The following is a 52303-nucleotide window of genomic DNA, read 5'->3' on the forward strand; positions in this document are numbered from 1 at the left end:
CTCTAGCAACGTCTATCATATAAAAACACAATAAATTCAATATGTTATGTGTATTTATTTTATACGAATCCACTTAAGAATCCACACTTTTATATGTGATTCAATTGACCATTTTTTATCAACAATTGCCATTTATAAACAAAGCATGAAAAGCAAATCACTATACAAATCTTATAACGCATGTGGGCATTCAAAAGCAGTAATCATTCATAACAATTCAATAATACGTTTTAATCATAAAATCGATAGTTACTATTAGACGCAATCGTTTGAATTATCCAATCAACATAATTGCATGTGTTTAAATCACATCTTAACAATTGAATTGCTTATGGCAGTAAATGCTCTTAAAAGAGATTGCACGTTTGAAACTGTTTAGTGATTAAAATGACTTTCTATTGTAGTCATAAGATTATGCATGCTTTATATCTCATTTGATAAAAGCCATTGTTTGTTTGTCTTATGAGAGATTGCTTTCAAAACCAACGCTTACAAGCATAAAATCAAAAGAGCGGGTTTATTGCTAATTTACACTTACCAACGCATTTACTCTTGATTGGATTGATAGAGACCTTACAAAACGTTTTGATTTATGAATAGGTTTCAATTTTAGTAATGTAAGCTATCTCAACACTCAGTTTTTGAGTTAAGTGTTTTAAAGTGCTCTAAACATTTTGATCTACTCAATAGGTTTTGATTTTGAGAATGTAAGTGATTTCAATTGATGCTTTCAAACATTGGAGCGTTATCAGAATAGGTTTTATCGTAAGCGCTGTATTCACAGTTTCTTTCTTCATATCAAATATAACAAGAATGCTTTCATATTTAACATTTATGCTTTTTTGGATAACGTTTCATAATGACAATAAAGAGCTTGCAATATGATACGTTTTGTATATATGCGTTCATGACTCCATTGTGGATGATTTAATTTTAATCATCAGAATCGTTATTTGAAAGCCGCGTCATATCATGGCACGGCTTTCTTTTTTGAATGTTCTCTTGTTAAGACGTTTAAAAAATAAAAGGCGCCCCCCATGCCTCATTATTTATTGTTTTTAATATCAACAATTTTACGACCTTTATAAACCTCTTGATGATTTTTAATATAGCTTATTTTGCTTTTTTTATCGAGAATGGCAGTGCCATAGACTTTCCCCCAAACCTTAATCTTGTGGGAAATTTTCGCTCTATCATAAACAGAACCATAAATTTCAGCCGTGCCACTCACTCGAGCATGCCCATAGACCTCACCATAAATTTTCGCACGCTTAAAAACCATGGCATGCCCATAAACTTTCCCATAGTTACAAATATATGCAAAACCTGAAACCTGCGCATCACCATAAATCCTTGCATAACTACAAACCCAAGCGTTATAAAAAATGTGAGCATTGTCATAAACATGCGCCTCAACATCAATATGTGCATTCCCATAGACTTGCCCGCACACATGAGAATTATTGCGTACCCTTGCATTTTCAAAAACCCGAGCATGGCTATAAGCACAGGCATCATCATAAAGCCAGCAATTGCCTTCATGAGAGAGATTTTCTTCCTTTTGAATAAAGCCTCCTAGGTCGCCAGCCTTGACATTATAAAAGTCCCTTAAAGCTTTAATGCGGTGTAAAGTGACACGGTTAACAACTTTAGTTTCATCAGTGAGTTCATATTTTTTAAACATAAGTGTATTAGTCATGAGAAAACCCATTCTATCATTCGTTAGATTATCAGTTGAAAATGAGGGTAATGGGCGCCCCCGTCGCGCCAGAGGCAAACAAAATAATCAAGAGAAAGAGCTCACAGACAAAGAGCAAGAACTCCTTCATGAGATGATCAATACGTATCAAGTTGTAAAGGTGATGTCTCGATTTATGAGGTGGCTAGCCTTTGCGCTTTTCCTATTTGTTATTGATCTATCGCGCATGTTTGATGCGTTAGAGAATATTGTATCGCACTTTAAAAAATGGCTCATCAAGAGTTAGAACACACAAAAGATTTTCTTTAAAATATGACAACACAAGAATTGACACAAACATTGTTTGCGTGGATGGGTGGTAAACACTGTCTGCGTAAGAAAATTATACCGATTTTAAATACTATTGAACATGAAACCTATGTTGAACCGTTTTTAGGCTCTGGTGTTATTTTCCTGAATAAAAGACCAGTCAAATATTCGGTGATTAATGATTTGAATGGAGAAATTACCAATCTGTTTCAATGTGTTCAAAACCATTTTGATGATTTATCCAAACGACTTGAGTGGTTTGTTTGTTCAAGAGAGTTGTTTTTTGATTTTGCAGCGACTTCCCCAGAACACCTTTCCAAAGTTGAAAGAGCGGCACGTTTTTTGTTTCTGCAACGTTGTATTCTCTATGGAAAAAACCGGTATGTCTGTTTTAACTTTGGAAGAAAGAGACCGGCTGCGTTTAATCCCGATAAGCTGCTCTCAAGGATGAGACGTGTTAGACAAAAGCTAATTGATACGGTTATCTTAAATTTGTCGTGGGAACGTGTTATGGAGCAATTTGACGCGCCGGATAGCCTATTTTACTTAGACCCGCCTTATTTTATAAAGAACAAGTATTATAGTGCGGGTGATTTTGTTGAAGAGGATTTTGTCCATATAGCAAAAGTTCTCAATGGGCTGCAAGGCAAGTTTGTTTTAAGCCTGAATGATTGTGATGCGGTGCGAGACATCTTTAAGGATTTTGACTTTTTAGAAGTTGAGACAGTTTGGATGGCAGGTATGGCAAAAAAAGCTCCTCGAAAAGAGCTGTTAATTCACAATAGTCTTTGTGATTCTAATAGTTTTGACTTATTTAGCCGCGTATGCTTGGCGCGTTAGAGAATGTTTTTTGCACTTAAAAATGTGGGTCAGTAAGAGCTAGGGTCTATGATTCTTTTCCTCTAAAACGAGTAGCCAAAATGTGGTTACGGAGTACAGTATTTAGAATCCTATTCCCGTGCTAATATTCATATATCCCGTACCTTTAAAAAAGATATAAGAATCAATGTGTTATAGTAGTCATAAAACGACATATTATCCTTCAGATGGATAAGATTGAAAGTTTGGGCATTAGCGTCAATGATTTGATTACAATGTTACGGATTAAAGGTTGTAGTTTACATGAAGCTGCTTTTGTCCATTTAGAAACCAAGGGTGATTGTTCTGTTGTTAAAAAGGAGGAAGGTAAGAAGTCTGTCATTTTAGTACAAAATGGTGAAGTTTTCGATAATGGTCTCAGAGAGATTGGTAAATCAAAGACATGGCTTCAAGCAGAATTGAAAAAAAACATGTGAAGATCAATAACTTATTTGCAGCAGAATGGTGTGAGTATACAGACAAAAATAATAAATCTGATAAGGGATTATTTCTTGTCCCTTTTTAAAAAACAGTCTAACTTCAGAGAATAGTATGTGTTGTTTATAGTGAGTATATTAAAAAGAAATATAATCTATAAGCAACGAGATGGGTGCAATGCTTATCCAGTGGACGATGAAGAAGTAAGGGCTTTATGAAACAGAATAAAAGAATAAAAACTGTATCGTCAGATACAGGGCAGACTTTGCGCACAATTTATAATTTATGGACTTATATGTGGCCGGCAGAGCGGCATGATCTCAAAATGCGGGTTATATGGGCGATCTTTTATCTTGTTTTAGCCAAGTTCGTTCTCATATTGGTACCTTATTTCTTTAAATATGCTATCGATGCACTTGATGTAAGTTTTAAGTTCTCTCAGGGGGGATCATCTGGTTATGTGATTCCTATCATGCTTGTTTTAGCCTATAATGTTGCACGTATTGTTCAAGCTGCATTAAATCAGTTACGCGACTCTTTGTTCGCGACCGTTGGTCAACATGCTATTCGTCAGTTAGCGCATAAGACCTTTGTGCATATTCATGGGTTGTCTTTGCGATTTCATTTGGAAAAGCGAACGGGTGGGCTTTCTCGTGTCATTGAGCGTGGGACAAAAGGAATTGAAGCGATTGTACGGTTTTCTATTCTCAACACGCTCCCCACAGTTTTAGAGTTTATTTTGACAGCACTTGTATTCTGTATAAATTATGGAGGGCATTATGTGCTCATAGTTGTGATAACGGTTGGTTTATATACTTGGTTCACAATTAAGGCAAGTGATTGGCGTATTCGCATTCGGCAAGAAATGAATACAGCAGATACCGAGGCCAATACGCGTGCTGTTGATTCTCTTTTGAATTTTGAAACGGTTAAATATTTTTGTAATGAAGATCTGGAAGCACGCCGATTTGATTCTTCAATGGCCAATTATGAAAAGGCAGCAACAAAAATTTGGACATCATTAAGTTGGCTTAATTTTGGTCAGGCTCTTATTTTTGGTCTTGGAATGACTATTCTTATGTTGATGTCAGCTTACGAAATTTCTCATGGGACACAAACTTTAGGAGATTTTGTTTTTATTAATGCGCTTTTGATACAGCTTTCTATTCCCCTGAATTTTATTGGTTCAATTTATCGTGATGTTCGGCAAGGTTTAACGGATATTGAAGCCATGTTTGATCTTTTAGATGCTAAACAGGAGATCATTGATAAGCCAGATGCAAAGCCACTGGTTGTGAAAAGGGGTACTATTCGGTTTAATCAGGTAAAGTTTTCCTATGATTCGGATCGTCAAATTCTTAAAGAGATTGATTTTGAGGTACCAGGAGGAAAAACAGTTGCGATTGTCGGTCCATCAGGAGCAGGGAAATCGACTATTTCTCGATTACTTTTTCGTTTTTACGATGTTAATGCGGGTTCCATCACAATTGACGGGCAAGATATCCGCGATATAACACAAGAAAGTTTACGTGAAGCGATCGGCATGGTTCCACAGGACACTGTGCTCTTTAATGATACAATTGCGTATAACATTTGCTACGGACGTCCAAGTGCTACGGATGAAGAGATGCGTAAAGCTGCTGAAATGGCACAAATATCAAAATTTATTGAAATTCTTCCAGAAGGTTTTCAGTCTATGGTTGGTGAACGTGGACTTAAATTATCAGGGGGCGAAAAACAACGTGTAGCTATTGCACGGACATTATTAAAAGCGCCTCCACTTCTTATTTTGGATGAAGCAACCGCAGCTCTTGATACGGCAACAGAACAGGAAATTCAACAAGCATTGGATATTGTCAGCCGTGGACGTACAACATTGATAATTGCGCATCGTCTTTCTACTGTGATAAACGCTGATGAGATTTTGGTTCTCAAAAATGGTCGTATTATTGAAAACGGAACGCATGCAGAACTTTTACGTAAAAAAGGTTTATATGCTTCAATGTGGAATAAGCAGCTTGAAGCATCACAAGTTGAGGAAAAGTTACGTAAAATGCGTGAAGAAGATGAGATAGGCGTTGTGAATCGTAAAAAATAAGCTGTGTAAATATAGCTTATAACTTTATATGGAGTGATTGATTACAAAAAATGACAAGGAGGAACAAAAAGATTTATTACTTGTTTTAAGTTTATACTATAAATAGGAAATTATATGAGTATTTTACAATCTATCCATAATAGTTTTGCACCAATTCATAAAGAGGGATACCCTTTTATTTTAGCGTTTTTTATCATTTCGCTTGTTCTTGGTTGGGTATGGAGTCCCTTGTTTTGGTGTGGTCTTGTTTTCACAGCGTGGTGTATATATTTTTTCCGCGATCCAGATCGTGTCGTCCCTGTTAACGCAAATTGGGTTATATCTCCTGCTGATGGGCGTATTTCATTTGCTGAACCGTGTATTCCGCCTGAAGAATTGGGGTTGGGTACAAAAGAGATGATTCGTATTTCCATATTTATGGATGTGTTTTCATGCCACATTAACCGTATTCCGGTTAGTGGTACGGTAGAGTCTATCGTTTATCGTCCAGGACATTTTAGCAATGCGGAGTTTGATAAAGCTAGCCAGTTTAATGAGCGTAATGGGATGGTGATTGAAAGCAAACATGGTAAGATTGGTGTCGTCCAGATAGCAGGAATAATGGCTCGGAGAATTGTTTGTTGGTCAAAAGAAAATGATTCCGTGATTACGGGGCAACGTTTTGGCTTGATTCGTTTTGGTTCTCGACTTGATCTTTATATACCACTTGAAATGAAGTTGCGTGTTGCAGTTGGTCAGATAGCGGTTGCGGGGGAAACAGTTTTGGGGTCGTTTGACGATGAGAGTGCCACAACTGATTTCAGATTCGATTAGGATGAACAATGAAAAATTTTTCGCTATTTTCTCCCTTTAGTCCTGAAGGACAGCATGATGATAGTGCAAATCGATGGCGTTCACCTACACCGATGCGGTATGTTATCCCCAATATTATCACTGTTTTGGCGATTTGCGCGGGGATGAGCAGTATTCGCTTGGCTTTTGAGCACCGTTATGAGGCTGCTATTTTAATGGTTCTTTTAGCGGCAGTTCTCGATGGAGTTGATGGCCGTATTGCACGTTTGATGGATGGGAGTTCATCTTTTGGGGCACAGATGGATTCTCTTGCTGATATGGTTAATTTTGGGGTTGCACCTGCACTTATTGTTTACTCTTTTATTTTGACGGAAGTGCGTCAAGTTGGTTGGGTAGCAGCACTTGTCTATTGTATCGCTTGTTGTTTGCGATTAGCACGTTTTAATATCATGTTGGATAATGCAGCTATACCAAAATGGAAGGGGAGTTATTTTGTTGGGGTTCCTGCTCCGGCGGGGGCATTGTTGCTTTTATTGCCCGTGTATCTAGGTGCTCTTGGTTTAGTGCCAAATTGGGGGGGGGCGTTATTTTTTAGTCTTTATACTGTCATTATTGCTTTTCTTTTGGTGAGCCGTCTCCCCGTATGGAATGCAAAAACAATAGATCAAAATTTGAGGCGTGATATCGTTGTACCGTGTATATTAGGGGTTGTTATTTACGTAGGTTTTCTCGCAACTTACACATGGCATACTTTATTAATCACAGCTATTGGTTATATGATTTTTCTCCCCTGTAGTTTTTTAGCTTATCGTAAACGCGCTGTTTTGGAAGAAAAAAAAGCTCAGACTAAAGCTCTTCAAAAAACATAGGGATTGATATATTATCTTTTAGGATAAGGAAGAAGAAGAGGAATTCAAGTTTACCATCTTTCTTTCTCAATAATGAATAGGAAAATGCTTCTCACGAAGGATATTTTTTCTAATAGAGCAAATGTGTTATGTTAAAATTTTGGACTTTATAACTCATTGGTTTTATCGTGTTTTTTTGAGGTTTATCCCAGATTTTTGCAGTTTTTTGATTGCTTCAATGACGAGCCTTGTTCTATCTACTGTCTTTGTGTAAAGTGATGCCGTTGTATCATCTATTCAACTAAAGCACGCTTTCATTTGGATTACTTATTGCTCCTGCGTTGGCAGCACGTGTGGCAGCTCTTTTTCGAACACCGTGAGTAGATTTTTAAGACCAGCATCACGACAGGTTTTATAGAACAAAAATCCAAAGCTCTCTTTTATGAAAGGATTTCCTTTTTCGGCCACATATAAAAAAGTATTGAGACTGGTTTTTCCACGTTCCAGATTTTGTATAAGCACTGGTAAAAGTGGTAAATAGACTTCTGTTTTAAAGAGACTCTTTTCTGTTGTTAGAAATAAGATACCCGAACATCTTTCTAACCGATACGAATTGTATCACCACGACACAAGCCTGCATAAAGCAAAACGCCATACTCTACGCGTTTGAAGGTATGTTTTACCCAACATTTGTAGTGATCCTCTATGTCTTTTTCCGTCCAGGTTATAAATCCGTCTTTGTTTTGTGATACAGGCTTTTTAACACCAATCATTGGATCATCTTCAACATAATTCATGTCGAGTGTCCATTTTAAAGAGACAACTTATTACTCCCATAAAGTTTTTTGCAGCTCTGGTATATCCAGCTGTGCATTTACGGCGTGCTGTAGCATTTTGGGGGTAACTTCCGAGCAGATGCAACGCATTGATTATTAATGGTTTTTATCGTTTCTTACCTTGAATCACAACTCCGAATATTGTAAGATTTTCTCATCTCAAACTATTTTATGTTGAATCAATTTTATTCACTTGGTTTTACACCATAAGCGGGACTGGCACGTGGATAAAAATGAGTGAGGAAAGGAGGAAAAATACCTCTCATGAACTGTCTTAATGCAAGGGCTATCGCAACACCCATGCGCTGGTAAAGTGAGTGATGGTACCGATTTGACCCTTTATAAGCGTGAAGATGGTAGCGTTCAATAGAGTTATTGTTATGCAATTCATCCACACCGCCACAAAACGGGCTTAGGGGCTTCTCAGACATGTCTCTTTAAAACAAGCCTGTGAATGTGCAATGTGGGTGGTGTTCTGTTTTACATGAAGGTTATGACCCCATTAAAGAACGTGAAAAACAAAAATGCGAAGCAACACGTAATTTTCATCTCAAAGATATTGCTGTGGATGCTTTTGAAAGCCGTAAAGCCGAATTAAAAGGAGATGGTAAGGATGGACATTGGTTTTTACCTTTGCGTCTTTATATTCTTCCTAAATTAGGCTGTCTTCCTATTAGACACCTCACAATTTTTATTTAATTGTCTCTGGTAGCGAGTTCCTTTTGATAATTTACTCCAGTGAACGCTTTGATAGCATTTATAGATGAGCTCTTGGAGCGAGCCACTCTTTACATAATTTCTCTTGCTTGGTATGGGCTGATTATTCTTTAAAATGGTAAATGCTTCTTATAAATTAATAATCGCTCTAATCGGGGATATGATAACTCATAAACCGATTTTGACGAACATTAAAAAGCTTTCCTGTTTCTTTTAAATGAGGTGAGGATAAATGTGCTATTTTTTCTGCAACTTCTTGTGGTGAAGGAAGAGTTTGAGGATCTTCACCAGGCATGGCTTGTGCACGCATGGCAGTGCGTGTTGCTCCAGGGTCAACACAATTAATTTTGATAGGGGTTTGCTTGAGTTCTTCTGCCCAACAACGGGCAATCATTTCTAGAGCAGCTTTAGAGGCTGCATAAGGTCCCCAGAAAGCGCGCGCAATATGAGCAACGCTTGAAGATAACAGGGTTACGCGCCCAGCATCAGATTTACGCAATAGGGCTTCAACAGCTTTCATTAAGCGCCATTGGCTCATGAGATTTATTTGAAAAATATCTTCAAACACAGTGTTTTCAACATGAGTCACTGGTGAGAGTGTCCCGAGGATTCCTGCATTGGCAACCACAATATCAAGTTTCCCCCAGCGTTTGGCAATTGAAGCGTTAAGAGTATCAATGTTATCCATATGATGTAAGTCGAGTGGAACAAGCGTTACCTGAGAACCTTTTTCCCTCATTTTGTTATCAAGTTCAGTAAGCCCATCCACGGTTCGTGCGAGAGCAATAATGTGAGCACCACGTGCTGCAAGCTCTAATGCTAAATGATAGCCAATTCCCCTTGAAGCACCCGTAACAAGCGCAACACGACCAGAAAGACTAAAATCAACATTTTTCATCATTAATCTCTTGTTTTTAGAACAGATGATGGATGAGTTTGGGAAAGACTTTCTTGATCAGCAAGATGTGTAGGATAATGTCCTGTGAAATAATGGTCAGTAAATTGTGGATCAGCATTATTTCGTTTTTCCCCTGATACAGCAAGGTAGAGGCCATCTGTTGAAAGAAATTCTAATGAGTCAGCTCCAACAAAATTGCACATAGATTTTAAGTCTGGATATTGATTAGCCAACAAACTTTCAATATTAGGTGTATCAATGCCATAAAAATCAGGATAGAAAATCATAGGGCTAGAAACCCGCATATGAACTTCTTTTGCGCCCGCATCGCGAAGCATTCGAACAATTTTGAGAGATGTTGTCCCCCGTACAATAGAGTCATCAACGAGAATAACGCGTTTTCCTTCGATGATAGGACGGTTTGCTGAATGTTTTAATTTAACTCCAAAAGCACGAATTTGTTGTGTTGGCTCAATAAAAGTGCGTCCAACATAGTGGTTTCGAATAATCCCAAGCTCAAAAGGAATTCCGATTTCTTGTGCATAACCAATAGCGGCAGGTGTTCCCCCATCAGGAACGGGAACCACAACATCACCTGCACAGGGGGCTTCTTGCGCTAAACGAATGCCCATATTTTTACGCACAGTATAAACATTCCGCCCTCCAACGGTTGAATCAGGACGCGCAAAATAAACATATTCAAAAAGGCAAAGTTTTTCTGGTTTTTCGCTCTCTGGTTTTATAATTCTTGTCGTAATTTCTCCGTCTTTTTGTATTTCACAGATGATAATTTCCCCATTTTTGACATCACGAACATATTTTGCTCCAATAATATCAAGTGCACAAGTTTCAGAACAAAAAATGGGTTTACCATCAAGTTCTCCCATCACGAGAGGTCGAATACCTATTGGATCGCGTGCGGCAATGAGCTTGGTACGTGTAAGCGCTAACATGGCATACCCACCCTCTACTTGTCGAATGGCATCAACAAAGCGATCGGATGAAGATTCATAGCGTGAACGGGCAATGAGATGAAGAAAAACTTCTGAATCTGATGTTGATTGGCAGATAGCGCCTGAGGCAATCAATTCGCGACGTAATGTAAGACCATTGGTAAGATTACCATTATGAGCAATAGCAATGCCTCCAGCTTTTAATTCAGCAAAAAGTGGCTGAACATTGCGTAATGCGACTTCTCCCGTTGTTGAATAACGGGTATGTCCGATAGCACGATTTCCCGGTAAGCGCGCAAGTGTTGCGGGGTTTGTATAATGATCACCGACAAGACCGAGATGCTTTTCTTGATGAAACATTTTATTATGGTAGGAAACAATTCCAGCTGCTTCTTGCCCACGGTGTTGAAGTGCATGGAGCCCGAGAGCTGTTAATGCCGCTGCATCTTCATGCCCAAGGATACCAAAAACCCCACATTCTTCATGAAGGGTATCATCATCTAATGAAAGTTCCTGTTGGAAAACGTTGCTTTTTGTCATCATATTCTTTCGGTTGTGATATGAGAAATGATTACATCATACTTCATATGTTATTTGGAATTCTTTGTCATGACAAACTATTTTCCATTTTTCTTTGCTCAATGACTTTTTCATGAGAATGCTAATGTTGTGGATTAGTGTCGTTTCCTTTAAAGAATTTTTCTGCTTTTTCAAGAACAGTGTCGAGATTTTTGGGGAGTTTTTCCCAAATTTTTTCTCCCAATGAATCTAACATAGGCTTTGTTGTTGCATTTTTTATCCAGTGAGCTTGGTTCTCGGGTTTAATAAGCGCATTAAGAAGCAGCATACCGATGACCACAATGAATAAACCGCGGAGTGCTCCAAAAACAAAACCGATAGTGCGATCAAAGATACCAATGCGACTATCAATAATAAAATCCGAAATTTTCATTGTAATGATTGAAGTAATAATGAGAACAATAATAAAAATGGTTATCAATGTCGTGATTAATGCAATCATTTTATTAGAGAGATACTGCTCAAAAAAAGGCAATATTGGCTTAAATAAAAACAGTGTAGCAACAGCTGCAACTGCCCAGGAAACCAATGATAGAAGCTCGCGTGAAAAACCTCGGAGCATAGCGAGGAAAGCGGACAACAGGATGATTACTACGACAATTCCATCAAGGACTGTTATGCTCATTTGTTTGTTCCTTATACATAAAGTTGTGTTTTTTAGTCAGTATACAAATGCATTTCTTGTTATGCCATGTTCAGTTCTTATAGCAAGGATCTTTTATATTTTATAGATTTTTTTCTATACTGTCATGTTGGGGAGAAGATCATTTTTTATCCAGAGTAATAGCTGCAACCAACTCAGGAAGATTAGAAAATGTTTTTTGTTGAAAACTGATCAACTTTATTGTCTCAGCTGTCGTAGGAGGATGAACAGCTCCTTGAAAGCCAAGTTTTTTTGCTTCATTGATGCGTTGTGCTGAATGTGCAACGGCACGGGTCGCACCTGAAAGGCTGATTTCACCAAAATAGACATAGTCCGTTGGAAGAGGAATATTGGCAAGAGAGGATACCAAAGCTGCTGCTACTGCCAAGTCAGCTGCTGGCTCTGATATACGATATCCGCCCGCAATGTTAAGATAAACATCATGTTGTCCAAAACGAATGCCGCAATGAGCTTCTAAAACGGCAAGAATCATTGAAAGACGATTGCCATCCCATCCAACAACAGCACGCCGTGGTGTTCCAAGTGAAGAGGGCGCGACAAGGGCTTGGATTTCGACTAATATCGGGCGTGTTCCTTCCATACCTGCAAAAACAGCAGCACCTGGTGCTTTTTCATTCCGTTCACCTAAAAACAGCTCAGATGGATTGATAACTTCCCGCAATCCTTTATCAGACATCGCAAAAACGCCTATTTCATGCGTTGGTCCAAAACGGTTTTTTACAGTTCTCAGAATGCGATAATGATGTCCGCCTTCACCCTCAAAATAAAGAACACCGTCAACCATATGCTCGACAACGCGGGGACCTGCAATTTGTCCATCTTTTGTAACATGTCCGACAAGAACAACAGCTGTTCCTGTTTTTTTGGCAAAGCGTATCATTGCTTGAGCACCAATGCGCACTTGTGTAACTGTACCGGGTGCTGAATCCGCTGCATTTGACCATAAGGTTTGAATAGAATCGATAATGACCATATCAAGGCTTTTCTGCTCGCTTAAGGTTGCAAGAATATCTTCAACATGTGTTTCAGCAGCAAGTTTCACTTTCGTATTGGCAGCACCAAGTCTTTGCGCGCGCAGGCAGACTTGTGCAATAGCCTCTTCCCCTGAAACATAGATGACATTGTGCCCTTTTTGCGATAAAGCAGCTGCCGTTTGTGTGAGCAATGTTGATTTTCCAATTCCTGGATCTCCGCCAACAAGGAGTGCTGAGCCACGAACAAAGCCTCCACCGGTAACACGATCGAGTTCAGTGATGCCAGAATGAATACGTGGAGCATCTTCAATATCCTCAGTAAGAGAGGTCAGGGCGACAATGTGTCCTTTCCGGATATTTTGTATAGGTCCACCACCAATACCGCTATTGACATTTTCTTCGACAAGAGAATTCCATTCTCCACAAGAGCTACATTTTCCAGCCCAGCGCGAATAGATGGTTCCACAGTTTTGGCAGACAAATTGAATGCGATTGCGTGCCATGGCGATTTAACCAATCTGCTCTGGAAGATAATTATTGTCTGCCAGATCACTAAAACGTGTGAAATCAGATTGAAAGGCAAGATGAACTGTTCCTATTGGTCCGTGACGTTGTTTGGCAACAATAACTTCAGCTTTTCCAAAGGCATCATCCATTGTTGCTTGCCACTTTTCATATTCAAGAGTTCCTGTTTTAGGTTCTGCATTTTTGAGATAATATTCTTCACGATAAACAAAGAGAACAATATCGGCATCCTGTTCAATCGAACCCGATTCACGTAAATCTGAAAGTTGTGGACGTTTATCTGTTCGGCTTTCAACTTGACGTGAAAGTTGTGAAAGGGCGATAATAGGAATATTCAATTCTTTTGCTAATGCTTTAAGCCCTGTAGTGATTTCTGTGATTTCTTGAACACGATTTTCAGACGAACGTTTTGAGCTGCTCGTCATTAATTGGATATAATCAATCACTAAGACATCCAAACCATGTTGCCGTTTGAGGCGCCGTGCGCGGGCTGCTAATTGCGTGATAGATATACCACCAGTTTGATCAATATAAAGTGGTATTTTTTGTAAGTGATGCATTGAGCGGATTATTTTTGTAAAATGCTCGTCTAAAATATTCCCACGCCGAATATCAGAAGAAGAAATTTCTGTTTGTTCAGAAATAATACGGGTTGCGAGCTGTTCCGATGACATTTCAAGCGAGAAGAAACCAACAATTCCTCCTTCATTTTCTTGCGCGGAATTTTTGTCTTTCTCACCACGATGATAAGCATTGGCAATATTAAAGGCAATATTGGTGGCAAGTGAAGTTTTGCCCATTCCAGGGCGACCAGCGAGAACAATGAGGTCAGAGGGTTGTAATCCTCCCATTTTTTCATCAAGCATTTTAATATGGGTGGCTATCCCTGATAATCTTGAAGAACGCTTTTTGGCAGCGCTTATCATGTCAACAGCTTTGCGGACAGATTCATCAAAATTTTCAAATCCTCCACCATATTTGCCTTTTTCTGCTAGTCCAAACAATTGGTTTTCAACAGTTTCAATTTGTTGTGCTGGTGTAAGCTCGATGGGAGCATCAAAAGCTGTATTGACAGCTTGCTCTCCAATATTAATCAAAGAGCGCCGGATAAAAAGATCATAGATAACACGCCCGTAATCTTCGGTATTGATAATTGTTACGGCTTCTTTTGCTAAACGTACAACGTAATTATATACGGTGATATCTCCAATTTTTTCCTCAGCTGGAATAAAGGGTTTAATAATTGTTGGATCTGCAATTTTTCCTTTTTCGATAAGATGAGACGAAACCTCATAGATTTTCTGATGTAATGGGTCAAAGAAATGTTCTGGTTTTAGAAAATCTGAAACGCGATCGAGCGCCTCGTTATTTATGAGTATTGCGCCAAGCAATGCTTGTTCTGCTTCAATATTATGCGGAAGTTGTCGAAAAGAAGACGTTTCTTCTTTTTGCGCAGGGCTGAAGTTGATCGTATTTTTTTCTTCCATAATATTTTCCGCAAAGATTTTATATTTTTCTAATTTAAACAATAAGCTAAGTTGTGTGGTTTAGAAGATAAGACATTAAATTTTTGTTTAGGTTAGAATCATATTTTCACTCCCTTACCTTCCATCATGTATGCATTCCATATCTTTGTATAGAGTATATTTCTTTACATTTTGTTTTTTAATATAAAAATTTGAGAGGGTATGGAGATTTTTATTTTCAATATCAAAAAACAATGCTACTTTCAGTCTATTTTTTTTGCTTAAAACTTTGGTAGCATTCTTTCAATAAAGCAATTTTTTATAAGCAAAAACGCGTCATATCTTAAGAATAAATTGTAAATGTCAAGTTTTTTTACTGGGGCTTTCGTTTGCAGTGAAAAGCGAAGGGTTGAAAAGCAACCACTAAACAACATCATCTTTTCAGTCTTCTGTCTTTTCAGTTTCAGACAATTAAAGGATGTAGGAAATGAGTATCTGTATCAAATACATTGCTTAAGTATAGTATCTAAAACAGTTTTTGTGGTTTTTTGGAGAAAACAATCTATAAGAGCATCTTCTAGCAATTTCATAGGTGATTCCTTATGTCATTATAGAGTTTGGCAAAGATGACTCTTTCCATAAAAGTTTGTCTTTAGGAAGATAAAAACGGCAAAGCACTGAACTTAAAAAGCCGAGTGCTTTACAACATGCACATATGCTAAAGAGAAAGCCAGAAAAGGAAAAAGATATTAAGATTTTTCAGTGATGCTGTTTGCATCATTATCATTCATTTCTTCTGTAGGTTGCTCTTCTTTATTTTCGGCTAATGATTCTTCTTGCACATCATAGATCGCATCAGCCGAAGTAAGGGTTTCACCTTCTGCTTGGCGCTGTGCTTCACTCTCTGAACGTGCAACGTTGACGATCACAGAGATTTGCACTTCAGGATGTAGGCTAAGAGTAATCGTATGAAGCCCAATCGTTTTTATTGGGTGATTAAGTTCAATCTGATTTCGTTCAAGAGAAAATCCTTCAGATGTTATAATTTCAGAAATATCACGTGTTGATACAGAGCCGTAAAGTTGCCCTGTTTCACCAGCTGAACGAATGGCAATGAATAGTTTGCCATCGAGTTGCACAGCAACTTTTTGTGCTTCGCTTTTGCGTTCAAGATTACGCGCTTCAAGCTGTGCACGTTGCGCTTCAAAATGTTTTTTATTTGCTTCATTTGCGCGTAAAGCTTTCCCTTGAGGTAAGAGAAAATTGCGTGCATATCCATCTTTAACTGAGACGATATCACCCATCTGACCAAGACGAGGAATACGTTCAAGAAGAATAATATCCATAGTGTTTCCTTTCAAACAAATAAATTTAGTAAAGTTTGTTGCGTGATTGAAGAGTTGCCCAAATTCCCATCAAAAGCATCATAAGAGAAATAGGTGGTGCAAATACAACGGTTAAAATAGCAATATAAACAAGAGAAAGAATGATAATCCGACCATTGATTCCTTTTGTGATATTATGGAGATATGCAAGGCCACTGATTGAGATGATGACGGTATATGCAGTGCTAAAAATACGCATACCCAAATTAACAGTAGCATTTAATTCAACCATTGAGGCTATGCAAACAACAATAAAAATCAGAAGGCCAGAAATTGGAAGACGGAAAGTTTGGCTCCAGTCATCACGAGGTCTTTTCAACCACTTCATATGTTGCGCTGTTATCATCGAAAAATAAAGATTACCGATAAGAAAAATTAAACTATAAGTCGTTAGAGCAATTGTTGTTAAAGTTGCAGCATGCGCCATTAAAACTTCACTAAACGCAACAATATCAGTTTCTCTTAATGACTGCGATTGCCGCATAGCTTGCGCTATATTCTCAGTGACTTGTTTTGCAATGAGAGGGGTGGATGGAAGGGATTGAATATACAGTCCAATGAAAGTTGTTATAAGAGCTATAAAGTTGGTTAAATGAAAAATAACCGATGATAATGGATACCATATCAGCGTGTTTTCCTTTTGTGCTGGTCGTGCAAGGCCTAGAAGCCAAGAAGCATAGACAGCAGGAAGAAAAAACAACAACATAAAGCCAAAAGCAGTATAAATATTGGTAACGATGGCAAGAACGACAGTAGCACTTATTAAGGCAGCGAGACTGGCTAACGTTCCTTGACCAAAAGCAACAATAAAAATTGGGAGTGAGAGAAAACAACCAAGAAGGATAGAAAAATAAGGGGCGATATTTGCGACACTAATGATTGCCATTCCTATAACAACAGCAAACAATCCTGCCAAAACACCAGCCATTATTTTATAAACACGAACGTTTTGCATTTAACGCTGTCCTGCTTTCTGCAGTTAGAGGCATTTGGGAGCCCCAACTTTTGGTATTTTTTACACCGTCATAGAGTTCTGCAATCAAAAATGTTACTGAATCATAGAAGCGACTGGAAAGCCTCCAGTCGCATGGTGTTTTTATTATTTTATAACATAGGGAAGCAAGCCTAGAAAACGAGCACGCTTGATAGCATTCGCCAATTCACGCTGCTTTTTCTGACTAACCGCTGTAATCCGTGAAGGAACAATCTTTCCGCGTTCTGAAATATAACGCTGCAGTAATTTGACATCCTTATAATCAATTTTGGGAGCATTAGCACCGGAAAACGGACATGTTTTGCGACGACGATGAAAGGGACGACGTGCTGCGGCTTGATTGATATCACTCATCATTCTACTCCTTCTATAGCATCTTCACGTTGACGACGCGGGGAGCGAGGACGCTCTTCATCTTGATTCGTGTGAGCACTACGATCAAGACGTGAAAGCACAGGAGACTTTTCCTTTTCATGTTTTTCTACGCGAATAGTCATATAGCGCAAAATATCCTCATTGATGCGCATTTGACGTTCAACTTCAACAATCGCTGCAGCTGGCGCATCAATATTCATTAGCGCATAATAAGCTTTACGATTTTTGCGAATACGATAAGCGAGGGGACGAAGACCCCAATTTTCTACACGCCCAACTTTTCCACCGTACGATTCGATGACACCTTTGTAGATATTCAAAAGTTCATCAACTTGCTGCGGTGCAATATCCTGCCGGGCAAGGAACACATGTTCATAAAGAGCCATTGTTTTGCCTTTCTTCAATCAAATTTTACCGGTTTTGACGCAAAGCCTCTGCGACTTGTCTTTTTTGGAGAACCAAAGAAGAAAGGACGCGTTTACAATTTGAGACATCCGAGAGCGGAGACACAGGAGGCCGGAAATATTGCATTTCCTACTGAATCATTTATCAGTTTTTATCAGTCCTCCGTTCAACCTCCAGCCAAAATGCCGGTAATGAACATTTGACATTTACAGTTTATCTTTAAAAATAGCAAGCTTATGCGCATAAAAAAATTGATTTATTGAATTTTGATATATTTTTCACAGTTTCCGCTTTTTTACAAAAGAAACGGTACTGTACAATTATTAGGAGTGAAGGATGGATTTTTTTTACCAGATTGATGCTGCATTTTTTGAAATGCTTGTTGGCAGTCATCAATCTTGGTCGGTTTTGATTTTGTTTAGTATTTTTTGTGCAAAGTTTTTGATTTATATAATTCCTATCCATCTTTGTGTGTTGTGGTTTTGTGGTGAAAAGAGAGAACGATGCGTCGTGCTAAGTATTTGTGTGAGTATTTGTATGGCTCTTTTTATAGGCTATCTTATTTCTCTTATTTATTTTCGTTCACGCCCATTTGTTGTAGGTTTGGCGACGCCATTGATTCAGCATCGTGCAACAGCTTCTTTTCCGAGTAATCATGCTTTGACGATTGCACCTTATGTGGCAAATCTTTACTTTTACCGGTACAAAGTTTCTTTTAAATTTGCCGCAGTATTTTTATGCTTGATTTGTTGGGCACGGGTCTTTGTTGGTGTCCATTATCCCTTTGATGTTTTATTTGGTGTTATTTTAGGAAGTTTCATAAGTTGGGGAACTATTCAGTTTGTGGCGCCGTATTTCCCGCAGTTTCTATATAAAATTCCTCCCTTAAAATATAATTTTAAGAGTGGTATTCGTTTTAAATAAGAGACTTTGTCTTGATTTGTGCTTATGAATAAGATCAAAAGTAAATAATTTATGCACAATTTTGAGGAGTCGATAGATGGTGGCAGCTTTTACTTTTCCAGGGCAGGGGAGCCAGCTTGTTGGTATGGGCAAAATGCTCACAGAACAATTTGCTGTAGCGCGAATGGTGTTTGAAGAAGTTGACGATGCTTTGGGTGAGAAATTATCAGAGATCATTTTTGAAGGTCCGGCAGACATTTTGACATTAACAGCAAATGCGCAACCAGCTTTAATGGCGGTCTCTATGGCTGTTATGCGTGTCATGGAACAATTGGGATTTGATATAAAAGAAAAGGTAAAATTTGTTGCCGGTCATTCATTGGGTGAATATTCGGCTCTTTGTGCTGCTGGTACATTGAGTCTTGCGGATACAGCAAGGCTTTTGCGCATTCGTGGAAATGCTATGCAAGCGGCTGTTGCTGTTGGTGAAGGTGCTATGGCAGCACTTATTGGTTTAGGTGAGCAAGATGTTGAGGAAATCTGCAAAACTGTTTCTGAAGAAGGGATCTGTCAGATTGCTAATGATAATGGGGGAGGGCAAATTGTTATTTCAGGTGAAACAAAAGCCGTAAAGGCAGCAGTAGAGATCGCTTCAAAAAAAGGTGCTAAACGTGCACTTCTTCTTCCGGTTTCTGCGCCTTTCCATTCGTCCTTAATGCAGCCTGCTGCTGATGCCATGAAGAATGCATTTTTGACTGTTAACAAAACGGCTCCTCTTGTTCCTCTCGTTGCCAATGTTTCTGTTGCACCAGAGAGTGACCCAGAGCACATTGTTGCGCTTCTTGTTCAACAGGTGACGGGAAGAGTACGGTGGCGTGAAACAGTAGAGTGGATGTATTCCAATGGGGTTGATACGCTTTTTGAAGTTGGTTGTGGAAAAGTATTAACAGGTTTAGCGCGTCGTATTAACAAAGAGATAAAAGGTTTGACAATTGGCACGGCCGAGGAAATAGAAACGGCACTACAGGTGCTTGGTGTTTGACTTTGTAAGGAGTTTAAAAAATGTTTAAATTATCAGGTCGTAAAGCTCTTGTGACAGGAGCATCAGGGGGAATTGGTGAGGCAATTGCCCGTTGTTTCCATGCGCAAGGAGCAATCGTTGGGCTCCATGGAACACGTGAAGAGAAGCTTAAAGAAGTGGCGGCAGATCTGGGACAAGATGTTTTTGTGTTTCCAGCTAATCTTTCTGAGCGTCAATCGGTTAAGCAATTGGCTAAAGCAGCGGAAGAAGAAATGGGGGGAGTTGATATTTTGGTGAATAATGCTGGTCTCACAAGAGACGGTCTTTTTATCCGCATGCAAGAGAAAGATTGGGATGACGTTTTAGCAATCAATCTAACAGCTGCTTCTGTTCTGACACGTGAATTGACTCATTCTATGATGCGGCGTCGCTATGGAAGAGTGATTAACATAACATCTGTTGTTGGTGTTGTCGGAAATCCTGGACAAGCAAATTATTGTGCTGCAAAAGCCGGTTTGATAGGCTTTTCTAAAGCTTTGGCGCAAGAAGTTGCTTCTCGAAACATTACGGTTAATTGTATTGCTCCAGGTTTTATTAAGTCGGCCATGACTGACAAACTTAACGAGAAACAAAAAGAAAACATTATGGCTGCCATCCCAATGAAGCGCATGGGGATGGGAGAAGAAATAGCTTTTGCTGCTGTTTATTTAGCGAGTGATGAAGCTGCATATGTGACGGGTCAAACTCTCCATGTTAATGGCGGCATGGCAATGATTTGAAGTATTTGCTTTATTCTACATTGATTTATAAGTCGTATTATTTTAGATAGGAACGAGTGAAAAGAAATGAAAAGATATGTTCATTTCACCAAATATTGTAGATTGATCAATTTATGTCGGGATGTCAGATTGGTTCATTTGGGAGGGGATATCCACAGGATGCTTAGAATCGCTGCCAAAATCTTTAGAGTCAGAGATCTATTGCTTGATTAGATGACCCGATATAGCTAACAAATTATAAGTAAATAATATAAATTCGAGGATTTCAACATGAGTGATACAATAGAGCGCGTTAAGAAAATTATCGTGGAGCATCTTGGAGTTGATGCAGAGAAGGTCGTAGAAAATGCAAACTTTATCGATGATTTAGGGGCAGATAGTCTTGATACGGTTGAGCTCGTTATGGCTTTTGAAGAAGAATTTGGTGTGGAAATTCCAGATGAGGCCGCTGAAACAATTTTCACAGTCGGTGATGCAGTAAAGTTTATCGATCAAGCTTCTGCGTGATTATTATTATTCAAGAACAAAGACGTAAAGTGCTTTTGCCCACATTCTTTAAGATTATTTTTCTTATCAGGCTATTTTCAAGAAGAGAGCTTTAAGAAGTGAATCTCAATTCAAGGTTAGAAGTTATGAGACGTGTTGTTGTTACTGGTTTAGGACTTGTGTCTCCATTAGCTGGTGATGTCGAGTATAGTTGGACCCGGCTGCTTGAAGGGAAGAGTGGTGTTCGGCGCATTACTGAGTTTGATGTATCCGATTTGCCATGCCAGATTGCTGCTCGTATCCCCTTGGGAGATGGAACAGATGGGACGTATAATCCTGATTTGCACATGGAGCCCAAAGAACAGCGCAAGGTTGATGCATTTATTGTTTATGCAATAGCTGCTGCTGATCAAGCGCTTGCAGATGCGGAATGGTTTCCGAAAAGTGATGAAGACCAGATTGGCACGGGTGTCTTAATTGGTTCGGGCATTGGGGGCATTGAAGGCATTGTTGAGGCTGGTTATACGCTTCGTAATAAAGGTCCACGACGTGTTTCTCCTTTTTTTATTCCAGGACGTTTGATTAATCTTGCTTCTGGCTATGTATCGATTAAATACGGTTTGCGTGGTCCTAATCATTCGGTTGTAACCGCCTGCTCGACGGGAGCACATGCAATTGGTGATGCAGCGCGTTTGGTTGCTTTGGGTGATGCAGATGTTATGGTGGCAGGGGGGACTGAGTCCCCAATAAATCGGATATCTCTTGCTGGTTTTTCTGCTTGTAGAGCTCTTTCTACTTGTCGTAATGATAATCCTGAGCACGCTTCGCGTCCTTATGACATTGATCGTGATGGTTTTGTGATGGGTGAGGGAGCTGCGGTTGTTGTTTTAGAAGAGCTTGAACATGCAAAAAAACGAGGTGCTCGTATTTATGCTGAAGTTATAGGCTATGGCTTATCTGGCGATGCTTATCATATTACTGCACCTTCAGAAAGTGGTGAAGGTGCACAGCGTAGTATGATGGCAGCTCTTGCACGTGCAAAAGTGGATGTAAGTGAGCTTGATTACATTAATGCGCATGGAACTTCAACGATGGCTGATACTATTGAATTGGCAGCTGTTGAGCGTGTTTTGGGGCATTATGCGCCACAAATATCCATGTCATCGACGAAGTCATCTGTGGGGCATTTACTTGGTGCTGCCGGTGCCGCAGAGGCTATTTTTTGTGTTTTAGCGATACGAGATAATATAGCACCAGCAACACTTAATCTTGATAATCCATCTATTGAAACGAAAATTGACCTCGTTCCACATAAGCCGCGCGAACGAAAAATTGATACGATTCTTTCCAATTCCTTTGGGTTCGGTGGGACAAATGCCTCTTTGGTGATGCGGCGTTTTAAAGAATAGTAATCATTTTTCTGTTGATGAGATTTCTGCTTTTTTATTATAAAAATTTCAGGAAAGGATTATAGTGGTGTCCCTAAAAACTATTGAGGGTGGTAGTTATGTCCGCTATGAAAAATGGAAGAGCACTGAAGGACGTACATGATTCTTCTTCGAATCAGAGAGTAGATAATAATGGTATGTTAGCTCATAAAAAACAAAAAAAGTCTTCCGTCATACGTAATCCTTTCGTCATCCTTGGTCATTTTTTTTTGATGCTAATGCTGGTTGTTATCTTGGCTGTAAGCATTCCTCTTTACATTGGAAAAACGATTTTTGAAGGGAAGGGAACGTTTGAGACAGAACAGGTTGTTCTTATTTATCCTGGAATGGGAATTCGTGAAATTGCTTCATTGCTAGAAAAACACGCTCTTATTCGATCATCAGATGTTTTTGTTTATGGGGTTGGTTATCATCAAAAAACAACACATCTGAAGGCTGGTGAATATTTGATTCCAGCACATGCTTCAATGCAGGATATTATGGATATCTTTGTGAAAGGAAAATCGATTGAATATACGTTTACAGTGCCAGAAGGTTTAACGGTTCAACAGGTTTTTGATCGATTAATTGCCAATGAAATTTTGGTTGGGGATCTTCCAAAAGCTTTGCCGCCAGAAGGCAGTTTAATGACAGACACTGTTCACTTTATTCGGGGAACAACGCGTAAAGAAATTATCAACAGATTGCGTGAAGGACAGACAAAATTAGTTCATGCAATATGGGCTATGCGCTCTCCTGATTTACCAATAAAATCTATTGACGAGTTTGTGATATTGGCATCGATTGTTGAAAAAGAGACAGGAATTGCTGCAGAGAGACCAAAGATTGCAGCAGTATTTTATAACCGCCTTGCAAAACATATGCGTCTTCAATCTGATCCAACGGTTATTTATGGTCTCTTTGGTGGAAAAGGGTTACCAGCTGGACGGGCCATTTATCGTTCAGATCTTGAGAAAGAAACACCCTATAATACTTATAAGATTTACGGTTTACCACCAACAGCTATTGCAAATCCAGGAAAAGATTCGCTAAAAGCGGTGGCACATTCACCAAAAAGTGATGTGCTCTATTTTGTCGCGGATGGTTCTGGAGGACATGTTTTTTCTAGAACTCTAGAGGAACATAATATAAATGTTCGCAAGTGGCGTGCATTAAAGGCTGCGGCACATTAGTTTAAGGGATTGCCAAAAATCTTATTATGGAAGTTTTGAAGCAAAATTGAAGAAAAAGCAAAGCAGTATGATGACCTTTTTAAAGCATGAATTGGGGAGTAAAAAAAGAAATCAACGTCGCGGTTTTTTATTGATTCTTTCTTCACCTTCAGGTGCTGGTAAATCAACACTTTCTCGGTTACTTTTGCAAGATGGACAATTAGAGCTTTCTGTCAGTATGACGACACGGCAAAGACGTCCCAGTGAGGTGGACGGTGTTCACTATCATTTTATTTCAAAGAAAGAATTTGAACGCAAACGTGATGGAAATGAATTTATTGAATGGGCAGAAGTTCATGGAAACTATTACGGAACTTTACGTGAAAGCGTTGAAAATGCACTTAATGCCGGTAAAGATATGTTATTTGATATTGATTACCAAGGTACTAAACAGCTGCAAAAAAAAATGTCGGGAGATACTGTATCTGTTTTTATCCTTCCTCCATCAATGAAAGAGCTTATTTCACGTTTACACCGTCGAGCAGAAGATAACCAGGATATTATTGAGCTGCGATTGAAGAATGCACGAAAAGAGTTGCAGTATTGGCATTCTTATGATTACATTGTGGTAAATGAGGATCTCAATCAATCTGTTTCGCTTATGAGATCAATTTATTGGGCAGAAACAGTGAAGCGTGAGCGTTGTTCTTTTCTTGAACCTTTCATTGAGAGACTTATCGCTGAAAAGATTGACTGATATCATTTGTATGAAAACAATGAGTCAGAAACTGTGTTTTTTAGTGCAATAAATTAGCTAAAGTAACAAACTCAGAAATTGAAAGCGTTTCGGCGCGCCGTGTTCCATCGATTCCAGCTTTTTCTAAAAGTATTTCACCTCCAAGTGTCTTGAAATTTTGACGAAGCATTTTTCGTCTTTGTCCAAAAGCAACTTTTGTTACCAAGCTTAATTTTTGTGCACAGCAGGCGAGAGGCTGTGTTCGCGGAATAATATGCACAACGGAAGAAGTGACTTTGGGCGCTGGAATAAAGGCTTGAGGAGGTACATCAAAAGCAATTTTGGCAAAGGTACGCCAACCGGTTAAGACACTGAGACGTCCATAATGGGCAGATTGAGGTTTTGCAGTAAGACGTTTGGCAACTTCACGTTGAAACATCAATGTCATTGATTCATAAAAAGGAGGCCATGGCTCGACCAAAAGCCAATTTAACAAGAGTTGTGTTCCAATATTATAAGGGAGATTTGCAATAATACGTGGCTTTTCTAAAGGGGCTGTAAAAAGTTTTGAGAAATCTTGCTTCAATGCGTCATGACAAATGATTTTCAGTTTTTGCGGATAGTGCTTTTCTATCTCTAGGAGAGCCGCTATACAACGTTCATCACGCTCTATTGCTGTGACAATGGCACCCTTTGCCAGTATGGCACGTGTCAGAGCTCCAGGCCCTGGACCAACTTCAATAACAGGTTTTCCTTCTATATCTCCTGCTTGACGGGCAATTTTAGATGTTAAGTTAAGATCAAAAAGAAAGTTTTGACCCAAGGATTTATGCGCTTGTAATCCATATGTATCAATGACCTCACGAAGAGGAGGGAGAATATCTATTGGCATGACATCAAATTATTTTTTGCAAGTTGATTTGCAAATTGAAGAGCAGCAATAAAGCTTTCAGGAGAGGCAATCCCTTTATGAGCAATATCAAAAGCAGTTCCGTGATCTGGAGAAGTTCGAATGAAAGGTAGCCCTAAAGTGATATTGACAGTGCGATTAAAATCCAATGTTTTAACGGGAATTAGAGCTTGATCATGGTACATGCAAAAGGCAACATCATAGGTTTTTCTTGCGCATTCATGAAACATTGTATCGGCAGGAAGAGGACCAACAATATGAAGTCCTTTCTTTTTAAGATGTTCAATAGCGGGCGTGATAATTTCAATATCTTCTTTTCCCATTGCACCCGATTCTCCAGCATGAGGATTGAGTCCGGCAACAGCAAGACGGGGAGATGTCATTTTAAATCGTGTTTTTAAATCATTTTCAGTAATGCATATCGTTTGAATGATTAAATGGCGGGTGAGGTGTGAGGGAACTTCTTTGAATGGAATGTGAACAGTAATGGGAACAGTCTTCAATTGAGTCCCTGACAACATCATCACTGGATGATAGTATGTACTGGAGGCTTGATGGGCTAAATGAGAGAGAAATTCTGTATGTCCTGGAAATTCAAATCCCGCTTCATAAAGGTTTTTCTTTGCAATGGGGCAAGTGACGAGTGCACACGCATTCCCGTTTTGGATGAATTGAACACCGCGTTCAATCGCTTCAATGATTCCAGCTGCATTCTCCGGTGAAGGCAAACCCAACCGATCGCTCTGCTGGTTTTTTAATGGTATGACGGGAAGAGCTGTTTGAAAGTTTTTTACAGAATGATTTATGGAAACAGATTCTATCTTAGCATCAATTTGTAAAAAATGAGCACGTGAACGAATAACATCTGGATCTGCAAGTAAAGCAAACGGTGGAATTTGACGCGCTAGGCGCAAGCTCCACGCTTTTATAGCTATTTCAGGACCAATTCCGGCAGGATCACCACCACTAACAACAAGTGTAGCCATTATGAGTTTTGAATACGCGCTGCTCGCCGCAATTCCTCTAAATATTTTTCGCTTAATTTTTCAAGTTCTTGTGGACCGTTTTTCTTTCTATCTTCAATAGAAAAGACGAGCTGAGCTACGTAATCATCAGAAACTCTTTTTATTTTACACACGGCAATTGATTCAATTCCATCAGAAGTCTCTTGTAATTTTGACATTTTTCCGACAGGTGTTTCCAGTATAGCCTGCTCCCATGCATTGGGTAGTTGAGGCTCAAGAAATTTTCCTAAATTTCGGATAGTAACATCTAAAATGCCCCTTGCTTGTTTCCGCGAGCTCGTACATCCTTGGAAATGTGCGCGAAAATTATTTGCTTCTCTATAACGCTGTTCAAAGATTTCTGAACGGCGATGTGCAGGAATGACAAAAACAATGCGCTGTAGTGTATATTCATTAATGGAAGGTTTTACACCACCATTTTTCAAGATTCTGCGAACAGCCTCTTGTTCAGTAATGAGACCCTTTTCTGCCTGGTAGCGCGCATTAACAAGACGTCCCCATCCCATTTGTCCACGGATGTAATCTTTAAAATGTTGCACTGTGATATTACTCTGAATCAGAATCTGATTGAGCTGATCAACAGCCATATTATTTTGTGTTGCAAAGTTCTCAAAAGCACTGTTAACTTCCTCATTGCTCACTTCAATATTACGGCGTTTTATTTCGGCATTTTTGAGTGCTTCATCGATAAGATCTTTTTTAGCTTGTGCAGCGAGATTACCCTGCTTTTGTTGTAGCTGAAGAAAGGCAATACGCTTTTGAATATCATAATTTGTGATAGGAACACCATTAACTGTGACAACAATGGTAGTTTGTGCGACGACAGGTAGAATAAAAATTTCACTCACCAATAAGCTACTGACGCTTAAAGGTGCAATACAGAATAAAGCAAGAATACGCTTTTTAAATTTGTTCATGGAGTAAGCCTTCGCACTGTTTATTAATATCAATTACTCTAAAATATACGTTTTTTTCATAAAAACAACGATAAGTTAAATTGTATATAGATTCTCTTTACAAATTTTAACTCTTTATAAATTTAGATTTATCTTTTTCTAGCATTTGCAATTGTACGCAATGAAAGAGAAAAATTAAAGTTTTGCAAAGGTGTTTTTTTCTCTGGACTTGTTAATTGTTGATAACCGAATGTAAGCCCGAAACATTCATCTGTATAATTTAAACTGATTCCCCGCTTTACGAATAGACCTGATGTTAAATCATAATCAGCATTGCTATTAAGAGACCAATAGTGAGCGAATTTAATGTCAGTTTGAAAAGAAATTTCTTGTCGTTTTTGTGTATATTCATCATTTGGTTGGCTTGCGATATAGGCATATTGTACAGCTGCCACAAAGTTTTGCCATTTTTGTGATGCTTCAATTTCACTGCGATGAATTTTCCCTGTTGCCTTATCAAAACGCCCACGAGCTTCTAGAGAAAAAACACCCTTATAGTTTGCTCCCAACATGGCAACATAGTCTGAACGTGTTGCTTCAAGGCTAGAATGTGTGCCTACATGAACAAAATCCTTTTCTGCAAAAGAATTTTTTCCTGCAAGATGAAAGGATTGTCCAACCAGACCATAAAGAGACCAATCATTGTTAAAATTTCCGGAATATCTAAGTCCTATATTGGCTCTTGTTCCCCCTTCTACGCGATCATAACCAGAGAATTTATCACGCTGAAAGAGCGTTGTTGCGTCAAATACAAAGCTTTGTGCGTCTTCATTGGGAATTTGTCCGATAGAATGTTCATTATTGCGTATAAAAATTTGTGCTGTTGGTTCTATGATATGTGTCGATTGATTAAGTGTGACGAGGAGGGGATAGCGTACTTCCAAACCTGCTGTGGCTATTCCACGAAATGCTGAGTTACGAATAGTTGATGAGAAATCACTGATGAGAGGATCCGTATCATTTTCGTGTATATTTGTTGTAATGATATCAGCACGTAGAGAAAGAAGGGGAGTTAATATCAGCCCATTGTCTGTGTTGATGCGTTTTTTCCATTCAAACTCGTTTGTTAAACGAAAACTGTTTCCAGCCATACCAGAAAGTCTCGCTGAGTTGAGAGGATGTCCGTTCCAGTCAGTAGAATTGAGATCAGTATGACGACGATAAATGGATTGCATATTGCTATGAAAAGTGAGTTCTCCAGTATAAATTGGTTCATCTGGTGTGAAAGAATAATCGATGCGGGGGAGAACAAACGCTTGCCGAGAGTGGCGTTCAGAAGAGGAGTCATTCAAAGTCAAATTTTGAACTTTGAAATGGTAAAAATGCATATCGAAATGGTTTTTTCCCGCAAGGCCATTCAAATAAAGCTGAGACAGTTGTGTAGGATCGCTATAATTTTCAAGTTTATAGGCACGACTAAAATGTTGATCAGATTGTGCAAAAATATCCCATCCATAAGTCCAGCGTGAATTAAGACGAAAATCCCCCTTTGTTGCTAGCATATAACGGTTTTTATGCTGTGCATCAACCATATCACTCTCAAAGTCATGTGGTTTCATTTGATGTATATAAGCGAAGCGAACATTGTAACTTCCTGTTTTAAAACGTTGTCGCCATTCACCCTCAGTTAAAAGACCTTGTTGGGTATAAATCGTAGAAGAAAGCGTGAAATCATAATGGGGAGCGAGATTCCAGAAATAAGAATTTTTCATGCCTATGCCGAGATAATCGGTATAAAAAAAGCGAGGCGCAAGAAAACCACTAACACGTTTCACAGTTGGGTCATAGAGCTCAAAAGTTGGAAGTTGTGCAACGGGCATACCAAAAACTTCAAAACGACCATTTTCAAATCGAATTTTTTTGGTAATACTATTCCATATAATTTTTCTCGCTCTAATCTTCCATATTATTTCTTTATCGGGCTTATAAGAGCAAGGTTCACAGGCTGTATAGGTAGCATTTTCGAAAACTGTTATCTGGTTATTGCTGCGTGTAGCACGTGCTGCTGCAAAATGAATATTATTTTCTGTATCGATGCGTAAGGCATTAACGAATCCCTCACCAAAATCTTTTGTCATATCAATTTGATTGGAATAAATTTTATTCCCATCTCTTTGTATAATTTCAACATTTCCTTGTGCGATAATCCGCCCTGTTTTTTGATTATATGTCACTTTTTGAGCGGAAACTTTATTACCATCATATTCAATTTGGACATTGCCTTGTGCAGAAACAGTGTTTTCATCACGATTGTAGATGAGTTCATCTGCAGAGAGCAAAAGAGGGCTCACGGGATTTTGGATGCGATTTTTGACAAGAGTAGGAGGGCTTTTAGCATGTATAGAACAAGATAAAGATACAACTAAGATAACGCCCATAATGCTTTTTAAGGCACATGCACTTAATTTTGTTAAAATCACTTTCTTACTTATTGATACTTTCACTTAACCATCCTCTTTATGAAGTAAAAAAGAGATTCCCCAAAATAATGCAATAACAACAGGGGTCCAAGCTGCAATAATTGGTGGAATATATCCGGCGTTCCCAAATGCTTGAGCGAGTACAGAAATAACGTAAAGCATGAATCCGGCAATGACACCACTGAGAATCAAAGTTCCAGATTGTCCAAAGCGTGTGAAGTTTAAAGAGACAGTCGCTGCAATAAGCGTCATTGCAACAAGCAATGTTGGTAATGCAATCAACGATTGTAAATACATGTTAAAACTATGTGCAGAATAGCCAAATGAGCGTGCAATCATAATTTTTTTTGGCAATTGATAAAATGGGATAGTCTTAGGGTCTACTAAACGTTCAGTTAAAAATTCAGGTTTGAGATTCGTTTTTATTTGCAATTTGGTAAATTTTTCAGGAGGGTGACCTGCTTTGTGAATTGTTCCGTCGGTTAACAGCCAAGCACCATCTGTCAATATTGCTTTTCTTGTGTTAATCCAGTTTTTGATTGTTGCATTATCGTTGTATTGCACAAAGGTTGCATTGATAAGAGAAGAACCTTGGTTTGTAATAGATTGAGCACCAATGGTTGTTTTCCCTAAATCTGTGTGTTGTGTTAACCATGGAACGCGCGTGTTATGAAGAGATGTTAGCACATTATTGCTACGCCATTCAGTCATCATTTTTTCGGCTTGAGAAAATCCCCATGCGGCAAATGGGTTAAGGAGAAGAATGGAAAAGAGTCCAAAAAGAAAAGCTCCAAAACAAGCTGGTGTGAGAAATTGCCATGCAGAAACACCGATAGAACGCGCCACGACAAGTTCAAGTTTTCGATTAAGCAAGATCAGCATGACCATTGCAGAAAACAGTGCAATAAAGGGGATGAGTTGTTGCATGATAAAAGGGATGCGCAAAACGGAAATAAGAAATATATTTTTTGTTGTATAATAAGGAAGATAGGATAACCGCCCAGAGTTTTCTGTAAAGTCGATTAAAAGAGCGAGAATAAAAACACCCCCAAAAAAAGAGCAGGTTACTTTAAGATAACGTATAAAAAAATATCGTCCAAGTGTCCATCCAATCATGATATATCACCCGAGGGATAGTGCGATTTTTGATGTTCAAACTTGCTGAGCATTTTTTGAAAAACTATATAAATGGCTTCGTTAAGTTTTGTAGGAATACCAATGTTATGATTTGTTAAAAGCATGAAAAAGGTGAATATACCCATTCCTATGGGGGTTATATAAAGGAGAGGAACGTATGCTAAATCGCTCTTTGCTTTTTCGGCGAAAAAATACCCCATCCAATACAACAGTAAAGAAAAGGCAATTGCGGAGAAATTTGCAAAGTTACGTGCTTGCCGATATGAGCGGACATCTCCTACTGTTGCCAATGCAATGAGTGAAAAAACCATTGGATAGAGCCACTCTGTCAGTCTACGGTGAAACTCAGCTTTATAGTGAAGTGGTTTTCGTTGATAATAAGGGTCGTTTGGGTCAGGATGGAGCAAATAAGAAAGGGGACGATCCTTTGGATAAAGAGTGGGGGGGGTGGTGTTGGGAGTGAATTCACCTAAGCTAAAGGTATATGCGCTGAATTGAATGATTGAAGTGCTGTCATTTTGATGATTGATTCTTTCTATTTCACCATTATTGAGAATTAAAAAACTACCATTTTTATTGTTCACAATTGAGGCATCTTTTGCATAGTAAAAGAGATCAGTCTTAGGGTCTCGCTGGTCAGCAATAAAAAGGCGTCCAAGAGTTCCATCTGGGTTCTGTTCACCGATTTCTATGTAAAGGTTATTAGCGAGTTTTTGGAAGCTGCCTTCACTAATGAAAAGGTTAATAAGATCAAAATGGGCACTTGCGAGGATTTGTCGCATATTAAGACGTGCTTGAGGAACAACAAAATTGGCGATAGAAAAGGAGAAGCAGGATGCAATAAGAGCGAGAAGGAGAACTGGTTTCCAAACAGTACTTTTGGGAAAGCCAGAGGCTTTAATAATTGCAAGCTCTGAGTCTCGATTCATTGCTGAAAGGGTGCTGGTAATTGCAATCACCAATGCAAATGGAATAACAAGAAAAATAACAGAAGGAACCAATGAGAGTGAAAATTGCAAAATTGGGAGAAACGTTTGCTTGCTTGTTGTTAAAAAATTTATTCGTGCAAGGATTCGCACTGTCCAACTGACACCGATTGCTGCAACCATGACAGCACTAAACAGGACAAGAACACGTTTCAGGATGTAAAACTCGATAATACGCATAAAGCAACATTCTTAGCTTTTAACTAGAAAAGAGACATTTTTACACTGTTTTAAATCAAAAATATAATCAAAAAATTTAAAAATGATTCCCCTCATATATTGCGTATTTTTATTCCATAAAGATTATAGGATAGTGAGTGAGCTGCAACTCATTTAGCCGTGTATTATATTCTATTTTTCACGGTAGTCTACAGGACTGCTAGAAAATGGACTAAAATAAATCTTTTTATGAACTTAAAAGCGACAATTTTTCTTTCTTCTTTTTTATCTTTAAGACACATGAAAAAAAAGATAAAGAGAATTGGAAAAGGGGAATCATGATATCTTGAATTATTTTCTTTTGTGCTAAGAGCATAGAAACTTCTCTAAAAAGATATTGTTTCCTAAAGAGTGATGAAGGTTTAAGAGGATGGATATTCTTTTCTATCATTTGACGCAGTCAACGTTAGAAGATATTTTACCATCGCTTGTGGAGCGTGCACTAGATCGTTTTGGTAAGGTCACAATACAATGTGTAAGTGAGGAAAAACGTGATATGATAGATATGCGTTTGTGGGTTTATGCTGATGATGCATTTATTGGGCATGGAACGGAGGCGGATCAATATCCAAATTTTCAGCCTGTATTTCTAACCACAGGGCAGGAAAACCCGAATGCTTCAAAGGTACGCTTCCTCATAGAGGGGGCCGTTTGTTCGAATATCGATGTTTATCAACGGCTTGTCGTGATATTTGATGGTCGCAATGGTGAACAGTTGGATTTTATTCGTGCACAGTGGAAAAAATATAAAATGGAAAATTATCATTTAACCTATTGGCAGCAGACTGAAGATCGTGGTTGGGAAAAACAGGTTTGATGCGTGTAACATCTATCATTTTGATTTTTATAGGAGTTATCGGAATCATAAAACCAGAACTCTTTATCGAACAAAAGTCGGGAGGAGGTCGTTGGGTTTTTATTGTGATTTTTCTTTTAGGGTTTCTCAAGTTGTGGCCTATAATAAAGCAAATCGGACGTTATGATGATGATCATTGATCGGATTTTACTTATTTTATGGGCTGTAATGTTGGCTTTTTTTTGTGTTTCATGGTTGGGGACAACCCACATTTTATCACAAATCTTCCCTTTTATTTATATCAGCAATGTCGCCGATATTTTATTCTTTATCTTGAGTGCATTGTTTGCTGGAATATTGTGGTGGTGTGTACCACAACCAGTGTCTTTGAAAATGAAAATGGCGGCATTTCTGCCGCCAGTATTCGTTTTATTCTTCTTTATTGTGTTTTAGTTGGATATTTCATCGTCCGTAAATCCAATGAAGCAAATCAATGAAATAAAAGAAGCAAGAAGCAAATAATAGCCAAGAAAAGAAGGACCCAAATTCTGCACCAAATATTCTGAGATATAAGGAGCAAGAGAGGCACCTACGATACCAGATAAATTGAAAGTTATAGATGAACCCGTGTATCGAATTTCTGTTGGGTACGGTGAAGCCAAAACAGCACCAAGTGGGCTATAAACAACTCCCATAATTGATAAGCCAATGATGGATATTGCAAGGATTCCTTCAACTCCGCACTCTAGAAAATAAGGAATTGAAAAAGAATAGATACCAGTGATTATTGTGATCCAAATCATCAAAGTTCTACGCTTAATACGATCGGAAAGTTTTCCGGTTATGACGGTAAAAAATCCACAGAAAATAGCACCAATAACTTCTACTTGCAGAGCCTGATGATATGGCAATTGTAAATGGTTTGTTGCATAACTGAGTAAATATGCAGAGACTAAGTAAAATAAAACAAACATTGCCATGCCAGCAAATGTGCCAAGAAATAAGATACGCGGATATTTTAAAAAGACATCTACGATAGGGACTTTGACCCGCTCTTCATGCTCAAGTGTTTTCTTGAATGCAGCGGTTTCGTTGATTGAAAGACGAACCCATAATCCCACAATCATGAGAAAAACTGAAGCAATAAAAGGAATGCGCCAACCCCACGCTAAAAGTGCATTGTGGTCAAAGAAGTAAAATAAAGCTAAATAAACAGAAATAGATAAGAATAAACCGATTGGAACACCTAATTGAGGGAACATCGCATACCAGCCACGTTTTTCTGGTGGAGCATTTTCTGTTGCAAGTAGAACAGCTCCCCCCCATTCTCCTCCTAATCCCATTCCCTGCCCAATACGGCATAGGGTTAAAAGGAAAGGCGCCCACCACCCAACTGTTTCATAAGTAGGAAGAAAGCCAATAATAGCTGTTGAAAGTCCCATGGTGAGAAGAGCAGCGATAAGTGTTGCTTTTCGCCCAATTTTATCTCCAAAATGCCCAAAAACAACCGACCCTAAGGGGCGAGCAAAAAAAGCTGCTCCGAAGATCAGAAAAGATTGCAAAATAGCCAGTTGATCGTTTTGTATTGGAAAAAACACATGAGGAAATATGAGAGCTGCGGCAGTTCCAAAGACATAAAAATCAAAATATTCAATTGTTGGGCCAATAAGGCTTGCAAATAAAATTCGACGAGGGGAATTTCGTTTATTTATATCTTGTATTTCTGAGTTTATAGACATGAACAGAATGTCCCTTTCAGTATATGACAAATCAAATTATGAAACTAAATTCCTTATCATTATAAAAAATTCAAATCAGTGTCGAGTCGATATTACTATATTTCCAATAGATTAAAACAGTGCGCGAGACATTATCATCATAGGTGATTATATCTGAGGTATCTAAAAATTTAATACAATAAAAACAATATGTTAATAAATTTAAGAGGAACGTATATTTCTATAAAGGATGCAATTTTTCCAATCTCATGCACCTAGTTGCCTTAAGCACAACACTCTATAATTTAAATACGTTTTGGTTTTTATATTAATTTTTGTTTTTTAAAAGTGCAAAAAAATTTTTTCAGATACAATTATAACACTTTTTAGTTGTATAAAAAATGTTTCATCTTTTGATTGCGTTGATTTTAAAATACAAATTGTATTGTTTTTTCAGTGGAAGCTTAGTGTATTTAACACTTTATGTGTGATGATGTGTCATCTTGAAAAACATGAAATTGAGCAGGCGTGTTGTAGTGTCTTGATATGCTTTTTTTCAAATAGACAGAATTTTTATTTGAAATCATGGAGTATGGATAATGCAACGTAAATTAAAGTTAAGTTTTTTGGCATTAATGATCAGTGTTTTTTTTGTAAAGAGTGCAGGTGCAGAAGAGGAAAATACTGCAACAGGAGAAAGATCACCAACACAAGAATGTGTAAGTGAAAAGCGAGAAGAAAAAGACAATAATCTTATTGATGAAAATCTTACAGTTAAGAGCTATCAAGTTCAAAGTGTCAAAAGTGGAAAGCTTGTAAATGATGCTTTTATTCAAAAATATGGATTGCAAAGTGTTGATGGAGGGGAAACAAAGGATACTAAAGTCTGTGGTGGTGAGCAAACTGTTTTTGGAGAGGGAAGTTATGCTTACAATTCTAAAATTTATGGTGAAGGTAATATATCAGGAAAACAGAATATATATGATGAAGGATCAGCTTTGTTCACAGATGTTATGAGTGGGGGAGAACAAAATATTTATTATGTGAGGTTTGGAAGTGAGGGCGGTTTAGCAATAGATACTAAGGTGTATTCAGCTGGTATACAGCGCGTTTTCGCAGGTGGTAAGGCGAATACTGTTACTTTAAACGATGGTGCTCTTCAAGAGGTCTATGCTGGTGGATATGTGGAAACTCTAACGATTAAGGGTGGAGCTACTTCCTTGGTACATGGCGGCGTAGTGTTAGAAGGTACGACAAAGGTCAATAATTCTGGAAGACTCTTTCTTTATGCTGGAAATGATCAAGATCGAACGAAAGCAGAAGACATTATTTTAAATGGGCAAGAGGCTAAATTATACTCTGTTGCTACTAACACTAATGGTTCAAGCACTTCAATTCAGAAGTTAAGTGGCGATGGGAGTGTTATTTTTACTGCTACTTCTACTGCTGCTAATTCTCCTATGCGTAATCCATATTATTCTCTTCTTAAGATTAGTGATCTTTCTGGAAAGATCAATTTTAATTTTAGAGCTAACTTTAAAGAGCAATACGGTGATTATCTTATTGTTGAAAATGGCAGTGGGCATCATACAATAAGTGTTGAAGATTCTGGTACTGAAATTACAAACTCTTCCTTATATATAGTTGATTTAATCACTGTTAAAAGCGGAAATGCTCATTTTATTTTCAAAAATTATTCCCTCGATGGGGGGGCTTATATGTATCAATTAAAGCAGAAAGATAATAAAAATGAGAAGATTTGGTATTTAACTGCTGCAGAAAAGGGTTCTTCTTCAGAAACTGTGCCTAAGACACAGAAGCCTACTCTATCTGATTTTTCTGGGGAAGAAGAGAGTATGACAATTCTACACGATCCTATCATCAGTTCTTATGAAGATAACTTTAGTTTTTATGCAGATGATTTCGGTGATGGTGGGAGTAAATTTGTTTTGCAAAATGTTTTCATCAACGATAATCGAACAATTTATTTTTCCGATGATATGGAAGGTTATCCTAAGTTTTCTATGAACACCATTGTTGAAGGGGGGGGAATACTCTCTATTGATACAGGTGCTTTCAGTAAAAATACGATAATTATGAATGGTGGCACCGAGATTATTGGAGAACAAGGGATTTCAGAATTTGCCATTGTGTACGAAAATGGAAAACAAAGTGTAGAGGGAGGGGGCACTGCATTGCAAGCTACAATCTACGGTGGTGAGCAAACTGTTTTTGGAGAGGGTTATGTCAATGGTGGGCTTGTGGGGAGTAGCGCTTATAATACGAAAGTTTATAGTCAAGGAGAAACGCTGGGACAGCAGAATGTGTATGATGATGGAATGGCTGTCGGCACAAAAGTTATGGATGGAGGGATACAAAATCTTGGAAAATGGTTTGCAGATGATAGTAATTTTGCAGAAAAAAGTGGTGGTTTTGCGTTTAATACCGAGATTTTTATGGGAGGGGTGCAGCATGTATTCGCAGGAGGGGAGGCGGATGGCGTTACTTTATATAGTGGTGCGTTTCAAAGAGTTCATGCTGGTGGATTTGTAAAAAATCTTACGATTGGTAGGGAAGCCAATTCATGGGTTTTGGCAGGTGCAAGTTTAGGTGGAGAAATAAAGGTCCATAATTTAGGACAACTCTATCTTGATGCTGGAGATGATAACCAAAAAACTACAGTAGAAAATATTCATTTAGTTGGAGAAGAGTCTCAATTATACGTTCTTGCCAGTCATGATGATGATAAAAGCACGCACATTCAGAGTTTGAGTGGTGTAGGGAGGGTTATTTTTACTTCTCTTGGTTCTCGCTTGTACTATTCTAAGCTTTATATTGATAATCTTTCGGGGAGTATGCATTTTGATTTGAATGTCAGCATTGCAGAAGGAAAGGGGGATATCCTCTTTCTTCAGAATGGTTCAGGAAATCACACGATAAGTATTGCAGATTCAGGGTTTCAAATCGTCGATCTTTCTTCAACAGATTTTGATCTTATTGTTGATCAAGGCGGGGGAGCAAGTTTTACTCTAAGAAGTTTTTCTGGAGCAAAAATTCAAGTCTTTGATGGTGGGACCTATGCATATGGTTTAAAGCAGAAAAATGGTGAGAATGGCAGTGAAAAAATTTGGTATTTAACACCGGTTGAAATTAGTCGCGTAACAACTAGGAATAGATTTCGTCGACATTTAAGAAGCCAAAATCAACAGGTTTCTGTTTCTTCCACGGCCTTGTTTCAGGGAAAACAAGCTATTGAGCTATCACGTCCAGATAATAGTCATCCTTCTTTTGAAGAGCAGCAGCAACCCGTTGTTTCTATTGGTGCCCAATCTTTAAAGGATAAAATGCTTATGCGCCCAAGTGGTCAGGACGAACTTTCTGCCCAATCACAGAAGGAAATATCAGTCTCTGATCTTTTAACCACACCTTCAACCGATGCGGTCTTGTCTATGTCCGTTGCTCCAGGACTTATTTTCCATAATGAATTGCAGGCGGTTCGTTCTGGAAGAGGCGTTTTAGACAAAAGTAAAAAAAATGCGGCATTCTGGACATATGGGATCAAAAGCAAAGAGACTATTTCTGCAGATCATCTAGATTTTAAGCTTGAGCAGACAGGTGTTGTCTTAGGGCTTAGCGGTTTAAGTGAATGGGAAGATGGAGAGTTTTATATTGGTGGTTTTGGTAGTTATGATCATGCACGTCTTACACATGCACGAGGTGGTGTGAGTGGCCTTAATACTTATGGTGTTGGGGCTTATGCAACCTATGTTGATCATAGTGGGTGGTATCTCGATGGAATTTTGAAATATAATTATTACCAAAATCATCTAAAGGCCGTTTCAACGAATGGTTCAGCGATTGCAGGAGATTATCATCAGCGGGCTGTGGGAACGTCATTTGAAGCGGGTTATCGCATAAAGACCACGCAGTGCAGTTGGTTACAGCCTTATGGTCAATTCACGTGGCTCCAAGTTGAAAAAAAAGCAATCGAGCTTTCTAATGAGATGACAGGCGATATAAATGCCTTTACTTCCTTACGCAGTGAGGTGGGATTATCGTTAGGGTATGAATTTGGAAGCAATAATTCTTCCCTGGCTTATATCACGGCGGCCTGGTTGCGTGAGAATAAAGAGAATAATCAGACCACGATTAATGAACAGCATGAATTTATTACAGATATATCAGGGAATGCGGGCAAATTAGGGTTTGGTTTGAGCAGTTTCGTCAGTGAGAAATTAAAGCTTTATGCACAAGCGCATTATGTTAAAGGGCGTAAAACGAAGCAGTCTTTTCAGGGTGTTTTAGGTGTACGCTATAGTTTCTAAAAATATGTTGGGTTGTTTGATTGCTCTTTTACCATATGGGCCTTTTAAGAGAGCATTTCACGAGATTCTCATGAGTAACTTTTGAGAGAAAACAGATTATATTTTTATGATACACCAAACACCTTGGTGTACGTTTCTCTATATTGAGCCTTTTTTATTTGATAAAATATCTTTTGAGAAAATGTAAAAAACCGCAAGAAAGATACTGCTTTTTGTTTTTGATAAATCAAGGATTTAATGGAATATAAAAAGCAGTTTTTTGTAATATTAATAAAGCATTAAAGATAATTCTTAAAATTTTAGATTGAAAATATATTTTGCAGAACTAATTACCCTTGATGTCTTCAAGTGTAATGGGGGAGGGTATAATTATGCAATACAAGTGGATACGAAGTTATTTGATGTTTATGGTCTGCGGCTGTTTTGTACAAACAGCAATTGCAGGTAAGAGCAAGACACAGCAGCTTATTTGTCAACCTTCAGGTTACAGTGTCAATGGGAAAATATTTTACAATCAATACAATAAGGGCATGAAAAGAGGTGAATGCATAGAGGTTAGAGGCTCTAAAAGCGATGTTCTCTTAAAGACGCGTGATGAGGCAGGGGTTTTTGAAAATTTCAAGAACACCACTGTGAATCAGGGGAGAGGAATATTAACCAATACAATGCTGGAGCAAAATGGTAATGCGGGGCGAACTGTGCAAGAAAAAAAGATTGCAGTACGTAAGAATTCTGAACTTATTTTTATTAAGGATGGGGCAATTCTGACAAATTCTGTACTCGATAATGAGGGTAAAGCTTACATTTCCAATGATGGTGAGAAAGATGATCCGGGGAAGTCTATCAATAATACAGTAAAGAATGGTGCTGAGATCTATGTTTATGCGGGAGGTCTGAGTGAGAATAGCAATATTGAATATGGTGGGATTGAAAGTGTTGAGGCTTTAAAAGGAAAACAAGGATTTTCAAAAAATGCAGTTGTTAAAGAGGGTGGGCAGCAAAATGTCGGCAATGGAGGAAAGGTAGAGGGAACGGAAATTTATGGTGGTGAGCAACTTATTTTTGGGGATGGTGATGTTGGAGGGGACATTAAAGGGAGTAGTGCTTCTAATACCGTAATTTATGGTCAAGACAAAAGATTAGGGCAACAAAAGGTCTCTGATGGGGGAAGTGCTTGGAATACGAAGGTTATGCAAGGAGGCGTACAAGAAATTGCAAAAAAAGATAAAAGAGCAAAAAATGGTGGTTCTGCGTTTGATACACAAATCTTTGGGGGTGGTAAACAGCGTATCTTAGAAGGAGGTAAGGCTGTTGGAGTCACTTTAAATGAAAGTGCTATTCAGGAAATATATAATGATGGATCTGTAAAAGATCTAACAATGAATGATGAATCAAAATCATGGGTATATGCTGGAGCAAAATTAGAGGGTAAAACTCTGGTGAATCATTCTGGACAGTTGCATCTTTATGCTGGAAATGACCGAAATCGTACTATAGCAGAAGATATTGTTTTAAATGGACAAGATACAAAACTATATTCTATGACGGATGAGTCTGATGGCAAAAGCTCTGTGATTCAAAAGTTAAGTGGTAAGGGGAGTGTTATTTTTTCCTTTACGGGTTCTGATCCGTATTATTCTCAGCTTCATGTCAATGATCTTTCAGGAAGTTTACATTTCCAGTTTAATACCACACTTGCACAAAACCGTGGTGATTATCTCTTCGTTGAGAATGGCAAAGGGAATCATACAATAAGCGTTGCTGATTCAGGCGTTGAAATTACAGATCCTTTTTCAAATAAACGTGATTTAATTACAGATCAAAGCGGTGGAGCTGATTTTACCTTGACAGATCTCTCTGGTGAAGAAATTCATGCTGTTGATGGTGGCACTTATATGTATGATTTAAAACAGAGAAAGGATGTAAATGGAAAAACTTGGTTTTTGGCTGCAGATCGCATCGGTGGACCAGAATCTTCACTTCCTAATCCAACAGACCCGTTCGCGCCTGGTGGAGCGCTAACGACTCCTTCAGTTGATGCAATCCTTTCTACAGCAGTTGCTTCTGGACTTATTTTTAACAATGAGATGGAAATTGTGCGTACGGGGAGAGGAGTTCTAGAGCAAAATAGGAAAGATACCAATCTATGGACTTATGCAATTAAGAGCAGAGAACGTATTGCAGCAGATCATACACATTTCAAGCTTGATCAGACAGGTATAGTCTTTGGGGCTGATCAGTTAAACGAACTCACACATGGAGATTTGTATGTTGGCGGTTTTGGCAGTTATGACCAAGCACGTGTTGATCATGCAAGAGGTGGTGATAGCAGTCTAAACACTTATAGCATTGGCGCTTACGCCACTTATTTTGATTATCGTGGGTGGTATCTAGACGGTATTTTGAAATATAATTATTATCGAGATAATTTAAAAGCTCTTTCAACGAATGGTTTCGTCGTTCAAAGCGATTATAATCAGTGGGCGATCGGTGGATCATTTGAAGTAGGGTGTCGTTTTGAGCCAGCGCAAAATACATGGATGCAGCCTTATGTCAAACTAACAGGAATGCAGGTTGAAAGCAAAAAAGTTAAGCTTTCCAATGGAATGACAGCGGATATAAGTCCATTAACTTCATTACGCAGTGAAGTTGGATTAACTGCAGGGCATGAATTTATGATGAATGCAGAAACTTCATTGAGCGCGTATATTATGGCAGCTTGGTTGCGTGAAAATGTAAACAATAATCATACAACAATTAATGACCGGCATAAATTTGTCACAGACTTGTCAGGAAGTGCTGGTAAGCTTGGAGTTGGCTTGAACAATTCAGTCAATGATAACCTATCGCTTTATGCAGAAGTCCATTATTTAAAAGGACATAAGATTAAGCAGTCGCTTCAAGGGATTTTGGGATTACACTACAGTTTCTAAATTATGTTGTTAAATGCACCCTCATTCTCTTTACCAGCTTAGGGTATCGCGACAGCCCTTGCATGAAGCCGGATCATGAGAGGAATTTTTCTTCTTTCTGCTCTCGTTTTACTTCTCACACCAATTCTCCTTATGGTGTAAAGCCAAGTGAACAAAATTGATTCAACATGACAGAGGTTTGAAATGAGAGAATCTTACAACAATATTGGGGGGTATGATTCAAGATGAATAATGATAGATTATCGTTATAAATCAATATATTGATGTGCTGAGGAGTCTTGGAAAGGTTATTGCTTAAAAGCGAAAGATTTAATGCTTAACGAAGTTTTCTTAAGAGTTTAGAGACATTGATGATGATCTTAGATTTTACTTAAAAGCACTATTGTTTCTTCATTTATTTCTTTAAGTATCGCAAAGTGTGCCTTTAATAGTAAGGTACACTTTGCATTCTATAAATTGTCTCACTTCAGACTAAAAACTCTTACTTGTTATACAATTATAAATTGTATAATTTTAAAAAACACAATTAAAAATTGTATTTAGACTTAAATAAAACACATTATGATACATTCTAACACGGGCTACCATGTCGTAGCGGGATGTTTGTTTAATAATTGATAATGGAGTGTAGATGATGCGGTATAAATGCAGATTAGGTTTTTCAGTCTTGATAATTAGTAGTTATCTCATGCAAGTTGCAAGCGCAGATGGGAGTGGGAATGAGGGACTTGCAAGAATAAACAATGTAGGAAATGGAGGAGAGATTCCAAAAGGCTCTGTATTCATTTCCAGTTCTTTCAGCAGTAATATTAAGATCAAAGAGGGTGGTGTGGAGCTTGTTGATAATGGAAGAACTTCTGTAGGTGCTACTATTGAAAAAGGGGGGATGCAAATAGTGACGCGTGGAGGGAAGGCTCTGAATGCTAAAATTGAGGGAGGACAGCAGTTTGTTCATGAAGAGGCTAATCTTGATCTTAAAGACGTGGAAAGAAGGAGTAGTACATTTGATACAACAGTGACTGGCGGGAGAGGAGCAATAGGGCAGCAGAATATATATGATGAGGCACAGGCTTGGAATACAAAAGTGGAAAATGATGGAGAACAAAATCTCTACGCAAAACAAAGAAAAAAAGGTGGAAACGCACGAGATACAGAGGTTTCCGGTAATGGGAGACAGCATGTCTTAGCGTTAGGAGAATCCTATAATACTACCTTGAAGGATCAAGCGACCCAAGTCGTCTATCCTGAAGGATTTATAGATACTCTAACAATTGGAGGGACTGCCAGCTCATGGCTACATATTGGTGCAAAAGACGTTGTTGGAGAAGTAAGGGTCAATAATGGAGGAAAACTGTATTTGTTTGCTGGTGATGTCACAGATCATATCACTAAAAAAGAGATTCCTATAGAGGGAAGAAGTCCTGAAACAATATTTTTGGTTGGGGAGCGGCATCCATCAGAAAGACCTGAGATTAACATTGAAGATTTAGGTGGTGAGGGAGGAACTGTTATTTTTACTTCTATTGGGTATGATCCACGACATATTTCACTTGCTGTTGAAAGACTTTCAGGGCATTTACATTTTCGTTTCAACATTAGTCCTAGAGCTAATGGTAGTGATTACTTGAAGATTGAGGAGGAGGGTACAGGCAGACACGGAATAAGTGTTTCCGATTCTGGTCGTGAAATTACAGCGCCTCTTTCACAAAAGAATAGTTTACTTGCTGGAATCCCGTTAGTTACCGATCGAAGCGACGGTGAAGGAGCTGGTTTTTTCCTGGAAAGTTTCACTGGTGAGGAAATTGAGGCTATTGATGGTGGGGCTTATAAATACCGTTTATGTAAAAAAGGCAGGAGTGCTGACTATAATGGTGATACTATCACTTGGTATCTAAGTATGGAAACCAACAATTCAGAATGTTCAAATAGTTCCACTCGGCGTACGGGTAAGAAGCCAAAGATTACTACTTTTGCAAGTTCTTCAGCTAGCGAAACAGGTTCACCCTCTTCTCGGCGAGGAGATAGTGGTGAACAAAGGAGTAAGCCACAACCTAAATCGAGACCTCCACGGCACTTAAGAGGAGAACAGCAGGTTTCTGTTTCTTCTCCTGTTTTATCTTTGCAAGAGCAGTTATCACGTTCAGATAATAGGCATCCTTCTTTTGAAGAGTATCAGCAGCCTGTTGTTTCTATTGGTGCCCAATCTTTAAAGGATAAAATGCTTATGCGTCCAAGAAATCAGGACGAACTTTCTGCCCAATCACATAAGGAAATAACAGTTTCTGATTTTTTAACCACACCTTCGACCGATGCGGTATTGTCTATGTCTGTTGCCCCAGGACTTATTTTCCATAATGAATTGCAGGCAGTCCGTTCTGGAAGAGGCGTTTTAGACAAAAGTAAAAAAAATGCGGCACTCTGGACATATGGGATCAAAAGCAAAGAGACCATTTCTGCAGAGCATCTAGACTTTAAGCTTGAACAGACAGGTATCGTCTTAGGGCTTAGCGGTTTAAGTGAATGGGAAGATGGAGAGTTTTATATTGGTGGTTTTGGCAGTTATGATCATGCACGCCTTACACATGCGCGAGGTGGAGTGAGTGGTCTTAATACTTATGGTGTTGGGGCTTATGCAACCTATGTTGATCAGAGTGGGTGGTATCTCGATGGAATTTTGAAATATAATTATTACCAAAATCACCTAAAGGCGGTTTCAACGAATGGTTCAGCCATTGCAGGAGATTATAATCAGTGGGCAGTGGGAACATCATTTGAGGCTGGTTATCGCATAAAAACCACGCAGAGTAGCTGGTTACAGCCTTATGGTCAGTTCACGTGGCTTCAAGTTGAAAAAAAAGCAATCGAGCTTTCGAATGAGATGACAGGTGATATAAATGCTTTCACTTCCTTACGCAGTGAGGTGGGATTATCGTTAGGGTATGAGTTTGGATCCAATAGTTCTTCATTGGCTTATATCACGGCGGCTTGGTTGCGTGAGAATAAAGAGAATAATCAGACCACGATTAATCAGCAGCATGAGTTTAGCACAGATATATCAGGGAATGCGGGCAAATTAGGGTTTGGTTTGAGCAGTTTCGTCAGTGAGAAATTAAAGCTTTATGCACAAGCGCATTATATTAAAGGGCGTAAAACGAAGCAGTCTTTTCAGGGTGTTTTAGGTGTACGCTATAGTTTCTAAAAATATGTTGTGTTGTTTGAGTAAACATGAGAGGTATGTAAGAAGTTGAGCTCACGGCATTTAAATCATTTTGTCAGAGAGGATAATCTTTTAGAGAGACTGTAATTTCTATTACTATTGTTTTGCTTGTATATTTTCTCTTTGTTGAAGAGTCCTTTAAGAGGAGTACAAGAGATTCAATGTTGTACAAAGGCTCATGGCAGTGTTTGAAGGAATATTTCTGAGTGCTTCAAACGCATTTTGCGGCTGTGCTCGTGAATGATATAAAGTCATTGGGTAGCACCATTTTTACTTAGAGTAATGAATTGATTTATAATGATTATTTGTCGTTATGGAGCTTGAATCATAACATCGAATATTGTAAGTTTTCTCATCTCATCTCACTTTATCTTGAATCAATTTTGTTTATTTGGCTATACGCTATAAGCAGGATTGGCATGTGGGTAAAATTAGTGAGGAAAGGAGGAAGAATGCCTTTCATGAATCGCCTTCATGCAAGGGCTATCGCAATTTCATGAGGCGAGTAAATACTATAAGTTGGTAAAGAGAGTGATAGTGTCGACTTGTGCCTTTATAAGCGTGAATAGGGTGGTATTCAATAGATTTATCATTATATAATTCACTAAACACTGCCGAAAAATGGGCTTAAGTGCTCTAAGACATGTCTCTTTAAAACAAGCACGTGAATATGCAACGCGGTGGCGTTCTATTTTGCGTGAAGACAATAATCCCGTTAAAGAATGTGACAAACAAAAGCGTAGGGCAATGCGCTATCTTTAATCTTAAAGACATTGCTTTAGAGATCTTTGAAAGCCGTAAAGCCGAATTAAAGGATGATGATAAGGATGGACGTTTGTTTTCATATAACTTCATGTGCTTTCCAAATGAGGCTGTTTTTTCATTTCAGAAATTATACAAACAGATATAAGCAATACGCTTACCTCCATATGGCATACAAAAGTTGCAACAGTAGAGAAAGCATTCACTTGTCTTAATCTTTGTTTCAAACATGCTGCTGGATTAGGATTTGATGTTGATTGAAAATCAACAGTGAAAGTACGCGCCCTCTTAGGAAAACAACGCTATAAAATCACTAGTATACCTGCAATGGATTGGAAAGGCGTACTGGCTTTTTATAAAGACATAAGTCAATACCATTATAATAGTTGCTTACGCATGGTGTTGTGGCAGTCTTTGCATTTAAACAGTTTCTAATAAAGAGTTTTTAGTTTTTTCTTAAGTCATTTTTCCTCCACGCCAATCGCGCTTGTAATGTGCAGACAAAAAGTTTTGTTTACTTTAACAGAGATAGGTTTGAAATCAAGAATCTTACAATTTCAGGTTTCTCATTTAATATGAAAATAATAAATGATGATTATAAATCAATTTATTGTTATGATAAAGAAATCAAGTTCTACGAGCATTTCTATTCTTTACTGAAATTTGCACGAACCAATGCAACTTTGTAAAAGCCAATAGAACTTTTTGAAAGTGAGTGCAATTTTTTTTGACAATTCCTTGGCAAAAGGTTTCTTGCTCGCTATAGAACAGCCAGAGAATGATTACAAATTAATAAAGGTGGTTAAATGGCTGTAGAGCGTACTTTTTCGATGATTAAACCAGATGCAACACGTCGTAATTTGACGGGAGAAATTACAAAAATGCTTGAGGATGTAGGGCTGCGTATTGTTGCCTCTAAACGCGTGTGGATGAGTCAGCGTGAAGCTGAAAGATTTTATGAAGTTCATAGAGAGCGTCCATTTTTTGGCGAGCTCGTTGAGTTTATGTCTTCTGGTCCAACAGTTGTTCAGGTTTTAGAGGGTGAAAATGCAATCGCTAAAAATCGTGAAGTGATGGGGGCTACCAATCCTGCGGATGCACAGGCAGGGACAATTCGTAAAGTTCATGCTTTGTCGATTGGTGAAAACTCTGTTCATGGTTCAGATAGTGCGGAAACTGCTAAAGAGGAAATTGCTTTTTGGTTTTCCGAAGCAGAAATTGTTGGTTAAAAAGCATATAAATAAAGGATCCCAAAACATATTGTTTTGGGATCCTTTTATGGGATGAGAGATTTCTTTGAAAAGCTTAGGCTCACAGTTTTTTATGTGATAACGTGCTTTAAGCCTGCACGAAAATAGTCCCACCCTGTCCATAAGGTGAGAAGAGCAGAAATCCACAGCATAGCGATACCAAACTCCAGTGTGTAAGGGAAGATTTTATGACCAGCTTGTCCTGCTAAGAGAAAGACAATGGCTACCATTTGTACAAAAGTTTTCCACTTTGCAAGACGAGAGACAGGAACACTGACTTTCAGTTCAGCTAAATATTCACGTAATCCCGATACAAGAATTTCTCGGCAAAGAATAATAATGGCCGCCCATAATGTCCAACCAGCGATCGTACTATCTGCGGCAAGCAGTAATAAACAGGCGGAGACAAGAAGTTTATCTGCGATTGGGTCTAACATACGACCAATATTGGATGTTTGTTTCCAAATACGCGCAAGATATCCATCAAGAAAATCAGTAATAGAGGCAACAATAAAAATGGAAACAGCAACCCAACGTGCGATATCGCTTGATTGCAATCTTCCTTCTAGAAAAAAGCATGCAACAACCATTGGCACTGCGATAATACGTGCATAAGTCAAAATATTAGGGAAAGAAAAAGTATGATTTTTCATAGAGCCATTTTCAATTCTTTAAAAAACGATTTATATCGTAAAGGTAACAAGGCAAACTTTATGAAACAAGTTTATTTTTCATTAAAATAGTTATGAATTTTTTGTGCGATTGTATCAGAAATTCCTGCAACTTTTGTTAAATCTTCGCGTGAAGCGCTAGAAACGGCTTTAGCACTTCCAAAATGATGCAGTAATGCACGCTTTCTTGTCGGACCAATATCTTCAATTTCATCAAGTGGATTTTTAAATGTTGCTTTTTTTCGTTTTGTTCTGTGCGTTCCAATAGCAAAACGATGTGCTTCATCACGTAGACGCTGCAAAAAATACAGTGTAGGATCACGTGGAGGAAGTGTAAAGGGTGTTTTGCCTTTTATAAAAAAGCGTTCTCGTCCTGCGTTACGGTCAGCACCTTTGGCTATTCCAATGACTGTGATAAGAGTGTCTAATTTAAATTCCGATAATATTGTCTGCACACTCTTTACTTGTCCCTCGCCACCATCGATGAGTATAAGGTCAGGCCAGACAGGAAAAATATTATCGTCTTTACTTTTTGTGTTGTTATTTTCATGGGGCAGATCATGTTCTTTGAGAAGACGTGAAAATCTTCGTTTAATGACCTCTTTCATCATACCAAAATCATCACCAGGTGTTATCTCAGTCGAACGGATATTGAATTTGCGATATTGGTTTTTTACAAACCCTTTTTGTCCTGCTACAATCATCGCACCGACTGCATTTGTTCCCATAATATGGGAATTATCATAAACTTCTATACGTCGTGGGGTGCCAGGCAATTGAAATACTTGGGCAAGCTTTTGGAGTAATTTTGTATGTGTTTCTGTTTCAGAAAGTTTGCGCCCAAGTGCTTCATGAGCATTGATATAGGCGTGATTAACAAGAGTTTTGCGTTCGCCTTTTTGAGGCAAAGAGAGAGATATTTTACGATTTGCTTTTAGATTGAATGCTTCGGTAAGAAGAGTTTGTTCTTCGATTTTTTCAGATAAAAGGATAAGTTTTGGCAGTGGCTTATCATCATAGAATTGGGCAAGAAAACTTGCTAAAATTTCGCTACGAGAAAAAGAGGAATCGGCTTTAGGAAAATAAGATCGGTTTCCCCAATTTTGTCCCATGCGGAAAAAGAAGACTTGAATACAGGTCATTCCTCCTTGCTGTGCAATTGCAAAAACATCTGCTTCTTTTATTGTTTGAGGGTTAACGCCTTGATGGCTTTGTATATGAGAGAGAGCCGATAAGCGGTCACGATAGGCTGCAGCTTGTTCAAAATCAAGGTTTTCTGCAGCTTGACGCATAGCGTGAACCATATCATTTTTAACAGATTGGCTTTTTCCTGAAAGAAAAGCTTTTGCTTCTTTCACCAACTCTTCATAAGCATCCTCCCTAATTTCATTCGTACAGGGTGCAGAACAGCGTTTAATTTGATAAAGTAGGCAGGGGCGCGTACGGTTTTCAAACACTGAATCAGTACAGGTTCGCAATAAAAAGGCACGTTGTAAAACATGAATTGTTTGGGTTACTGCAGCTGAAGAAGCAAAAGGACCAAAATAATGGGCTTTTCTTGTTCTGGCTCCGCGGTGTTTGTAAAGGGCAGGTGCGCGATGATCACGCGTGATAATGATATAGGGAAAGCTTTTATCATCACGCAGCAGCACATTAAAACGTGGATGTAATCTTTTGATGAGATTAGCTTCTAAAAGGAGCGCTTCTGTTTCCGTGTGGGTAACAACAAACTCCATATGAGATGTTGTACGAATCATGCGGGTAATACGGTTATTGTGTCCTTGTTCACGGGTATAGTTTGCGACTCGTTTTTTCAGATTACGTGCTTTCCCAACATAGAGAATATCACCACTCTCATCAATCATCCGATAAACCCCTGGCTTATGCGGAAGATATTTAACAAACTCTTGTATGAGTTTAGTCCCTTTGAATGGACTTCTATGATTTTCTTGAGAGGCATTATCCCATGTAATATGAGAGAGAAAAGAGAGTTTTTCTCGTTCATTCTGGGGATCATCTGTGTTGTTTTTCAGGATCATTGAGGTTATCCGAACATATTTATTTTTTCATACAAGATACTCTTTTTATCAAGTATTATCATTTATGTATTTATGGTTATTTTTTCTATAAATATAAATTACAATGCCACGCAGTTATGGAGTAATGACTTTTTACAAAGAGCATAATGAAAGTCTCGCTCAAAACATTTATCCATTTTCTCACTTTATCTCTTGATGATGAGAATGATAAAGTAAGGGTGATAAAGATAGCATTAAAATAGGTTTTATAAGAAAAAAATCGAATCTATGCCTCTCATTATGATATGCGTTAGGACTGATATTCTCTTAAAACAGCAAAGAAGTGATGCTATTGTGATCCTTAAACAACGATTATTATTTTAAATTTTTTGATATGGCCATTATCAATGGGAAATGAAAATATCAGGTGGTAATCCTGAGAATATTCGTTTGCAATCGACGCAAGTATGGGAATTTTTTTAACAAAAATGAAACTTGCTTCTTTTTTGGTAAATACATTGATCTAAAATGATAATTTTTCGTCATTCACTTTGAATTACAACTCCGAATATTGTATGCTCCTCTTATTTCAAATCTCTTTATGTTGAATCAATTTTATTTACTTGGCTTGTGCACCATAAGCGGGGTTGGCATATGGGAAAAAATGATAGAAGAAAGGAGACATAGCTCTCAAGAACCGCTTTCATGCGAGGGGTATCGCAATTTCATGGGGCGAGTAAATATACTATAAGTTGGTAAATATACCATGAGCTGGTGAATATAATGGTGGTTCCTACTTGTTAATTTTAAGTTGCTTAATATTTTTTCTTTCTATGAAAAATGATTTTCATTTAAAGCGAAACATTTCATGTCATAAATGCTCTTTTTGAAGCCATTTATGGGTTATTTGTGCATTTTTATCTTGTCCAAGGCGTGCAAGAAGAAAAGGGCTTAGTGTTTTGATTTCTTCTTCAAGAAGATAGGGAGGATTGATAACGATCATACCACTTCCATGCATTGTCGGGAAGATTGCGTTTTTTCGAACACGCATTTCAAGTTGCAAAATTTTGGGAATTTTTGTTTGATGAAGTGCGTGAAGAAAAGTTTGAATATCTTCATCATATTTAATAGGATACCATAAAGCATAGATTCCTCCAGAAAAACGGCGATATGCTTTCATCAGTCCCTCAACAAGACGCGAAAATTCGCCGGGTTTCTCAAAAGGAGGATCAACAAGAATCAAACCGCGTTTTTCTTTTGGTGGCAAATGCGCATTTAAAGAGAGCCAGCCATCCAAATGTAGGATTTTTGTTTGATAATCACCGGCAAAATTTTTTGCTAAAATATGATAATCTTTATCGTGTAACTCAATGGCGGTTAACCGATCTTGTTTACGTAATAATTGACGAATAAGAACGGGAGATCCAGGGTAGAATAGGACTTCTTTTTTCCCTTTATTGAATGTATCAATGATATCGTACCATGGTTGAAGAAGTGTTTTTAAATTTTCTGGGAGTGGCGCTGAAAGAAGGCGTTGAACACCTTCGTACCATTCTCCTGTTTTTTGTGCTTCTGCAGAAGAGAGGTCATAAATGCCAATGCCAGCATGTGTATCTATAACGCGAAAAGCTTTTTCTTTGCGTTTTAGATATTCTACAATACGGGTCACAATAATATGTTTAAAAACATCGGCAAAATTGCCAGCATGATAAATATGCCGATAGTTCATGGATCAATTCTATGATATATATGGTTTCATTAAATATTTCACTAGCACAAAATATTTGCTTTGTATCAACAAAAAGCTTCTTGTAAAAATCAAACAGTTAAAAAGCACAAATATATTGAGACAAATATTGATGTCACAGCTTTAATCTATTTTTATCTTTACACCGTTTGTATGAACAAAGGCTAAGGCTTTAAATTTTTTGTTAGGACATAGAGTGTGAGAAAAAAGGTTGTAATGGGAGCATGTATTATTTATTTTATGAAAATTTTTTGAGTTTTATTCCAAAAGAGGAAAAATAGAAAACGCAACAAATGAACGAAAGTACCAATCGAGTTTATTGAAGATTTTAAATCTCATTTGTATTTCCGATGATTTGAAAATCAATACATTAATGCGTATAAGTAAATGCAATTCAATTTAAACGCAGAGAGAGAATGATGGGTAATATTTTTTCACCAACGCATTTGATTGTAATTTTGCTGATTATCCTTGTGCTTTTCGGGCGTGGCAAGGTTTCTGAATTGATGGGCGATGTTGCTAAGGGAATTAAAGCTTTCAAAAAGAATCTGAAGGAGGAAGAAGATGGTCTCGAGGGTAATCTTGAAATGGTTGATGCTTCTCATACAATTGATGTTAAACTGCAACAATCTCAGCCATTATCGGTAAAGCGTGCGCCAGCGCGCAACAAAAGCACTTCTTCCTCTAAAAGAAGTAAAACGTCTGTTGCTAAAAAAAGCGTGTAAAATAATAAAAATGCAATCATAAATTTTACATTATCCTTATGAGGAAGTTGAGTATAAGTGATGTTTGGGATTGATGGACCAGAGTTTCTCGTGATCTTACTTGTTCTCATTGTTGTTGTTGGACCAAAAGATTTACCAAAAATGCTTAAGA

At 38.2% G+C, this 52303-nt stretch carries 43 protein-coding genes and 3 pseudogenes; 25 read left to right on the top strand and 21 right to left on the bottom strand.

Annotation, left to right across the window (positions count from 1 at the left end; translation table 11 throughout):
* Positions 1 to 1045: 1045 nt before the first annotated feature.
* Positions 1046 to 1684 carry a hypothetical protein gene (locus BN67_RS09365; RefSeq protein WP_026088267.1) on the bottom strand — a complete coding sequence of 213 codons (639 nt, stop codon included), beginning with the start codon at positions 1682 to 1684 and terminating at the stop codon, positions 1046 to 1048.
* 13 nt (positions 1685 to 1697) lie between these two features.
* Here BN67_RS09365 and BN67_RS12080 point away from each other — a divergent pair, with 13 nt between their 5' ends.
* The 6 genes and pseudogenes from BN67_RS12080 to pssA all read left to right on the top strand — a co-directional run bounded on the left by BN67_RS12080 (position 1698) and on the right by pssA (position 7063).
* Positions 1698 to 1985: a hypothetical protein gene (locus BN67_RS12080; protein WP_019223841.1), complete on the top strand. Its 288-nt coding sequence runs from the start codon at positions 1698 to 1700 to the stop codon at positions 1983 to 1985.
* A gap of 26 nt (positions 1986 to 2011) precedes the next feature.
* Positions 2012 to 2848: a DNA adenine methylase gene (locus BN67_RS09375; protein ID WP_019223842.1), complete on the top strand. Its 837-nt coding sequence runs from the start codon at positions 2012 to 2014 to the stop codon at positions 2846 to 2848.
* Positions 2849 to 3045: 197 nt separating this feature from the next.
* Positions 3046 to 3392: pseudogene (locus BN67_RS12940) on the top strand (YetF domain-containing protein); the annotation flags it as partial.
* Between the two features lie 126 nt (positions 3393 to 3518).
* Positions 3519 to 5402 (top strand): ABCB family ABC transporter ATP-binding protein/permease, encoded by a 1884-nt coding sequence (locus BN67_RS09385; protein WP_019223844.1) that lies wholly within the window; start codon positions 3519 to 3521, stop codon positions 5400 to 5402.
* Positions 5403 to 5516: 114 nt separating this feature from the next.
* Positions 5517 to 6215, top strand: a complete 699-nt coding sequence (locus BN67_RS09390; RefSeq protein ID WP_019223845.1) for a phosphatidylserine decarboxylase — start codon at positions 5517 to 5519, stop codon at positions 6213 to 6215.
* 8 nt (positions 6216 to 6223) lie between these two features.
* Positions 6224 to 7063, top strand: a complete 840-nt coding sequence (gene pssA, locus BN67_RS09395) for a CDP-diacylglycerol--serine O-phosphatidyltransferase (RefSeq protein ID WP_019223846.1) — start codon at positions 6224 to 6226, stop codon at positions 7061 to 7063.
* A 578-nt stretch (positions 7064 to 7641) separates the two neighbouring features.
* Here the strand turns inward: pssA and BN67_RS13270 are convergent.
* Positions 7642 to 7839, bottom strand: coding sequence for a hypothetical protein (locus BN67_RS13270; protein WP_019223848.1), 198 nt, complete (start codon positions 7837 to 7839; stop codon positions 7642 to 7644).
* A 294-nt stretch (positions 7840 to 8133) separates the two neighbouring features.
* On the opposite strand from BN67_RS13270, the pseudogene BN67_RS14520 reads away from it, so the two are divergent.
* Positions 8134 to 8565, top strand: a pseudogene (locus BN67_RS14520) (integrase); the annotation flags it as partial.
* A gap of 178 nt (positions 8566 to 8743) precedes the next feature.
* On the opposite strand, the gene BN67_RS09420 reads toward BN67_RS14520, so the two are convergent.
* The 9 genes from BN67_RS09420 to rpsF all read right to left on the bottom strand — a co-directional run bounded on the left by BN67_RS09420 (position 8744) and on the right by rpsF (position 17794).
* The gene (locus tag BN67_RS09420) at positions 8744 to 9493 is read right to left on the bottom strand and encodes an SDR family NAD(P)-dependent oxidoreductase (RefSeq protein WP_026088268.1); all 750 of its coding nucleotides are present in this window, start codon (positions 9491 to 9493) and stop codon (positions 8744 to 8746) included.
* Positions 9494 to 9495: 2 nt separating this feature from the next.
* The gene (gene purF / locus BN67_RS09425; RefSeq protein WP_026088269.1) at positions 9496 to 10989 is read right to left on the bottom strand and encodes an amidophosphoribosyltransferase; all 1494 of its coding nucleotides are present in this window, start codon (positions 10987 to 10989) and stop codon (positions 9496 to 9498) included.
* Positions 10990 to 11107: 118 nt separating this feature from the next.
* Positions 11108 to 11650, bottom strand: coding sequence for a CvpA family protein (locus BN67_RS09430; RefSeq protein ID WP_019223853.1), 543 nt, complete (start codon positions 11648 to 11650; stop codon positions 11108 to 11110).
* Positions 11651 to 11789: 139 nt separating this feature from the next.
* On the bottom strand, positions 11790 to 13166 hold the full coding sequence (radA, locus tag BN67_RS09435) for a DNA repair protein RadA (RefSeq protein WP_019223854.1): 1377 nt from the start codon (positions 13164 to 13166) through the stop codon (positions 11790 to 11792).
* A gap of 6 nt (positions 13167 to 13172) precedes the next feature.
* Positions 13173 to 14675 carry a replicative DNA helicase gene (locus BN67_RS09440; protein ID WP_019223855.1) on the bottom strand — a complete coding sequence of 501 codons (1503 nt, stop codon included), beginning with the start codon at positions 14673 to 14675 and terminating at the stop codon, positions 13173 to 13175.
* A gap of 728 nt (positions 14676 to 15403) precedes the next feature.
* The gene (gene rplI, locus BN67_RS09450) at positions 15404 to 16000 is read right to left on the bottom strand and encodes a 50S ribosomal protein L9 (protein ID WP_019223857.1); all 597 of its coding nucleotides are present in this window, start codon (positions 15998 to 16000) and stop codon (positions 15404 to 15406) included.
* A 25-nt stretch (positions 16001 to 16025) separates the two neighbouring features.
* Positions 16026 to 16994 (bottom strand): hypothetical protein, encoded by a 969-nt coding sequence (locus BN67_RS09455; protein ID WP_019223858.1) that lies wholly within the window; start codon positions 16992 to 16994, stop codon positions 16026 to 16028.
* A 144-nt stretch (positions 16995 to 17138) separates the two neighbouring features.
* Complete coding sequence (rpsR, locus tag BN67_RS09460) at positions 17139 to 17387, bottom strand: 30S ribosomal protein S18 (protein WP_019223859.1); 249 nt, start codon at positions 17385 to 17387, stop codon at positions 17139 to 17141.
* The gene (rpsF, locus tag BN67_RS09465) at positions 17387 to 17794 is read right to left on the bottom strand and encodes a 30S ribosomal protein S6 (RefSeq protein ID WP_026088270.1); all 408 of its coding nucleotides are present in this window, start codon (positions 17792 to 17794) and stop codon (positions 17387 to 17389) included. The genes rpsR and rpsF overlap by 1 nt, the downstream gene beginning before the upstream one ends.
* Before the next feature lie 355 nt (positions 17795 to 18149).
* Here rpsF and BN67_RS09475 point away from each other — a divergent pair, with 355 nt between their 5' ends.
* The 7 genes from BN67_RS09475 (at position 18150) to gmk (ending at position 24358) form a co-directional block, all read left to right on the top strand.
* A complete protein-coding gene (locus BN67_RS09475; RefSeq protein ID WP_019223862.1) occupies positions 18150 to 18737 on the top strand; it encodes an undecaprenyl-diphosphatase in 588 nt (195 codons plus the stop codon).
* Between the two features lie 76 nt (positions 18738 to 18813).
* The gene (fabD, locus tag BN67_RS09480) at positions 18814 to 19758 is read left to right on the top strand and encodes an ACP S-malonyltransferase (protein ID WP_019223863.1); all 945 of its coding nucleotides are present in this window, start codon (positions 18814 to 18816) and stop codon (positions 19756 to 19758) included.
* Positions 19759 to 19778: 20 nt separating this feature from the next.
* On the top strand, positions 19779 to 20516 hold the full coding sequence (fabG, locus tag BN67_RS09485) for a 3-oxoacyl-[acyl-carrier-protein] reductase (protein ID WP_019223864.1): 738 nt from the start codon (positions 19779 to 19781) through the stop codon (positions 20514 to 20516).
* Positions 20517 to 20786: 270 nt separating this feature from the next.
* Positions 20787 to 21023, top strand: coding sequence for an acyl carrier protein (locus BN67_RS09490; protein WP_019223865.1), 237 nt, complete (start codon positions 20787 to 20789; stop codon positions 21021 to 21023).
* A gap of 125 nt (positions 21024 to 21148) precedes the next feature.
* On the top strand, positions 21149 to 22411 hold the full coding sequence (fabF, locus tag BN67_RS09495) for a beta-ketoacyl-ACP synthase II (protein WP_019223866.1): 1263 nt from the start codon (positions 21149 to 21151) through the stop codon (positions 22409 to 22411).
* 98 nt (positions 22412 to 22509) lie between these two features.
* Positions 22510 to 23622: an endolytic transglycosylase MltG gene (mltG, locus tag BN67_RS09500; protein WP_019223867.1), complete on the top strand. Its 1113-nt coding sequence runs from the start codon at positions 22510 to 22512 to the stop codon at positions 23620 to 23622.
* Positions 23623 to 23689: 67 nt separating this feature from the next.
* Positions 23690 to 24358 carry a guanylate kinase gene (gmk, locus tag BN67_RS09505; protein ID WP_019223868.1) on the top strand — a complete coding sequence of 223 codons (669 nt, stop codon included), beginning with the start codon at positions 23690 to 23692 and terminating at the stop codon, positions 24356 to 24358.
* A 40-nt stretch (positions 24359 to 24398) separates the two neighbouring features.
* Here the strand turns inward: gmk and rsmA are convergent, their stop codons facing one another.
* The 6 genes from rsmA to lptF all read right to left on the bottom strand — a co-directional run bounded on the left by rsmA (position 24399) and on the right by lptF (position 31951).
* Positions 24399 to 25229 (bottom strand): 16S rRNA (adenine(1518)-N(6)/adenine(1519)-N(6))-dimethyltransferase RsmA, encoded by an 831-nt coding sequence (gene rsmA, locus BN67_RS09510; protein WP_019223869.1) that lies wholly within the window; start codon positions 25227 to 25229, stop codon positions 24399 to 24401.
* A complete protein-coding gene (gene pdxA / locus BN67_RS09515) occupies positions 25220 to 26233 on the bottom strand; it encodes a 4-hydroxythreonine-4-phosphate dehydrogenase PdxA (protein ID WP_019223870.1) in 1014 nt (337 codons plus the stop codon). Before pdxA ends, rsmA begins: the two co-directional genes overlap by 10 nt.
* Positions 26233 to 27189 carry a SurA N-terminal domain-containing protein gene (locus BN67_RS09520; RefSeq protein ID WP_019223871.1) on the bottom strand — a complete coding sequence of 319 codons (957 nt, stop codon included), beginning with the start codon at positions 27187 to 27189 and terminating at the stop codon, positions 26233 to 26235. Before BN67_RS09520 ends, pdxA begins: the two co-directional genes overlap by 1 nt.
* 128 nt (positions 27190 to 27317) lie before the next feature.
* Positions 27318 to 29672 (bottom strand): LPS-assembly protein LptD, encoded by a 2355-nt coding sequence (locus tag BN67_RS09525; protein ID WP_019223872.1) that lies wholly within the window; start codon positions 29670 to 29672, stop codon positions 27318 to 27320.
* Positions 29673 to 30764 (bottom strand): LPS export ABC transporter permease LptG, encoded by a 1092-nt coding sequence (lptG, locus tag BN67_RS09530; protein WP_019223873.1) that lies wholly within the window; start codon positions 30762 to 30764, stop codon positions 29673 to 29675. It abuts the gene before it with no gap.
* Positions 30761 to 31951: an LPS export ABC transporter permease LptF gene (lptF, locus tag BN67_RS09535; protein WP_019223874.1), complete on the bottom strand. Its 1191-nt coding sequence runs from the start codon at positions 31949 to 31951 to the stop codon at positions 30761 to 30763. The genes lptG and lptF overlap by 4 nt, the downstream gene beginning before the upstream one ends.
* A gap of 409 nt (positions 31952 to 32360) precedes the next feature.
* Between lptF and BN67_RS09540 the strand changes: the two genes are divergently transcribed.
* From BN67_RS09540 to BN67_RS15015, 3 genes are read left to right on the top strand one after another with little or no spacing between them, the layout of a single operon-like run.
* Positions 32361 to 32807, top strand: coding sequence for a DNA polymerase III subunit chi (locus BN67_RS09540; protein WP_019223875.1), 447 nt, complete (start codon positions 32361 to 32363; stop codon positions 32805 to 32807).
* Positions 32807 to 32986: a hypothetical protein gene (locus BN67_RS09545; protein WP_019223876.1), complete on the top strand. Its 180-nt coding sequence runs from the start codon at positions 32807 to 32809 to the stop codon at positions 32984 to 32986. Before BN67_RS09540 ends, BN67_RS09545 begins: the two co-directional genes overlap by 1 nt.
* Entirely contained in the window at positions 32976 to 33239 is a 264-nt protein-coding gene (locus BN67_RS15015; protein ID WP_026088271.1) for a hypothetical protein, read from the top strand. The genes BN67_RS09545 and BN67_RS15015 overlap by 11 nt, the downstream gene beginning before the upstream one ends.
* On the opposite strand, the gene BN67_RS09555 is transcribed toward BN67_RS15015, so the two are convergent.
* Positions 33236 to 34525 carry an MFS transporter gene (locus tag BN67_RS09555; protein ID WP_019223878.1) on the bottom strand — a complete coding sequence of 430 codons (1290 nt, stop codon included), beginning with the start codon at positions 34523 to 34525 and terminating at the stop codon, positions 33236 to 33238. The genes BN67_RS15015 and BN67_RS09555 overlap by 4 nt on opposite strands.
* A gap of 578 nt (positions 34526 to 35103) precedes the next feature.
* Here BN67_RS09555 and bafA (BN67_RS09560) point away from each other — a divergent pair.
* The 5 genes from bafA (BN67_RS09560) to ndk all read left to right on the top strand — a co-directional run bounded on the left by bafA (BN67_RS09560) (position 35104) and on the right by ndk (position 46970).
* Complete coding sequence (bafA, locus tag BN67_RS09560) at positions 35104 to 38829, top strand: BafA family autotransporter (protein WP_019223879.1); 3726 nt, start codon at positions 35104 to 35106, stop codon at positions 38827 to 38829.
* A 371-nt stretch (positions 38830 to 39200) separates the two neighbouring features.
* Positions 39201 to 41762 carry a BafA family autotransporter gene (gene bafA / locus BN67_RS09565; RefSeq protein ID WP_026088272.1) on the top strand — a complete coding sequence of 854 codons (2562 nt, stop codon included), beginning with the start codon at positions 39201 to 39203 and terminating at the stop codon, positions 41760 to 41762.
* A gap of 634 nt (positions 41763 to 42396) precedes the next feature.
* Positions 42397 to 44961: a BafA family autotransporter gene (bafA, locus tag BN67_RS09570; RefSeq protein ID WP_026088273.1), complete on the top strand. Its 2565-nt coding sequence runs from the start codon at positions 42397 to 42399 to the stop codon at positions 44959 to 44961.
* A 639-nt stretch (positions 44962 to 45600) separates the two neighbouring features.
* Complete coding sequence (locus BN67_RS15020; protein WP_244427055.1) at positions 45601 to 45741, top strand: hypothetical protein; 141 nt, start codon at positions 45601 to 45603, stop codon at positions 45739 to 45741.
* Between the two features lie 806 nt (positions 45742 to 46547).
* Positions 46548 to 46970 carry a nucleoside-diphosphate kinase gene (gene ndk, locus BN67_RS09580; RefSeq protein WP_019223882.1) on the top strand — a complete coding sequence of 141 codons (423 nt, stop codon included), beginning with the start codon at positions 46548 to 46550 and terminating at the stop codon, positions 46968 to 46970.
* Positions 46971 to 47062: 92 nt separating this feature from the next.
* Here the strand turns inward: ndk and pgsA are convergent, their stop codons facing one another.
* Positions 47063 to 47644 carry a CDP-diacylglycerol--glycerol-3-phosphate 3-phosphatidyltransferase gene (gene pgsA / locus BN67_RS09585; RefSeq protein WP_019223883.1) on the bottom strand — a complete coding sequence of 194 codons (582 nt, stop codon included), beginning with the start codon at positions 47642 to 47644 and terminating at the stop codon, positions 47063 to 47065.
* Between the two features lie 71 nt (positions 47645 to 47715).
* The gene (gene uvrC, locus BN67_RS09595; RefSeq protein ID WP_019223885.1) at positions 47716 to 49701 is read right to left on the bottom strand and encodes an excinuclease ABC subunit UvrC; all 1986 of its coding nucleotides are present in this window, start codon (positions 49699 to 49701) and stop codon (positions 47716 to 47718) included.
* A 356-nt stretch (positions 49702 to 50057) separates the two neighbouring features.
* Here uvrC and BN67_RS15025 point away from each other — a divergent pair.
* Positions 50058 to 50186 (top strand): annotated as a pseudogene (locus tag BN67_RS15025) (twin-arginine translocase subunit TatC); the annotation flags it as partial.
* A 365-nt stretch (positions 50187 to 50551) separates the two neighbouring features.
* On the opposite strand, the gene BN67_RS09600 reads toward BN67_RS15025, so the two are convergent.
* A complete protein-coding gene (locus BN67_RS09600; protein ID WP_019223887.1) occupies positions 50552 to 51409 on the bottom strand; it encodes a 23S rRNA (adenine(2030)-N(6))-methyltransferase RlmJ in 858 nt (285 codons plus the stop codon).
* A 437-nt stretch (positions 51410 to 51846) separates the two neighbouring features.
* On the opposite strand from BN67_RS09600, the gene tatA reads away from it, so the two are divergent.
* Both tatA and BN67_RS15030 read left to right on the top strand, forming a co-directional pair.
* Positions 51847 to 52152 carry a twin-arginine translocase TatA/TatE family subunit gene (tatA, locus tag BN67_RS09605; protein WP_019223888.1) on the top strand — a complete coding sequence of 102 codons (306 nt, stop codon included), beginning with the start codon at positions 51847 to 51849 and terminating at the stop codon, positions 52150 to 52152.
* Positions 52153 to 52212: 60 nt separating this feature from the next.
* The coding region (locus BN67_RS15030; RefSeq protein WP_033313347.1) for a twin-arginine translocase TatA/TatE family subunit at positions 52213 to 52303 on the top strand (91 nt) is incomplete at its 3' end.

It is taken from the genome of Bartonella rattaustraliani AUST/NH4 (assembly GCF_000312565.1).
Lineage (GTDB): Bacteria > Pseudomonadota > Alphaproteobacteria > Rhizobiales > Rhizobiaceae > Bartonella > Bartonella rattaustraliani.

Bases quoted from the DNA above. Each gene is read 5' to 3' on its own strand.
- bafA (WP_026088272.1), top strand. From the start codon at position 39,201: ATGCAATACAAGTGGATACGAAGTTATTTGATGTTTATGGTCTGCGGC.
- purF (WP_026088269.1), bottom strand. From the start codon at position 10,989: ATGATGACAAAAAGCAACGTTTTCCAACAGGAACTTTCATTAGATGAT.
- rsmA (WP_019223869.1), bottom strand. From the start codon at position 25,229: ATGCCAATAGATATTCTCCCTCCTCTTCGTGAGGTCATTGATACATAT.
- BN67_RS09600 (WP_019223887.1), bottom strand. From the start codon at position 51,409: ATGAACTATCGGCATATTTATCATGCTGGCAATTTTGCCGATGTTTTT.
- BN67_RS09420 (WP_026088268.1), bottom strand. From the start codon at position 9,493: ATGAAAAATGTTGATTTTAGTCTTTCTGGTCGTGTTGCGCTTGTTACG.
- BN67_RS09430 (WP_019223853.1), bottom strand. From the start codon at position 11,650: ATGAGCATAACAGTCCTTGATGGAATTGTCGTAGTAATCATCCTGTTG.
- BN67_RS09390 (WP_019223845.1), top strand. From the start codon at position 5,517: ATGAGTATTTTACAATCTATCCATAATAGTTTTGCACCAATTCATAAA.
- fabD (WP_019223863.1), top strand. From the start codon at position 18,814: ATGGTGGCAGCTTTTACTTTTCCAGGGCAGGGGAGCCAGCTTGTTGGT.
- BN67_RS15020 (WP_244427055.1), top strand. From the start codon at position 45,601: ATGGGCTTAAGTGCTCTAAGACATGTCTCTTTAAAACAAGCACGTGAA.
- radA (WP_019223854.1), bottom strand. From the start codon at position 13,166: ATGGCACGCAATCGCATTCAATTTGTCTGCCAAAACTGTGGAACCATC.
- rpsR (WP_019223859.1), bottom strand. From the start codon at position 17,387: ATGAGTGATATCAATCAAGCCGCAGCACGTCGTCCCTTTCATCGTCGT.
- uvrC (WP_019223885.1), bottom strand. From the start codon at position 49,701: ATGATCCTGAAAAACAACACAGATGATCCCCAGAATGAACGAGAAAAA.
- mltG (WP_019223867.1), top strand. From the start codon at position 22,510: ATGTCCGCTATGAAAAATGGAAGAGCACTGAAGGACGTACATGATTCT.
- BN67_RS12080 (WP_019223841.1), top strand. From the start codon at position 1,698: ATGAGAAAACCCATTCTATCATTCGTTAGATTATCAGTTGAAAATGAG.
- lptG (WP_019223873.1), bottom strand. From the start codon at position 30,764: ATGATTGGATGGACACTTGGACGATATTTTTTTATACGTTATCTTAAA.
- bafA (WP_026088273.1), top strand. From the start codon at position 42,397: ATGCGGTATAAATGCAGATTAGGTTTTTCAGTCTTGATAATTAGTAGT.
- BN67_RS09490 (WP_019223865.1), top strand. From the start codon at position 20,787: ATGAGTGATACAATAGAGCGCGTTAAGAAAATTATCGTGGAGCATCTT.
- BN67_RS09475 (WP_019223862.1), top strand. From the start codon at position 18,150: ATGGATTTTTTTTACCAGATTGATGCTGCATTTTTTGAAATGCTTGTT.
- BN67_RS09385 (WP_019223844.1), top strand. From the start codon at position 3,519: ATGAAACAGAATAAAAGAATAAAAACTGTATCGTCAGATACAGGGCAG.
- pgsA (WP_019223883.1), bottom strand. From the start codon at position 47,644: ATGAAAAATCATACTTTTTCTTTCCCTAATATTTTGACTTATGCACGT.
- BN67_RS09365 (WP_026088267.1), bottom strand. From the start codon at position 1,684: ATGTTTAAAAAATATGAACTCACTGATGAAACTAAAGTTGTTAACCGT.
- bafA (WP_019223879.1), top strand. From the start codon at position 35,104: ATGCAACGTAAATTAAAGTTAAGTTTTTTGGCATTAATGATCAGTGTT.
- BN67_RS13270 (WP_019223848.1), bottom strand. From the start codon at position 7,839: ATGAATTATGTTGAAGATGATCCAATGATTGGTGTTAAAAAGCCTGTA.
- BN67_RS09540 (WP_019223875.1), top strand. From the start codon at position 32,361: ATGGATATTCTTTTCTATCATTTGACGCAGTCAACGTTAGAAGATATT.
- rplI (WP_019223857.1), bottom strand. From the start codon at position 16,000: ATGGATATTATTCTTCTTGAACGTATTCCTCGTCTTGGTCAGATGGGT.
- lptF (WP_019223874.1), bottom strand. From the start codon at position 31,951: ATGCGTATTATCGAGTTTTACATCCTGAAACGTGTTCTTGTCCTGTTT.
- fabG (WP_019223864.1), top strand. From the start codon at position 19,779: ATGTTTAAATTATCAGGTCGTAAAGCTCTTGTGACAGGAGCATCAGGG.
- fabF (WP_019223866.1), top strand. From the start codon at position 21,149: ATGAGACGTGTTGTTGTTACTGGTTTAGGACTTGTGTCTCCATTAGCT.
- rpsF (WP_026088270.1), bottom strand. From the start codon at position 17,794: ATGGCTCTTTATGAACATGTGTTCCTTGCCCGGCAGGATATTGCACCG.
- BN67_RS09555 (WP_019223878.1), bottom strand. From the start codon at position 34,525: ATGTCTATAAACTCAGAAATACAAGATATAAATAAACGAAATTCCCCT.
- BN67_RS09375 (WP_019223842.1), top strand. From the start codon at position 2,012: ATGACAACACAAGAATTGACACAAACATTGTTTGCGTGGATGGGTGGT.
- BN67_RS09440 (WP_019223855.1), bottom strand. From the start codon at position 14,675: ATGGAAGAAAAAAATACGATCAACTTCAGCCCTGCGCAAAAAGAAGAA.
- BN67_RS09545 (WP_019223876.1), top strand. From the start codon at position 32,807: ATGCGTGTAACATCTATCATTTTGATTTTTATAGGAGTTATCGGAATC.
- BN67_RS09520 (WP_019223871.1), bottom strand. From the start codon at position 27,189: ATGAACAAATTTAAAAAGCGTATTCTTGCTTTATTCTGTATTGCACCT.
- pssA (WP_019223846.1), top strand. From the start codon at position 6,224: ATGAAAAATTTTTCGCTATTTTCTCCCTTTAGTCCTGAAGGACAGCAT.
- ndk (WP_019223882.1), top strand. From the start codon at position 46,548: ATGGCTGTAGAGCGTACTTTTTCGATGATTAAACCAGATGCAACACGT.
- tatA (WP_019223888.1), top strand. From the start codon at position 51,847: ATGGGTAATATTTTTTCACCAACGCATTTGATTGTAATTTTGCTGATT.
- BN67_RS15015 (WP_026088271.1), top strand. From the start codon at position 32,976: ATGATCATTGATCGGATTTTACTTATTTTATGGGCTGTAATGTTGGCT.
- BN67_RS09455 (WP_019223858.1), bottom strand. From the start codon at position 16,994: ATGCAAAACGTTCGTGTTTATAAAATAATGGCTGGTGTTTTGGCAGGA.
- gmk (WP_019223868.1), top strand. From the start codon at position 23,690: ATGATGACCTTTTTAAAGCATGAATTGGGGAGTAAAAAAAGAAATCAA.
- pdxA (WP_019223870.1), bottom strand. From the start codon at position 26,233: ATGGCTACACTTGTTGTTAGTGGTGGTGATCCTGCCGGAATTGGTCCT.